The organism is Kitasatospora sp. NPDC058444, from assembly GCF_042721415.1.
Lineage (GTDB): Bacteria > Actinomycetota > Actinomycetes > Streptomycetales > Streptomycetaceae > Kitasatospora.
This window is the reverse complement of record NZ_JBHXLL010000015.1, coordinates 98361-153531: the sequence shown is the minus strand read 5'-3', so window position 1 is coordinate 153531 and position 55171 is coordinate 98361. Positions and strand designations below refer to the sequence as shown.

52 protein-coding genes and 1 riboswitch are annotated in these 55171 nt (G+C 74.9%); of the genes, 24 read left to right on the top strand and 28 right to left on the bottom strand.

The features are described 5' to 3' along the window. Positions 1 to 825, top strand: coding sequence for a uracil-DNA glycosylase (locus tag ACFWP2_RS18270; protein WP_380452388.1), 825 nt, complete (start codon positions 1 to 3; stop codon positions 823 to 825). Between the two features lie 16 nt (positions 826 to 841). Here ACFWP2_RS18270 and ACFWP2_RS18265 read toward each other — a convergent pair whose 3' ends face one another. Next, positions 842 to 1720 (bottom strand): CHAD domain-containing protein, encoded by an 879-nt coding sequence (locus ACFWP2_RS18265; RefSeq protein WP_380452386.1) that lies wholly within the window; start codon positions 1718 to 1720, stop codon positions 842 to 844. A 202-nt stretch (positions 1721 to 1922) separates the two neighbouring features. Here ACFWP2_RS18265 and ACFWP2_RS18260 point away from each other — a divergent pair, with 202 nt between their 5' ends. The 3 genes from ACFWP2_RS18260 (at position 1923) to ACFWP2_RS18250 (ending at position 4308) form a co-directional block, all read left to right on the top strand. After that, positions 1923 to 2585: a hypothetical protein gene (locus ACFWP2_RS18260; protein ID WP_380452384.1), complete on the top strand. Its 663-nt coding sequence runs from the start codon at positions 1923 to 1925 to the stop codon at positions 2583 to 2585. A gap of 155 nt (positions 2586 to 2740) precedes the next feature. Then, the gene (locus tag ACFWP2_RS18255) at positions 2741 to 3553 is read left to right on the top strand and encodes a thioredoxin domain-containing protein (protein WP_380452382.1); all 813 of its coding nucleotides are present in this window, start codon (positions 2741 to 2743) and stop codon (positions 3551 to 3553) included. A 107-nt stretch (positions 3554 to 3660) separates the two neighbouring features. Continuing rightward, the gene (locus ACFWP2_RS18250; RefSeq protein WP_380452380.1) at positions 3661 to 4308 is read left to right on the top strand and encodes a vitamin K epoxide reductase family protein; all 648 of its coding nucleotides are present in this window, start codon (positions 3661 to 3663) and stop codon (positions 4306 to 4308) included. A 7-nt stretch (positions 4309 to 4315) separates the two neighbouring features. Here the strand turns inward: ACFWP2_RS18250 and ACFWP2_RS18245 are convergent, their stop codons facing one another. The 4 genes from ACFWP2_RS18245 to ACFWP2_RS18230 all read right to left on the bottom strand — a co-directional run bounded on the left by ACFWP2_RS18245 (position 4316) and on the right by ACFWP2_RS18230 (position 7053). Continuing rightward, complete coding sequence (locus tag ACFWP2_RS18245) at positions 4316 to 4816, bottom strand: NUDIX domain-containing protein (RefSeq protein WP_380452378.1); 501 nt, start codon at positions 4814 to 4816, stop codon at positions 4316 to 4318. A gap of 108 nt (positions 4817 to 4924) precedes the next feature. Continuing rightward, on the bottom strand, positions 4925 to 6049 hold the full coding sequence (locus tag ACFWP2_RS18240; RefSeq protein WP_380452376.1) for a serine hydrolase domain-containing protein: 1125 nt from the start codon (positions 6047 to 6049) through the stop codon (positions 4925 to 4927). Positions 6050 to 6096: 47 nt separating this feature from the next. After that, positions 6097 to 6612: a GNAT family N-acetyltransferase gene (locus ACFWP2_RS18235; protein ID WP_380452374.1), complete on the bottom strand. Its 516-nt coding sequence runs from the start codon at positions 6610 to 6612 to the stop codon at positions 6097 to 6099. Between the two features lie 24 nt (positions 6613 to 6636). After that, the gene (locus tag ACFWP2_RS18230; protein ID WP_380452372.1) at positions 6637 to 7053 is read right to left on the bottom strand and encodes an ankyrin repeat domain-containing protein; all 417 of its coding nucleotides are present in this window, start codon (positions 7051 to 7053) and stop codon (positions 6637 to 6639) included. Positions 7054 to 7449: 396 nt separating this feature from the next. On the opposite strand from ACFWP2_RS18230, the gene ACFWP2_RS18225 reads away from it, so the two are divergent. From ACFWP2_RS18225 to ACFWP2_RS18215, 3 genes are all read left to right on the top strand, one after another. After that, positions 7450 to 7644, top strand: coding sequence for a hypothetical protein (locus ACFWP2_RS18225; protein ID WP_360339363.1), 195 nt, complete (start codon positions 7450 to 7452; stop codon positions 7642 to 7644). A gap of 109 nt (positions 7645 to 7753) precedes the next feature. Continuing rightward, entirely contained in the window at positions 7754 to 9370 is a 1617-nt protein-coding gene (locus ACFWP2_RS18220) for a hypothetical protein (protein WP_380452369.1), read from the top strand. A gap of 323 nt (positions 9371 to 9693) precedes the next feature. Next, entirely contained in the window at positions 9694 to 10068 is a 375-nt protein-coding gene (locus ACFWP2_RS18215) for an RNA polymerase-binding protein RbpA (RefSeq protein WP_360339357.1), read from the top strand. A gap of 165 nt (positions 10069 to 10233) precedes the next feature. Here the strand turns inward: ACFWP2_RS18215 and fxsA are convergent, their stop codons facing one another. The 4 genes from fxsA to ACFWP2_RS18195 all read right to left on the bottom strand — a co-directional run bounded on the left by fxsA (position 10234) and on the right by ACFWP2_RS18195 (position 15000). Beyond that, entirely contained in the window at positions 10234 to 10812 is a 579-nt protein-coding gene (fxsA, locus tag ACFWP2_RS18210; protein WP_380452366.1) for an FxsA family membrane protein, read from the bottom strand. A 55-nt stretch (positions 10813 to 10867) separates the two neighbouring features. Beyond that, positions 10868 to 12514, bottom strand: coding sequence for an apolipoprotein N-acyltransferase (gene lnt / locus ACFWP2_RS18205; protein WP_380452364.1), 1647 nt, complete (start codon positions 12512 to 12514; stop codon positions 10868 to 10870). A 387-nt stretch (positions 12515 to 12901) separates the two neighbouring features. Continuing rightward, positions 12902 to 14509 (bottom strand): amidohydrolase, encoded by a 1608-nt coding sequence (locus tag ACFWP2_RS18200; protein WP_380452362.1) that lies wholly within the window; start codon positions 14507 to 14509, stop codon positions 12902 to 12904. A gap of 50 nt (positions 14510 to 14559) precedes the next feature. Further along, the gene (locus tag ACFWP2_RS18195; RefSeq protein ID WP_045694655.1) at positions 14560 to 15000 is read right to left on the bottom strand and encodes an Lrp/AsnC family transcriptional regulator; all 441 of its coding nucleotides are present in this window, start codon (positions 14998 to 15000) and stop codon (positions 14560 to 14562) included. Positions 15001 to 15229: 229 nt separating this feature from the next. Between ACFWP2_RS18195 and ACFWP2_RS18190 the strand changes: the two genes are divergently transcribed. Beyond that, positions 15230 to 15751, top strand: coding sequence for a hypothetical protein (locus tag ACFWP2_RS18190; RefSeq protein WP_380452360.1), 522 nt, complete (start codon positions 15230 to 15232; stop codon positions 15749 to 15751). Positions 15752 to 15864: 113 nt separating this feature from the next. Here ACFWP2_RS18190 and ACFWP2_RS18185 read toward each other — a convergent pair whose 3' ends face one another. Beyond that, positions 15865 to 17028: an acyl-CoA dehydrogenase family protein gene (locus ACFWP2_RS18185; RefSeq protein ID WP_380452358.1), complete on the bottom strand. Its 1164-nt coding sequence runs from the start codon at positions 17026 to 17028 to the stop codon at positions 15865 to 15867. 210 nt (positions 17029 to 17238) lie between these two features. Between ACFWP2_RS18185 and ACFWP2_RS18180 the strand changes: the two genes are divergently transcribed. Together ACFWP2_RS18180 and ACFWP2_RS18175 are read left to right on the top strand one after the other, a co-directional pair. Then, positions 17239 to 17895: a uridine kinase gene (locus ACFWP2_RS18180; RefSeq protein WP_380452356.1), complete on the top strand. Its 657-nt coding sequence runs from the start codon at positions 17239 to 17241 to the stop codon at positions 17893 to 17895. A gap of 389 nt (positions 17896 to 18284) precedes the next feature. Continuing rightward, on the top strand, positions 18285 to 20363 hold the full coding sequence (locus ACFWP2_RS18175) for an AAA family ATPase (protein ID WP_380452447.1): 2079 nt from the start codon (positions 18285 to 18287) through the stop codon (positions 20361 to 20363). Positions 20364 to 20443: 80 nt separating this feature from the next. Here ACFWP2_RS18175 and ACFWP2_RS18170 read toward each other — a convergent pair whose 3' ends face one another. The 10 genes from ACFWP2_RS18170 to ACFWP2_RS18125 form a co-directional block, all read right to left on the bottom strand. After that, entirely contained in the window at positions 20444 to 21430 is a 987-nt protein-coding gene (locus ACFWP2_RS18170; RefSeq protein ID WP_380452354.1) for an NAD-dependent epimerase/dehydratase family protein, read from the bottom strand. Between the two features lie 90 nt (positions 21431 to 21520). Beyond that, positions 21521 to 22567, bottom strand: a complete 1047-nt coding sequence (locus ACFWP2_RS18165) for a hemolysin family protein (RefSeq protein ID WP_380452352.1) — start codon at positions 22565 to 22567, stop codon at positions 21521 to 21523. Continuing rightward, a complete protein-coding gene (locus tag ACFWP2_RS18160; RefSeq protein ID WP_380452350.1) occupies positions 22564 to 23907 on the bottom strand; it encodes a hemolysin family protein in 1344 nt (447 codons plus the stop codon). Before ACFWP2_RS18160 ends, ACFWP2_RS18165 begins: the two co-directional genes overlap by 4 nt. 223 nt (positions 23908 to 24130) lie before the next feature. Then, complete coding sequence (locus ACFWP2_RS18155) at positions 24131 to 24571, bottom strand: PH domain-containing protein (RefSeq protein ID WP_380452348.1); 441 nt, start codon at positions 24569 to 24571, stop codon at positions 24131 to 24133. Between the two features lie 147 nt (positions 24572 to 24718). Beyond that, a complete protein-coding gene (hisG, locus tag ACFWP2_RS18150; RefSeq protein WP_380452346.1) occupies positions 24719 to 25567 on the bottom strand; it encodes an ATP phosphoribosyltransferase in 849 nt (282 codons plus the stop codon). 56 nt (positions 25568 to 25623) lie between these two features. After that, positions 25624 to 25896: a phosphoribosyl-ATP diphosphatase gene (locus ACFWP2_RS18145; protein WP_280685086.1), complete on the bottom strand. Its 273-nt coding sequence runs from the start codon at positions 25894 to 25896 to the stop codon at positions 25624 to 25626. A 101-nt stretch (positions 25897 to 25997) separates the two neighbouring features. Then, complete coding sequence (gene ribH / locus ACFWP2_RS18140) at positions 25998 to 26471, bottom strand: 6,7-dimethyl-8-ribityllumazine synthase (protein ID WP_380452343.1); 474 nt, start codon at positions 26469 to 26471, stop codon at positions 25998 to 26000. 39 nt (positions 26472 to 26510) lie between these two features. Continuing rightward, positions 26511 to 27800, bottom strand: coding sequence for a bifunctional 3,4-dihydroxy-2-butanone-4-phosphate synthase/GTP cyclohydrolase II (locus ACFWP2_RS18135; RefSeq protein ID WP_380452444.1), 1290 nt, complete (start codon positions 27798 to 27800; stop codon positions 26511 to 26513). Between the two features lie 5 nt (positions 27801 to 27805). Then, positions 27806 to 28393 (bottom strand): nicotinamide riboside transporter PnuC, encoded by a 588-nt coding sequence (locus ACFWP2_RS18130; protein ID WP_380452442.1) that lies wholly within the window; start codon positions 28391 to 28393, stop codon positions 27806 to 27808. 56 nt (positions 28394 to 28449) lie between these two features. Beyond that, positions 28450 to 29178, bottom strand: a complete 729-nt coding sequence (locus tag ACFWP2_RS18125; RefSeq protein ID WP_380452341.1) for a riboflavin synthase — start codon at positions 29176 to 29178, stop codon at positions 28450 to 28452. 224 nt (positions 29179 to 29402) lie between these two features. Continuing rightward, positions 29403 to 29530, bottom strand: a riboswitch (FMN riboswitch). A gap of 319 nt (positions 29531 to 29849) precedes the next feature. Here ACFWP2_RS18125 and ACFWP2_RS18120 point away from each other — a divergent pair. Beyond that, complete coding sequence (locus ACFWP2_RS18120; RefSeq protein ID WP_380452339.1) at positions 29850 to 30098, top strand: SCO4226 family nickel-binding protein; 249 nt, start codon at positions 29850 to 29852, stop codon at positions 30096 to 30098. A gap of 57 nt (positions 30099 to 30155) precedes the next feature. Here ACFWP2_RS18120 and ACFWP2_RS18115 read toward each other — a convergent pair whose 3' ends face one another. After that, positions 30156 to 30470: an antibiotic biosynthesis monooxygenase family protein gene (locus ACFWP2_RS18115; RefSeq protein ID WP_380452337.1), complete on the bottom strand. Its 315-nt coding sequence runs from the start codon at positions 30468 to 30470 to the stop codon at positions 30156 to 30158. A gap of 162 nt (positions 30471 to 30632) precedes the next feature. Here ACFWP2_RS18115 and ACFWP2_RS18110 point away from each other — a divergent pair, with 162 nt between their 5' ends. Continuing rightward, on the top strand, positions 30633 to 31328 hold the full coding sequence (locus tag ACFWP2_RS18110) for an MSMEG_1061 family FMN-dependent PPOX-type flavoprotein (RefSeq protein WP_380452334.1): 696 nt from the start codon (positions 30633 to 30635) through the stop codon (positions 31326 to 31328). A 130-nt stretch (positions 31329 to 31458) separates the two neighbouring features. On the opposite strand, the gene ACFWP2_RS18105 is transcribed toward ACFWP2_RS18110, so the two are convergent. Then, positions 31459 to 31647, bottom strand: coding sequence for a YegP family protein (locus ACFWP2_RS18105; protein ID WP_380452332.1), 189 nt, complete (start codon positions 31645 to 31647; stop codon positions 31459 to 31461). Between the two features lie 183 nt (positions 31648 to 31830). On the opposite strand from ACFWP2_RS18105, the gene ACFWP2_RS18100 reads away from it, so the two are divergent. The 5 genes from ACFWP2_RS18100 to ACFWP2_RS18080 all read left to right on the top strand — a co-directional run bounded on the left by ACFWP2_RS18100 (position 31831) and on the right by ACFWP2_RS18080 (position 39668). Further along, positions 31831 to 32244: an HIT family protein gene (locus tag ACFWP2_RS18100; RefSeq protein WP_380452330.1), complete on the top strand. Its 414-nt coding sequence runs from the start codon at positions 31831 to 31833 to the stop codon at positions 32242 to 32244. Positions 32245 to 32366: 122 nt separating this feature from the next. Continuing rightward, positions 32367 to 33443 (top strand): serine hydrolase domain-containing protein, encoded by a 1077-nt coding sequence (locus tag ACFWP2_RS18095; protein WP_380452327.1) that lies wholly within the window; start codon positions 32367 to 32369, stop codon positions 33441 to 33443. A 194-nt stretch (positions 33444 to 33637) separates the two neighbouring features. After that, complete coding sequence (locus tag ACFWP2_RS18090) at positions 33638 to 34456, top strand: hypothetical protein (RefSeq protein ID WP_380452325.1); 819 nt, start codon at positions 33638 to 33640, stop codon at positions 34454 to 34456. A 131-nt stretch (positions 34457 to 34587) separates the two neighbouring features. Continuing rightward, the gene (locus tag ACFWP2_RS18085; protein ID WP_380452323.1) at positions 34588 to 35778 is read left to right on the top strand and encodes an alpha/beta hydrolase family protein; all 1191 of its coding nucleotides are present in this window, start codon (positions 34588 to 34590) and stop codon (positions 35776 to 35778) included. Between the two features lie 206 nt (positions 35779 to 35984). Next, positions 35985 to 39668, top strand: a complete 3684-nt coding sequence (locus ACFWP2_RS18080) for a SpoIIE family protein phosphatase (RefSeq protein ID WP_380452320.1) — start codon at positions 35985 to 35987, stop codon at positions 39666 to 39668. Positions 39669 to 39699: 31 nt separating this feature from the next. Here ACFWP2_RS18080 and ACFWP2_RS18075 read toward each other — a convergent pair whose 3' ends face one another. Next, positions 39700 to 40650, bottom strand: a complete 951-nt coding sequence (locus ACFWP2_RS18075; RefSeq protein ID WP_380452318.1) for a pseudouridine synthase — start codon at positions 40648 to 40650, stop codon at positions 39700 to 39702. A 260-nt stretch (positions 40651 to 40910) separates the two neighbouring features. Here ACFWP2_RS18075 and ACFWP2_RS18070 point away from each other — a divergent pair, with 260 nt between their 5' ends. Next, entirely contained in the window at positions 40911 to 42002 is a 1092-nt protein-coding gene (locus ACFWP2_RS18070) for a PP2C family protein-serine/threonine phosphatase (protein WP_380452315.1), read from the top strand. A 33-nt stretch (positions 42003 to 42035) separates the two neighbouring features. Here ACFWP2_RS18070 and ACFWP2_RS18065 read toward each other — a convergent pair whose 3' ends face one another. Next, entirely contained in the window at positions 42036 to 42875 is an 840-nt protein-coding gene (locus tag ACFWP2_RS18065; protein WP_380452313.1) for a poly-gamma-glutamate hydrolase family protein, read from the bottom strand. 184 nt (positions 42876 to 43059) lie between these two features. On the opposite strand from ACFWP2_RS18065, the gene ACFWP2_RS18060 reads away from it, so the two are divergent. After that, positions 43060 to 44013, top strand: coding sequence for a DUF5995 family protein (locus ACFWP2_RS18060; protein WP_380452311.1), 954 nt, complete (start codon positions 43060 to 43062; stop codon positions 44011 to 44013). On the opposite strand, the gene ACFWP2_RS18055 is transcribed toward ACFWP2_RS18060, so the two are convergent. Next, positions 43974 to 45413, bottom strand: a complete 1440-nt coding sequence (locus tag ACFWP2_RS18055) for a GuaB1 family IMP dehydrogenase-related protein (protein WP_380452309.1) — start codon at positions 45411 to 45413, stop codon at positions 43974 to 43976. The two genes, ACFWP2_RS18060 and ACFWP2_RS18055, sit on opposite strands and share 40 nt — an antisense overlap. A gap of 446 nt (positions 45414 to 45859) precedes the next feature. On the opposite strand from ACFWP2_RS18055, the gene ACFWP2_RS18050 reads away from it, so the two are divergent. From ACFWP2_RS18050 to ACFWP2_RS18040, 3 genes are all read left to right on the top strand, one after another. Beyond that, positions 45860 to 47278, top strand: coding sequence for an SDR family NAD(P)-dependent oxidoreductase (locus ACFWP2_RS18050; RefSeq protein WP_380452440.1), 1419 nt, complete (start codon positions 45860 to 45862; stop codon positions 47276 to 47278). Between the two features lie 21 nt (positions 47279 to 47299). Further along, the gene (locus ACFWP2_RS18045) at positions 47300 to 47761 is read left to right on the top strand and encodes an NUDIX hydrolase (RefSeq protein WP_380452306.1); all 462 of its coding nucleotides are present in this window, start codon (positions 47300 to 47302) and stop codon (positions 47759 to 47761) included. A 402-nt stretch (positions 47762 to 48163) separates the two neighbouring features. Further along, positions 48164 to 48826, top strand: coding sequence for a hypothetical protein (locus tag ACFWP2_RS18040; protein WP_380452304.1), 663 nt, complete (start codon positions 48164 to 48166; stop codon positions 48824 to 48826). Between the two features lie 28 nt (positions 48827 to 48854). On the opposite strand, the gene ACFWP2_RS18035 is transcribed toward ACFWP2_RS18040, so the two are convergent. From ACFWP2_RS18035 to ACFWP2_RS18025, 3 genes are all read right to left on the bottom strand, one after another. Further along, positions 48855 to 49292: a hypothetical protein gene (locus ACFWP2_RS18035; protein WP_380452302.1), complete on the bottom strand. Its 438-nt coding sequence runs from the start codon at positions 49290 to 49292 to the stop codon at positions 48855 to 48857. A 203-nt stretch (positions 49293 to 49495) separates the two neighbouring features. Beyond that, the gene (locus ACFWP2_RS18030; protein ID WP_380452300.1) at positions 49496 to 50173 is read right to left on the bottom strand and encodes a YoaK family protein; all 678 of its coding nucleotides are present in this window, start codon (positions 50171 to 50173) and stop codon (positions 49496 to 49498) included. Between the two features lie 74 nt (positions 50174 to 50247). After that, positions 50248 to 50982, bottom strand: coding sequence for an MgtC/SapB family protein (locus tag ACFWP2_RS18025; protein ID WP_380452297.1), 735 nt, complete (start codon positions 50980 to 50982; stop codon positions 50248 to 50250). 477 nt (positions 50983 to 51459) lie between these two features. Between ACFWP2_RS18025 and ACFWP2_RS18020 the strand changes: the two genes are divergently transcribed. Further along, entirely contained in the window at positions 51460 to 52230 is a 771-nt protein-coding gene (locus ACFWP2_RS18020) for an ABC transporter ATP-binding protein (protein WP_380452294.1), read from the top strand. Continuing rightward, positions 52227 to 54983: an FtsX-like permease family protein gene (locus ACFWP2_RS18015; RefSeq protein ID WP_380452292.1), complete on the top strand. Its 2757-nt coding sequence runs from the start codon at positions 52227 to 52229 to the stop codon at positions 54981 to 54983. The genes ACFWP2_RS18020 and ACFWP2_RS18015 overlap by 4 nt, the downstream gene beginning before the upstream one ends. Positions 54984 to 55171 lie beyond the last annotated feature (188 nt).

Genomic DNA, 55171 nt, shown 5'->3' with positions numbered 1-55171 from the left:
ATGCCGACCGTGGCCGCGTCCTCCTCCCCCGCCGACGACCCTGCCGACGACCCTGCCGACGACCCCGCCGGTGACCCCGAGGACCCCCGCCATCCCGCCGAGGCCGCCGTCCGGGCCGGCGCGCTCCCCGTGCTGGACCGCATCGTCACCGGCTGCCGGGCCTGCCCGCGCCTGGTGGAGTGGCGCGAGGAGACCGCCCGGACCAAGCGCCGCGCCTACCAGGACTGGGACTACTGGGCCCGCCCGATCCCCGGCTTCGGGCCGCCGGACGCCCCGCTCGTCCTGGTCGGCCTCGCCCCGGCCGCCCACGGCGCCAACCGCACCGGCCGGATCTTCACCGGCGACCCCTCCGGCGACCTGCTCTACGCCGCCCTGTACGAGCTCGGGCTCGCCAACCGCGCCGAGTCCGTGCGCCACGGCGACGGCCTGGAGCTGTTCGGCGTCCGGATCACCGACCCGGTCCGCTGCGCCCCGCCGGACAACAAGCCCAGCACGGCCGAACGCGACACCTGCCGGCCCTGGATCACCCGGGAGCTGGAGCTGATGCGCCCCACCGTGCGCACCGTCGTCGCCCTCGGCGGCTTCGCCTGGCAGGCGATGCTGCCGGTGATCGCGGACGCCGGCTGGCAGGTCCCCCGCCCCCGCCCCGCCTTCGGCCACGCCGCCCGGGCCGTCTTCCCGGCCCGCGACGGCGGACCGGACCTGCGGATGTACGGCTGCTACCACGTGAGCCCGCGCAACACGAACACCGGCCGGCTGACCACCGCGATGCTCCGGGACCTGCTGCGCGAGGCGGCCCGCTCGGCGGGGCTCCACCCGCACTAGCCGCGCGCCGCGACCGCTACCCGAAGCGGGCGAGCTTCTTCTTCCCCGCCCGCCGCCAGACCTCCGGCAGCCGTCGCCGGGCGGCCTCCTCGGTGGCCAGCTGCCGCCCGTACAGGACGCCGTAGCCGAACGGCTCGCCGCCGCCCGCCGCGTGCTCGGCCAGGGTGCTCGCGGCGACCACGGCGTCCTGGTGCTCGCCCAGCACGTCCTGGACGGCCTTCATCCGCCGGGCGTAGCGCTCGGCCCGTCCGCCGACCGCCGGGGCGGCGGTCTCCCCGGCGTAGCGGGCGCGCTTGGCCGCCTTGCGGGCCTCGTGCAGGGCGACGTTCCGCTCCCCGGGGGCGGCGGCGAGGGCCGTGCGGACGCGCTCGGCGGTGCGGTGCTGCTCGCGGGCGGCGATCCGGGAGAGCTCCGGGACGGCGCTGCGGCCGGCGCGGGGGCGCAGCGGCGGGTCGGCGAGGAGGACGGCGAGGGCGTCGCCGAGCGCCCGGCGGCGGGGACTGTCGAGGGCGGCGACCACCTCGGGCCAGATCTGCCGGTACTCGGCCGCGCCCCACCGCTCCAGCGCGCCGGCGACCCGCTGCGGCCCGCACTCGGCGGGCAGCTCGCGGGCTTCGGCGGCCAGCCGTTCGGCCAGCACCTCGCGGTCCCGGGCCCCACCGAGGGCGGCGGCCAGCCAGCGCAGCTCGGCGACCAGCTGGTCGGTGGCGCCGGGGGTGAACAGCCGCCGGAAGGTCCGCAGGGCGCTGCGCAGCCGTCGGCAGGCGACCCGCATCCGGTGCACGGCGTCCGGCTCGTCCGCCCGGACGGCGTCGTCCAGGCCGGCCAGTTCCGCCGCCTGCGCCTCGATCCTGGCGAGCAGCACCTGCCCCACCGTGGTCTCGGGTTTCGCCATGGACGCTCGCCCCCTCGTCGGGTCAGCGGGAACGCCTTCCAGGCTAATCCGGGTTCGGCCGCTGTCGACCCGCGGCACCCCTGCGGGCGACCCGGCGGGGCGGTCCGGAGAGGAACCTCGCAGGCTACTGAGCGCGCGTCAGCCGCACCAGGGACCTACGGGCCCTCGTCCCGGAGGCGAGCGCCATGACATACTCCGGAGCGTGACGACCTCCTCCCATGCGACCAGGGCCCTGCGGGCCGCGGTGTTCACCGCGCTCGCCGTGCCGATGGCCGCCCTGGGCCAGGTCGTCATCACGGGCCGCCCGCTGCCGCTGTCGCTGGTGGCCTCGGCCGGTGCCGTCGTCTTCCTGGTCGCGGCCGTCCTGGCCGGCGGGGAGCGGCGGCTGCTGCACATCTCCGGCGTGATGGTGCCGGTGGAGCTGCTGCTCAACACGACGTTCAACCTGGGCCAGGCCGGCTGTTCGCCGGTGCTGACGGGTCAGGTGCCCGCCCGCGGGGTGAACCTGCTGGTCTGTGGCGGCGGTTCGGTGGACGGCTCGCTGCTGGGCCACGCCGGGCAGTTGGCCCCCGCCGCGACCCAGCTGCTGCTCCTGCTGGTGCACCTGGTGATCGCCCTGGCCGCCTCGGCCTGGCTGCGGATGGGCGATGCCGCCCTGTCCGGCCTGGCCCGGGCGCTGTGCGCACTGCGCGAGTCGCTGGCCGGCCCGCTGCACGCCCTGGTCGTCCTGCTGCTCCCGACTCCGGTCCGTCCGGTGCTGCGGGTGCCGCTGCCGGTGTCGGACCGCGCCCGGCCGCGCCGCGAGGACGTGGTGCTGAGCCCGGCGCCCCGCCGCGGCCCGCCCGCCCTCGCGCCTGCCTGCTGATCGCCGACCCTCTCCGATCACCTCGTACGTACCCGGCCGGACGGCCCCGGTACGCCCGCAGGCAGTGCGCACGACTCCCGCGTTCACCGACCCCGCCGCACCCCCTGCGGCTTCCCGCGCGCACCCGCGCGCCGCGTACAGGAGTTGACTTCCCCATGGCTCAGGCCCCCAGCAAGCAGCAGGCCAAGCGCATCACCGCCCGTGAGCGGATGCAGGAGGCGAAGCGCCGGGAGCAGCAGGCCGCCAAGCGCCGTCAGCGGATCGTCGTGACGGTTTCCGCGGTCGCCGTGCTGGCCCTCGCGGGCGGCGTCGCCGTCGCGATCAACTCGGCCTCCGACAAGAACGACAAGTCCTCCGCCGCCGGTGCGGCGACGCTGGTGGTGCCCGCCAACGCCTCCGGCCCGGACGGCACGGTGATCACCTACGGCAAGGCCGACGCCCCGCACACCATGGCGATCTACGAGGACTTCCGCTGCCCGGTGTGCAAGCACTTCGAGGCGGCCAACGGCGAGACCGTCAGGAAGCTCACCGAGGACGGCCGGATCAAGGTGGAGTTCCACCTGGCGGCGTTCCTGGACAAGAACCTCGGCGGCAAGGGCTCGCGCACCGCGCTGGCCGCCGCCGGCGCCGCCCTGAACGAGGGCGTGGACAAGTTCAAGGCGTTCCACGACGTGCTGTACGCCAACCAGCCGGACGAGCGCGAGGACGCTTTCGGCGACGTCAACCACATCCTGGACCTGGCCGGCCAGGTGCCCGGCCTGAAGACGGACGCCTTCGTGAAGGCGGTGACCGACAAGACCTACGCCCCGTGGGCGGCCAAGGTCTCCGACGCCTTCAACGACAGCGGGGTGACCGGCACTCCGACCGTCAAGGTGGACGGCAAGCAGATCCCGCTGTTCGCCGGCAACGCCGTCGTCCCGGCCGAGCAGTTCACCGCGCAGGTGAAGCAGGCCGCCGGCCTCCAGTAGGCGCCCCGCGCTCCGCGCCCGCTCCCCCGCACCGCACGGCACCACCCGGCCCGGCCGAACTCCCGGCCGGGCCGGCTCCTCCCAGCCAGCCACCGGAGTGTGCTGCCATGTCCGCCGCAACGATGCACCTGTCCCGCTCCGCCCCCGACGACGCCGGCCGGGCCCCGGTCGGCGCGAGCCGGGCCCACGCCCTCCTGCTGTTCCTCGGCGGGCTGGTCGGGCTGGCCGCCTCGGCCGTCCTGACCTTCGACAAGCTCCGCATCCTGGAGAACCCCTCCTACGTCCCCAGCTGCAACATCAACCCGGTGATCAGCTGCGGCTCGGTGATGCGCACCGAGCAGGCGGAGGTCTTCGGCTTCCCGAACCCGCTGCTCGGCCTGGCCGCCTTCGGCGCGCTGGCGGCGATCGGCGCGGGCCTGCTCGCCGGTGCCGCCTACCGGCGCTGGTTCTGGCTGGGCCTGAACGCGGGCACCGCGCTGGGCGTGGTGTTCGCGCACTGGCTGATCTACCAGGCGCTGTACGACATCGGCGCGCTGTGCCCGTACTGCATGGTGGTGTGGGCCACGGTGGTGGTGCTGTTCTGGTACACGACGCTGCACAACCTGCGCACCGGCGTGATCCCGGTGGGCCCGCGGGCGGCGGCGGTCGTCCGGGAGGCGTCGCGCTACCACTGGGCGCTGCCGGTGCTGTGGGCCGCGGTGATCGGGCTGCTGGTCCTCAACCGGTTCTGGTACTACTGGAGCACGCTCCTCTGATCTCGCGTCACCCCACGTACCCGTCCGAGTGCAGCAGGGCGGCGGCGCCGGTCCGCCGGGCCTCCAGGGCCGCGGTGAGCCGGCGCGCCGCACCGGGCTGCAGCAGGACGGCCGCCCGGGCCGGGGTGAAGTAGCCGTGGTCGGCGATCTCCTCGACCTGCGCCCGGACCACCGCCCCCGGTGCGACCGTCCCGCCGTCGAACATGAACTGCACGGCGGGGTGGGCGTGTTCGCCCTGGTCGGGGATCGCGTCGCGCCACTCCACCACGAGCAGTCGCAGCGGACCGGCCAACAGCCCGGTCTCCTCGAGCAGTTCGCGGGCCGCGCACTCGGCGGGCCCCTCCCCCGGGTCCATCCCGCCGCCGGGGAACTGCCACTGGTCGCGGTAACTGGCCTTCAGCAGCAGGACCTTGCCCGCTTCGTCGGTGAGCAGCACGCTGCACCCGACGTAGGCGCGCACCATGGCGGCGAGCCACTCCTCCTCCGAGAGTGCCCAGGTGTCCGTCATCGCGCCTCCTCCGCCGGGTGCCTGTCCCCGTGGTCACTCTGCCGCGATTCCGGCCCCGGAAGCGGCGGTTCGCGGCTAATCCACCCGAATGAGTGCCGACGGGGGCGGCTACCCGAACACGGCCCGCCGGAAGGCGTTGCGCAGGTCGGTGAGCTGCTGGATCCCCCGGTCGTAGTGCACCTTGTTGGTGAGCAGCAGGGCCCAGCGGCCGAGTCCGCGGTTGAGCCAGAAGCCGGTGCCGGTGAAGCCGTAGTGGACGAAGGTGCCCTCGGCCGGTTCGGTGCCGGGGGCGTGGAGCCAGGACAGTCCGCGGGCGGGGGCGAGGCCGCCGGTGTGCTCGCGCAGCGATTCCCCGATCCACGGCTCGCCCCAGGGCGGCCCGGACGGCGGGGCGAGCAGCGCGGTGAGGAAGCGGGCGAGGTCGCGGGCGGTGGAGAAGGCCCCGGCGTTGCCGGAGACCCCGCCGAGCAGCCGGGCGGAGGGGTCGTGGACGACGCCGCACAGGTGGGCGCCGGCGCCCTCGTCGTACTCGGTGGGCGCGGTGCGGGCGAGGAGCGCGGCGTCGAGCGGGCCGTAGCGCGTGTCGGTCATGCCGAGCGGCCGCCAGACCCAGCGTGCGGCGAGCTCGTCCAGCGGCGCGCCGCCGAGGTCCTCGACCAGGTAGGTGAGCAGCACGGCGGCGCGGTCGGTGTACTCGACGGCCGTGCCCGGCGGGCGGTGCAGCGGGGCGGCGAGGACCCCGGCCCGGATCGCCGCGAGGTCGCGCCCGTAGAGCCGCTCGAAGCGGGTGTACGGGAGCATCCCCGCGGTGTGGGTGAGGAGTTGACGGACCGTCACCGCTCCGGCGGGATGTCCGGCGGCCGGCGTCCACCAGCCGCCGAGCGGCTCGTCCAGCGGGAGCCGCCCGGACTGCCGCAGCACTCCGGCGCAGGGCCAGAGCGCGACGACCTTGGTGAGGCTGGCGAGGTCGTACAGCGTGTCCGGTCCGGGCCTCAGCCGCGCGTACCGCCCCTGGCCGAGCACGCCGTGGCCGCCGCCGCCGAGCGTGCCGCCGGCGTCGCCGACGGCCCAGACGGCGCCCGCCCCGACGGTGTGCGCGCCGTCCCGGACCAGCCGGTCCAGCTCCCCACCGGGCGCGGCCAGGGCGGGGAGCCGGTCGGCTCCGGGCGCGACCGGCGCATCCTGTACGGCCTGTGCGTCCGGCGCGCTGGCTCCAGGTGCTCGGTGGCTCATCCGTCCCCCTCTCGGGCCGACGGGAGCCTTCCCCGCGCGGCGGCCGCTCAGACCGCCGGAGTCAACTCCTTGCCGAGGCAGATGCTCTGCTCGTGGTCCTTGTAGATGCCGAACTTCCGGATCGCGGCGTAGCCCTCGGACGTGTACAGCGCGATGGCCTCGGGCTGCTCGGTGCCGGTCTCCAGGATGAAGCGGGTCCGCCCGGCCTCGATCGCGGTCCGCTCCAGGCGGCCCAGCACCGCCCTGGCCAGGCCCCGGCCGCGGGCCGCGGGTATCACGAACATCCGCTTCAGCTCGGCGTCGCCGTCGCGCAGGCCGCTCGGGCCGGCCTGCTTGGCCCGCCAGCCGCCGCAGGCGACCGGACGGCCGTCCAGGTAGGCGATCATGAACAGGCCGGCCGGCGCCTCGAAGTCCTCGGGGCGCAGGACCGTGTCGTCCGGCCCGCCGTAGCGGCGCACGTACTCCTGCTGCACCTCCGCCGACAGGAGCTGGGCGTCGGGGTGGGCGTAGCCGGTGACGCGGAACTCGACGGTTCCGCCGGCCGGGACGGTGCTGGTGCTCATGACGGAAAAGCCTACGGTCCCGGCTCAGCCGACCTCGAACCGGGCGACCAGGTCCTCCTTGCCGAACATCCGGGCGGTGTCCACGGCGCTCGGGGCACCGGCCCGCGGGTCGGCGCCGCCGGCCAGCAGGACGTCGAGCACGTCGGTGGCGCCCTTGAAGACGGCGCCCGCCAGCGGGGTCTGCCCGTGGTCGTTGACGCGGTTCGGGTCGGCGCCGTGCCGCAGCAGCTCCGCCACGGTGGCGGCGTGGCCGTGGTAGGCGGCGAGCATGACCAGGCTGTCGCCGCGGCCGTTGGTGAGGTCGGCCGGGGCGCCGGCGGCCAGGTAGGCGGAGAGGGTCTCGGTCTCCCCGGCGCGGGCGGCGTCGAAGAGCTTCCCGGCGAGCGCGACCACGTCGGCGTCGGGGGCGTCGGCGGGCTGCTGGCTGGCGGCGTCGGTCATCGGAGGGCGGCCTTTCCGGTCGGGTGGTCGGTCGGTCTCGGGCTGCGCCCAGGGCACGGTAGCGGCCGGTGCCGCGGCGGACCAGCGGGCGTCCGGAATCCGGATGACGGCCCGCGCCCGCCACGACACGCGGCCGCGCGTGTTGCGCAGCCATTGGAGCGAACTTCCCGGACCCCCCGGAAACTTCCCGCCCCCCGCCCGGGAATGCCTCGACACATCGAATCCCCTCCGCGCCCGGCCCCCACCCCGGCCGGTTCGCATACCGCCGTCCGGCGGTCGGAACGGTATTGACGGCAGAACCACCCATTTGCACCGTTCCATCATCTATTACTTTTTGTCACGATGAGTGCACTTTACGTAACACCCCCGCTTGTCCCCCTTCCTGAGGAGCGGAACGTGATCCTCTCGATTTCCGGCATCGTCCTGTTCGGCACCATCGGCTTTCTCTTCTTCCGCCGGGACGGACTAAAGGTCTCCCACGCCATCGTCTGCGCCCTCTTCGGCTTCTACATCGCGGGCTCCTCGATCGCACCGAGCATCACCGCGGGCGGCGCGAGCCTCGCCAGCCTGCTCAGCGGCATCAGGTTCTGACCGCACCCGGCTCTCCCCCGTACCGGCCCGGGCGCGGATCCCACCGCCCCGGGCCCCGTCGTTCCCACCCGCGCCACCCCACCCGTCCCACCGCCCGGGGAGTCAAGGAATGCCGCTCCACCGCCACCTCACCAAGGGCCGCGCGATCGCCCGGACCGCCGGGGACCACGCCTCCGACATGTTCGCCCCGCTCTCCGTGATCAGCCGCGGCCTGCGCCACCACGTCGACTGGGCCAAGTCCCGCTGGCAGGCCACCCCGAAGGACCGCCGCGGGCCGACGCTGTTCCTGACCGCCGCCCTGCTGATCGGCGTCTACCTGCTGCCGCACGGCCTGCTGTTCGCCCTGATCGCCCTGATGGCCAGCGCCGCCTGGGCCGGCCGGGCCCCCAGGACGGCGCCCGCGCCGCCCGCCCCGGACGTCGCCGACGTCAAGCTCGCCGCCCTCTACGCGGCGCTCACCCCGTACCTGTGCGGCCCCGAGGACGCCAACCCGCTCTACCACTTCGAGGGCAGCCACAAGGACGCCTTCCGCGCGTGGGACTTCGACGGCGAGGGCCGGCTCTCCCGGCTGGAGATGACCTACCCCGCCTACTTCACCGACACCGAGCCGGCCTCCCGGGCCCGGATCGAGCAGGTGATCCAGGGCAAGGCCGGCCGGGCCCGCGAGTACCGCTTCGACTGGGACGAGGAGTCCAACCGGCTGCGGATCACCGCGCTCGCCCCGCTGCCCACCGACATCGCCGCCCAGCGCTTCGTGGCGGCCCCCGGCGAGATCGTGCTGGGCTTCACCGACGAGGACGGCACCGCGAGGACCATCCCGGTCACCCGGAGCGGCGCCGTCGTCCAGCAGCCGCCGGTGGTCTGGCGCACCGGCCCGCGCTCCTCCGAGCCGCACCTGCTGGCGCTCGGCGTCACCGGCCACGGCACCTCCAGCCTGCTGCGCTCGGTCGCGCTCCAGGCCCTCCCGTACGCCGACCTGGTGGTGGTCGACGGCGCGGGCACCGGCGAGCACGCCTGCCTGGTGAACCGGCCCGGCGTGCACACCGTGGAGACCAGCCTGCACGGCGCGCTGGCCGCCCTGGACTGGGCTGTCGGCGAGACCGAGCGCCGGCTCGGCGCGCTCAACGCCGCCCGGCACGCCGGAACCGCCCCGCCCGAGGACGTCACCCGGCCGCTGTGGCTGCTGCTGGACCACCCGACCGAGCTGAGCGAACTCGCCCGGGCCGAGGGCCGCCCCGACCCGCAGGACCTGCTGGAGCTCCCGCTGCGGCACGGCCGGGCCGCCCGGGTCACCGTGGTGATCGCCGACGACCTGGAGGCCCGGGACCGGATCACCCCCACCGTCCGGGCCACCACCCGGGCCCGCGTGGTGCTCGGCCCGGCCGGCCCGGACGAGGGGCGCGAGGCGCTCGGCGCGCCGCTGGACATCGTGCCCGCCGCCCACGCCCCGATCGGACGCGGCTACGCTCGGATCGGCAACGGCGCCCCGGTCCGGCTCCAGGTGCCCGCCACCGTCGATCCGCTGGACGACGAGGCCCCGGCCCCGCTGCGGGAGGCGGTGATCGCCCTGCTGCCGCACCGGGACACCCGCACCGGGGCGGCGGCCGCCGTTCCGCCCCGCCCGGACCACCCGCCGGTGGTGCCCGCGGCCGACCAGGACGCGCCGGCCCGTCCGGTCGACCTGGCCAAGGGCGAGCCGATGATCCGTTCACGCCCGATCTCCTGACGGCGGGGCCGGGGAGCCTCCGGGCCGGTTTTCCCGGACGGTCCGGAGGCTCCCCGGCAGGGGTCGGCGCCCGGCCCCGAATCCCGTCCCGGTACGCTCGTCACGGAAAGTCCGCACGATCACCAGATGTGAAATAGGTGACACCTGGGGTGATATCACCGGCCAGATGTGACAAATCGGGCGCAGGTGGGTACAAACAGGGGCGGCACTACAGACGACGCATGTCCCCGGACGGGAATCTTCGTCGGAAGCCGAGCGTTGACCGAACGACGAAGAACAGCGACCACTAGTCCTGTGGGCCATAAGCCCGGGAGGCACGATTCATGAGCGAGCGAGCTCTCCGCGGCACGCGACTCGGGGCCACTAGCTACGAGACCGACCGTGGTATCGATCTGGCTCCCCGCCAGACCGTCGAGTACGCATGTCAGAACGGACACCGTTTCGAGGTTCCTTTCTCGGTCGAGGCGGAGATCCCCGCGACCTGGGAATGCCGCTTCTGCGGCCAGGAGGCGGTGCTTCTCGACGGTGACGAGCCGGAGGAGAAGAAGACCAAGCCGACGCGCACCCATTGGGACATGCTGATGGAGCGCCGTACGCGTGAGGAGCTGGAGGAGGTGCTGGCCGAACGGCTGGCCGTGCTCCGCTCCGGTGGGATGAACCTCGCGGTGCACCCGCGGGACACCCGCAAGAGCGCCTGACACCTCGCTCCCGCCCCGAGCGGGAGGACGCGAAAAGGGACCCTGGCCACCAGGGTCCCTTTCGCGTTGTCCGGCACCGCCCGGCAGGCCCCCCGGGGTACGCCGCGCGCGGAGCCCCCGAGGGGCGGGGTCCGCCACGCCTCGGGGGCTCCGGTGGGAAGGGGGTCAGCCCGCGATCGGCGGGCGGTAGGTGGTGTCCGGGCCCTGCGGGCCGCGCGGGCCCTCCTCCGGGTCCACGACCTCGCCCTGGATCACCTTGCCGTCCGGGCGGTGGATGCGCAGCTGCTCCTGGAGCCGCATCGCGTCCGCGAACGGGTCGGCGCCGACCACGGAGGCGCTGCGCAGCGCCTTCTCCGCGGCCCGGCGCCCGAGCACCCGCCACAGCGCCCGGGTGGGCGGGAAGAGCAGGGTCAGGGCCAGCAGGTCCGACAGGAAGCCGGGGACGATCAGCAGCAGACCGGCCAGCACGGTCATGCTGGTACCGGTCTGCGGCTGCTGGGACTGCGGGTTCTTGCTCTGCTCGATCGCCGCCGACAGCGCCTTCAGCCCGGCCCGCTTGATCAGCGAGCCGCCGATCAGGGCGCCCGCGATCAGCAGCAGCACGACGGTGAATCCGCCCAGCCACGAGCCGACCTGGACCAGCAGCCAGATCTCCAGCACCAGCCAGGCGGTGATCAGCAGCGGCAGCACCCGGCGGAGCCTGCTACGCGGGGCCGGACGGGTGGGGGTAGCTTGCTGGGTCACGGTACGAATCCACTCCAAGCGGTGCTCTGCGCGCCGCACGGGAGGTCCGGGCCGGCTACGGCACCACCTGGTCCAACGATTCCTTCCCGGCCGGTGTTCCAGCCGGGGCCTTCCGGCGCCGTCCGACCAGCACCGCCGCGCCGCAGGCCAGCAGGCCGCCGACGGCCAGCGTCCACTCCGGGGCGGCGCCGACCTCGTCGGCCACCGTGGTGCCGTCGCGCAGCGGGACGGTGGCGGACAGCTCGGCCGCGGTCAGCTCCTCGGTGCGCTGCTGGACGCTGCCGTCCGGGGCGATCACCGCGCTGATGCCGCTGGTGGCGGCGATCAGCACCGCCCGGCCGTGCTCGACGGCCCGCAACCGGCTCATCGCCAGCTGCTGCTCGGGCTGCCCGGTCTTCGCGTACGTCGCGTTGTTGGTCTGGACGACCAGGACCCGGGCGCCGCTGTCCACGGTGTCGCGGACGATCTCGTCGTACGCGACCTCGAAGCAGATCACGTCGCCGATCCTGGCCGGGCCGAGCTGCATCACGCCGTTGTGGTCGCCGGGGTAGAAGTCCCGGGCGACCCGCTGGAGCCGGGTGATCACCTTCATCAGCTGGGCGCGGAAGGGGACGTACTCGCCGAACGGGACGGGGTGCTGCTTGGTGTAGGAGGCGCCGGGGCCGGTGACCGGGTCCCAGACGATGCCCTCGTTCTGGACGTGCTGCGCGTCCGGGCCGTCCACCAGGGTGCCGACCAGGGTGGGCACGCCGACCGCCTTGACCGCCTGGTCGATCCGCTGGCGGGCCAGCGGATCGCTGAACGGGTCGAGGTCGGAGGAGTTCTCCGGCCAGATCACGATGTCGGGGCGCTCGACCTTGCCGGCCCTGATGTCGGCGGCGAGCCGCTCGGTGGCCGCGGCGTGGTTGTTGAGGACCATCATCGGGCGGCCCAGGAAGTCCATGCCCGGGTTGGGCACGTTGCCCTGGACGATGGCGACCCTGACGGTGTCGGCGGCGGCCGTGGGCACCGGGACGAGGTAGCCGGCCAGCAGCGCGGCCACCGCACCGAGTGCCGCCAGCGCGGCCGCCTTCGGGGCCTTGCGGGGCCCGCGCACCCGCAGGGCGGCCCAGGCCAGCAGGGCGCCGCAGAGGGCGACCGCGAAGGTCACCAGCGGCGCGCCGCCGAGCGCGGCCAGCGGGGTGAACGGGGTGGCGGTGTTGGCGAAGGCGAGCCGGCCCCACGGGAAGCCGCCGAGCGGCAGCCGGTCGCGGGCCCACTCCTGGGTGACCCACAGGCAGGCCGCCCAGAGCGGTGCGCCGGGCAGCCGGGAGATCACGGCCAGGGCGCCGCCGAGCAGGGCCAGGAACAGCGCCTCCACGACGGACAGGCCGATCGTGGCGTCCCAGCCGACCACCCGCAGCCAGCTGAGCAGCATCAGGAAGAACGGCAGGCCGAAGGCGAAGCCGGTCCACAGGCCCTGGCGGAAGGTGCGGCCCCGGGTGAGCAGCGAGAGCGCGGCGACGCCGAGCAGCGACAGCGGCCACAGGTCGTACGGCGGGAAGGCGAGGGCCAGCAGCAGGCCGGCCAGCACGGCGAGTCCGGTACGGGGAAGCCCGGCGCGGACCTTGGCGAGCGCGCGGGCTCCGCGGTTCGGTCGTGGTGCCGGCTCCTGCGGCTCGGGCACGGCCTCGGGCCGTTCCTGGGTGACGGGAGTGGCCACCGGCGCACCATCTTCCTGGGGCTTGCTGTTCGGACGCTGTGCGAAGAAGGTACCCCGGAACGTCGGTGGCCCGTGAGGTGAGGGTGGTGAGGCGGTCAGCGCGGGGCGCGGCGGGACTCCCGCGGCGGCCGGTGCCCGGTGAGCCGGTCGCGGACGGCGCGGGTGCGGCCGGGCTGCGGGTGCCTCGGTGGGGACCGTCGCGCGCCGGATGCCCGCCGCCGGAGGCGCCCTGGTCCAGGCGGCGTGGTCGGAGGCGTTGTGCCGCTCGCCCCGGGGCTCCGGGCGGAGCTCCGGGGCGAGCGGCTCGCGCGGGACGGTGAGGTCGGCGGGCACCGGTTCGGTCCTGGTCGATCGGCCTGGGCCGCTGCGGCCCGCCGTTCCACGGGTCTACCGCTGGTACACCGTGCGGCCGCGGACCACGGTGCGCAGGCAGGTCGGCAGCGGGTGGCCCGGGGTGAGGTCGGGCAGGCCGGGGGTGCCGGAGCGCGGGTCGGTGGACCAGCCGGCCACCCGGGAGTCGGGGGCCTGGACGACCAGCTCGCCGGCCGCCCAGATCGCGTAGCTGGCGACGGCGCCGGGGACGAGCACGCCGTCCTGGTCGCGGCCGATCGCGCGCCAGCCGCCGCGGGTGTGGGCGGTGAACGCGGCGCGGACCGAGATCCGGTGGTCCAGCGTCCGGTGGAAGGCCGCCGCGCGGACGGTGCCCCAGGGGTCGAGCGGGGTGACCGGGGCGTCCGAGCCGAAGGCCAGCGGGACGCCGGCCCGCAGCAGCGCCGCGAAGGGGTTGAGGGCGGCCGCCCGCTCGGCGCCCAGGCGCTGGACGTACATGCCCTCCGGGCCGCCCCAGGCGGCGTCGAAGGCGGGCTGGACGGAGGCGGTCAGGCCGAGTTCGGCGAAGGCGGCGACGGCCTTGTCGTCCAGCGCCTCGGCGTGCTCGACGCGGTGGCGCATCGCCTTGACCCGGTCGGCGCCGACCCGGGCGCCGGCCGCCCGGACGCCGTCGAGGACGGCCGTGACCGCCGCGTCGCCGATGGCGTGGAACCCGGCCTGGAGCCCGGCCTCGGTGCAGGCGGCGACGTGGTCGGCGACCTGCTCGGCGGCCAGGTAGGCGGTGCCGGTGTGCTCGGCGTCCTCGTACGGGGCGTGCAGGCAGGCGGTGTGCGAGCCGAGCGCGCCGTCCACGAAGAGGTCGCCGCCGGCGCCCACCGCACCGAGCCTGCGGGCGGTCTCGACGCCGCCCAACTCGCCCCAGTAGCCGAAGACTTCGGGCCCCTCGCCGTCGGCGGCCAGCGCCAGCAGGGCGGCCAGGTCGGCCTCCGAGGAGATCTCCGGGCCGGCGCACTCGTGCAGGGCGCCGATGCCGAGTTCGGCGGCGCGGGCCAGGGTGGCGCGCTGGGCGCGGCGGCGCTGCTCGGGGGTGAGGCGGGCCAGCGCGGTCTGCCGGACGGCGTGGTGGGCGTCCTTGGTGAGCGGGCCCTCGGGGTCGTAGCCGGGCGCCTCGGCCAGGCCCTCGGTGAGGGTGCGCAGCGCGGTGGTGGCGAGCGCGGAGTGCACGTCGGTGCGGGAGAGGTAGAGCGCGGCGCCGCGGGCGGCGGCGTCGAGTTCGGCGAGCGTGGGCGGGCGGCCCTCGGGCCAGCCGGTCTCGTCCCAGCCGTGGCCGATCAGCACCCCGCCGGGCTCGGGCCGGGCCTCGACGAAGGCGGTGACGGCGGCCAGGGTGGCGGCCAGCGAGGGGCTGCCGGTGAGGTCGAGGCCGGTGAGCGCCAGGCCGGTGGCGGTGGCGTGCACGTGGGCGTCCACGAAGGCGGGGGTGACCAGGGCGCCGTCCAGCTCGACGATCTCGTCGGCGGTCGCGGCGTACGCCTCGGCGGCGCCGTCGCTGCCGACCCAGGCGACGTGCCCGCCCTCCACGAGCATCGCGGTGGCGAAGGGGTCGGCGGGGCTGTAGACGGCGCCGCCGCGCAGCAGGACGGTCCGTGGGGTGCTTTCGGTCATGCCGCCAAGTCTGCACGTCACCGGTTCCGCCGCGCGGACCGGCCCGCGGTTCAGAGCTTCGGGGGGCGCGCCTCGTACGGCGTGGACAGCACGACGGTGGTGCGGGTGGAGACGCCGGCGGCGCTGCGGATGCGGGCGAGCAGGTCCTCCAGGTCGCCGGGGGCGCCGACGCGGACCTTGAGTATGTAGTTCTCGTCGCCGGCGACGCTGTGGCAGGCCTCGATCTCGGGCAGGCCGGCCAGCCGCTCGGGGGTGTCGTCCGGGGCGCTCGGGTCGAAGGGTTTGACCGAGATGAACGCGGTCAGCGCCAGGTCGACGGCGTCCGGGTCGATGATCGCGGTGTAGCCGCGGATCACCCCGCGCTGTTCGAGGCGGCGCACCCGCTGGTGCACCGCCGAGGTGGACAGGCCGGTGGCCTTGCCCAGGTCCGTGTAGCTCATCCGGCCGTCTTCGAGGAGCAGCTGGACGATGCGTTGGTCGAGATCCTCCACAGTGCGCAAACCTACCCGGTCGGGAGCACGGGGGGCGCACGCGGTGGCACGGGGAGGGTTCGCAGGTGCCGGGCGGGCACATGCCGGGTGAATGTGGCACCGGATGTGGCCAAGGACACACCCGGTGCATCACGGTGCACGGGACCGCAGGGTTATGAGTCCGGATCACAGGGAAGTGCTGGTTGTGGCCCTGGACGACCACGCCGGGCCCGATCCTAGGGGGATCCTCATGCCTGCTACCGACCAGCGTGTGCTGGGCTCCGACGAGACCGACGATACGGTCGACCGCGAGGACCTCGCGGTCGACCACCTGCTTGGCGCCGACCCCGGCGAGGCGGAGATCTGGGACATCTTCCGGGTCGACTGCCCCGAGTGCCGCCGCCCGATCGCCCTCGTGGCGGACGAGGAGCGGCTGCCTCAGCACGCATTGCTGCCGACCGCCTGGAACCCCTTCGCCCCCGCGATCTGCCCGGGTTCGGGCACGCCGACGGACGGCCTGGCCGAGGTCGAGGCCCCGCAGGACGCCGAACCGGCCGGCTTCGAGGCGCTGTTCAAGCTCCCGAGCGGGCTGGACTGGCGCACCCAGCCGTTCTCGCACGCCGTCGCGGACCGCCCGGTACGGCTCGCCGCGGTCCCCCAGGCCGCCCCGGTGGCGCCCGCCGTCCCGACCGTCGCGGCGCTGCGGTCCGCGATCCCGGAGCAGCGTCGCCGTCGTCCGGCGCTGACCGGCCGCACCGCCAAGGCGAGCTGACCCTCCGCAGGGAACGCCTCCGGCCGTCACTCCGCACCCTGGAGTGACGGCCGGAGGCCGTGTGGAGGGGCGGGGCCGCCGGGCGGTTCGACGCCGGGCGGCCCCTGGGCGGATCAGCCGTTCGTGAGGTGGCGGCCGATCACCAGGCGCTGGATCTGGTTGGTGCCCTCGACGATCTGCAGGACCTTGGCCTCGCGCAGGTAGCGCTCGGCCGGGAAGTCCTGGGTGTAGCCGTAGCCGCCGAGCACCTGGACGGCGTCGGTGGTCACCCGCATCGCCGTGTCGGTGCAGAACAGCTTGGCCATCGCCGCCTCCTTGGAGAACGGCCGGCCGGCGTCCCGCAGCCGGGCGGCGGACAGGTAGAGCGAGCGGCCGGCCTCGATCTGGGTGGCCATGTCGGCGAGCATGAAGGACAGGCCCTGGAACTCGGCGATCGGGCGGCCGAACTGGCGCCGGGTGCGGGCGTAGTCGACCGCGAGGTCGAGCGCGGCCTGGGCGACGCCGACGGCGCAGGCGGCGATGCCGAGGCGGCCGGAGTCCAGCGCGGCGAGGGCGATCTGGAAGCCCTGCCCCTCCTCGCCGATCAGCCGCTCGCGCGGGACCCGCGCGCCGTCGAAGTGCAGCTGCGCGGTCGGCGAGGAGCGCATGCCCATCTTGTGCTCCGGCGGGGCCGCGGACAGGCCCTGCTGGGTGCCGGGGACGAGCAGGCAGCTGATGCCCTTGGGGCCGTCCACGCCGGTGCGCACCAGGGCGCTGTAGAAGTCGGCCTGGCCGCCGTGGGTGATCCAGGCCTTGGTGCCGTTCACCACGTACGCCTCGCCGTCGAGGTCGGCGCGGGTGCGCAGCGCGGCCGCGTCGGAGCCGGACTGCGGCTCGGAGAGGCAGTAGGCGCCGAGCTGCTCGCCGGAGAGCATGGCGGGCAGCCACCTGTCGCGCTGCTCGTCGGTGCCGAAGGTGGCCAGGGCGTGGCAGGAGAGGGTGTGCACGCTGACGCCGAGGCCGACGGCCAGCCAGCCGGCCGCGAGCTCCTCCAGCACCTGGAGGTACACCTCGTAGGGCTGTTCGCCGCCGCCGTGCTTCTCGTCGTACGGGAGGGAGAGCAGGCCGGCGTCGCCGAGGGTGCGGAAGACGTCCCGCGGGAAGCGGTCGGCGGCCTCGTCGTCCGCCGCGCGCGGCTGGAGTTCGCGCTGGACCAGGTCCCGGGTGAGGCTCAGCAGCTCGCGGGCCTCCTCGGTGGGCAGCTGGCGCTCCACGGCTTTCACAGGGGAGGGGGTCATGGCGGTGGTCGCCTCCTCGTTCGGGCGCCGGACCGAGGTGTCGGCTGACCCGGCGGGGTGCGGCTTGTCGGACCGACCGGCACCGGGTTGCGGTGAACGGCCGTTCACAGTCGTGGCGAAGGCGAGTATGCCCGAAACCCGCGCTGCCGTCACGACCTGCACAGATGAACTGTCCGCAGTGGCGGGCTACGGCACCGTAGGGTTGACGTTGTGGCTGCATCCGAACCTTTTCCGTCCCCGCTCCGGACCGCTCCGGACGACCGGCTGACCGCGCTCGCGGCGGAGCTGCGCGCACTGGCGCCCTCCTGCGGTCCGGTGCGGCTGGTCGCGGTGGACGGGCACGCGGGCTCCGGCAAGACCACCTTCGCCGGGCGGCTGGCGGCGGCGCTCGGCGGGGCCCCGGTGGTCCACCTCGACGACCTGGCCACCCACCGCGAGCCGTTCGAGTGGACCGGACGCCTGTCCGAGCAGGTGCTGGAGCCGCTGGCGGCCGGACGGGACGCCGAGTACCGGGTGTACGACTGGACGCTGCGCCGCTTCGCCGGCACGGCCGCGGTGCCGGCCGCCCCGGTGGTGCTGGTCGAGGGGGTCGGCGCGGGCCGGCGGGCGGTGCGGCCGTGGCTGGCCCGGGTGATCTGGATGGAGCTGGACGCCGCCGCGGCCCGGCGGCGCGGGGAGGAGCGGGACGGTCCGGATCTGGCCGAGTTCTGGGCGGGCTGGGCCCGGGCCGAATCGGCGCATTTCGCCGCCGATCCGAGCCGTCCGTACGCCGCGACGCGGGTCGACGGGGTGACCGGCCGGATCGCCCCGGGCACCGTCGGTGAATCTTCAACCACCGCCTTGACCTGCGACATCGCCAGGACCTAGGTTCTCCTCAGTCGCCGGAACACAAGCTTCCGGTTACCTCGGACCCGGCGCCCCCGGCTTGTTCCCCCGTGAGCCGGGGGCGCCGTCCGGTCCCCTTCCGAAAGTCGCTCCCCGGCGGCCCGTTTCCCCGCCCGGCCGCTCAACGGCCGCTCGCGCGATCGCATTTGACCCTGTGCGGCACCCTTCCGGATCAGCGCCACGCCGGTACGATTCCTGGCAGGCGCATATGCGCCGCAGGGGGTCGACGACCACCGGCCGGGCTGGGCGCAGGCGACTCGCCGGCCGAGCCCCGGGCCGCACCGCGGGGGGCGTGAGTGACGACGGTGGACAGTTCCGACAGCACGGCGGGCGGGCCGGACCGGTTCGCCGACCGCGCCTGGCTGCGCGCCATGGACGCCTACACGGCCGGTGCGTACACCCGGGCCGAGGAGGAGTTCCGGGCCGCCGTCCGGCTGGACCCGGGCATGGCCGACGCCTGGCTCGGACTGCACGCGCTGCGCAGCGACACCTCGGCCGCGCTGCTGGCCATGTACCGCCACCAGAAACGCTTCGGCGAACAGCGGCGGCTCCACCGACGGCCCCTCAGTTCCTGGTACTGGCTGGGCTGGTGGGTGCAACCGGTGCTGGAGGACGCCCGCGACCTCGCGCTGGCGCACGCCTCGCACTGGCTCGACGGCCGCCACCTGGCCGAGCTGGACCGGGCGCTGGAACAGTGCCCCGCGCCCGGCGAGGACCCCTGCGCCCGCTTCCTGTACGCCTGCCGCTCCTACCTGCTCAAGGACTGGGAACAGCTGATCCGGGACACCGACCGCCTGCTGGACGACCCGCTGCTGGGCATCGAGGCCGGGCTGTTCGCCGGCATGGCGCGGGTGCGCCTGGACATGTGCGCCCAGGCGCAGGCCCCGCTGGCCGCCTCGCTGGCCCGCTGCCGCTCCGAGCAGCCCCAGCGCAAGGAGCTGCGGTACTGGCTGGCCCGGGCGTACGAGGGGGCCGGACGCAGCGCCGCGGCGTTGCCGCTCTACCGGGCGGTGCACCGGGCGGACCCGGCGTTCATGGACACCGCGGCCCGGCTGGCGGCCATCGCGGCCGACGACGCGCTCGCGGACGGGCTCACGGGCGGACTCGCGGACGGACTCGCGGACGGACTGCCGGCGGGCGGGCGCCCGGGTGCGGCCGACACCGCCGCACCGGGCGGTCCCGGCGTCGACACCGGGTACCCGGACGAGGCCGGGTTCGCCGGACTGCCCGGGTACGACGAGGAGTTCGGGGACGCGGGCGGGCCGAGCGGGCTGACCGTCTCGGGCGACGGGGTGTCGAGCGGCCTCCTGTCCGGCGCCGTCCCGTCGGGCGGCGGGCCCTCGCTGGACGCCGGGCTGCCGGATGCCGGGCTGCCGGACGCCGGACCGCCGGCCGGCCCCCCGGCGGACGGGGCCCTGACCGGCGGCGCCCTGCTGGACGGCGGCCAGGCCGACGGCGCACCGCAGGCCGCCGGGGCGCGCTCCGGCCCGGGCGCGCCGCCCGCGCCCGCCGTGCCGCCGCTGCCCGCCACCGGCCGGGTGCAGCCCCGGACCGCCGCCGCGCCCGAGCCCCGGTCCGGCGGCTCCGGTGACGACGAACGGGAGTTGGACGCGGCCCTGACCGAACTCTCGCTGATGGTCGGCCTGGAGCCGGTCAAACGCCAAGTACGGGCGCTGTCAGCTCAGTTGAGAATGTCGCGACTGCGGGCCGAGCAGGGCCTGCCCGTCCAGCCGCCGAAACGCCACTTCGTCTTCTCCGGCCCGTCGGGCACCGGGAAGACCACCGTGGCCCGCATCCTCGGCCGGGTCTTCCACGCCCTCGGCCTGCTCTCCGGCGACCACCTGGTGGAGGCCCAACGCGCCGACCTGGTGGGCGAGTTCCTCGGCCAGACCGCCGTGAAGGCGAACGAGCTGATCGACTCCGCACTGGACGGCGTGCTCTTCATCGACGAGGCGTACAGCCTCTCCAACTCCGGCTACACCAAGGGCGACGCGTACGGCGACGAGGCGCTCCAGGTGCTGCTCAAGCGCGCCGAGGACAACCGCGACCGGCTGGTGGTGATCCTGGCCGGCTACCCCGAGGGCATGAACCGGCTGCTCGCCACCAACCCCGGCCTCAACTCCCGCTTCACCACCCGGGTCGACTTCCCCAGCTACCGCCCCGGCGAGCTGACCGCGATCGGCGCCGCACTGGCCGGCCGGGACGGCGACGGCTGGGACGAGGACGCCGCCGAGGAGCTGGCCAGCATCTGCACCCACGTGGTCCGCGAGGGCTGGATCGACGAGCTGGGCAACGGCCGGTTCATCCGCACCCTGTACGAGAAGTCCTGCGCTTACCGGGACCTGCGGCTGTCGCTGCTGCGCGAGCCGCCGGGCCGGGAGGACCTGGCCACCCTGCGGCTGCCGGACCTGGTCCAGGCGTACGGGGAGCTGATCGACGGCCGGGGCTAGCCAGGGCGTGTCCGACGATTCGCGAGCCCGACCGGAAATCGTCGGACACGCCCCACGGCCACGACCGGCTCCCCCGGGGCTCAGCTCCGCAGTGCCTCGGCCTCGCGCTCGGGGTCGAGCCCCACGTTCGGCCGGTCCGCGCGCTGCGGGGCCTCGCCGCCGATCGCCCGCAGCCAGGCCCAGGTGTCCGCCACGGTCTCCTCGACCGGGCGGCAGCGCAGCCCGTCGGCCACCGCGCGGGCGACCGAGGCGGTGTGCAGGTAGTCGTACAGCTCGCCGGGCGCCGCCCAGACCGGCAGCTCGGTCCACGACGCGATGCCGGCCGCGGCGATCCGCTCCGGGTCCGTCCAGCGGAGCTCGGCGTCCGAACCGGTGGCCCGCACGCAGGCCTCCAGGAGGCTCCCGGTGGTGGCGTGGCCGGTCGGGCCGACCACGTTGTACGCCCCGGACAGGCGCGCGGCGGTGGCGTTCAGGGTCCAGCTCGCGAGGTCGCGGACGTCGATGAACTGCAGCGGGGTGTCGCGCGGGCCGGGAGCGAGCACCGGGCCGCCCCGGGCGATCCGGTTCAACCACCAGGGCAGCCGGCCGATGTCCTCGTGCGGGCCGAGGATCAGCCCGGAGCGGACGAGCAGCGCGCTGCCGCCGAACTCGGCCTCCAGGGCCAGCTCGGCGCCGCGCTTGTTCTCGGCGTAGCCGACCTCGCCGGCCTCGTCCGGGTCGCCCGCGACGACCTCGGCGGACTCGTCGGCGCCGGGCGCCTTCGGCCACGCGTACACCGAAGCACTGGAGATGTACGCGTAGTGGCCGACCCGGCCGTCGAGCAGCCGGGCGCTGTCGCGCACCGCGGCCGGGGCCCAGGACCAGGTGTCCACCACCGAGTCCCACTCCCCCGTCGCCAGTGCGGCGAGGCCGCCCTCGGCGATGCGGTCGCCCTTCAGCACCTCGACGCCCTCGGGCGCGGGCTGCGTGCCGCGGTTGAGGGCCGTCACCTCCCAGCCCCTGGCCAGTGCCTCCTCGGCGACGACCCGTCCGACGAACTTCGTTCCACCCAGCAGCAGAAGTCTCATGCCGACCACCCTGCTCCAGGGTGGCCGGCATGGGAACGGTCGCATGCTCTCAGCAGAATCGCCGGGAGCGGACCCGGGCCGTCAGGACGGTCAGGCCGTGGCGCGGTGGTCCGGGTCGTGCACCTCGCCCACCAGCTCCTCCAGCACGTCCTCCAGCATGACCACGCCGAGCGTGCGCCCGTCCTGGTCGAGCACGGCGGCCAGGTGGCAGGCGGCCCGGCGCATCGCACCGAGGGCGTCGTCCAGCGGGAGGCTGCCGCGCAGCACCGTGATCGGCCGCCACAGGCGGGCCGGGACGGGCGCCGAGGGGTCGTCCACGTCGAGGATGTCCTTGAGGTGGAGGTAGCCGAGGTAGCCGTGGCCGGCCGGGTCGCCGTCGGTGACCGGGAAGCGGGAGAAGCCGGTGCGCAGCGCCAGCTCCTCGACCTCGGCGGCGGTCGCCTTGGGGTCCACGGTGACCAGCTGCTCGGGCTTGAGCAGCACCTCGGTGACCGGGCGGCGGCCCAGCTCCAGGGCGTCCTCCAGGCGCTCCTGGCGGCTCTCGTCGAGCAGGCCGGCGTCCCGGGAGTCCGCCAGCAGGTACATCAGCTGCTCGGTGGTGAAGACCGACTCGACCTCGTCCTTGGCGTCCACCCGGAACAGCTTCAGCACGCCGTTGGCGAAGGCGTTCAGCACCCGGATCACCGGGGCGAGCCAGCGGGCCAGCCGGTCCAGCGGCGGGCCGAGCCAGAGCGCGGCCCGCTCGGGGCCGGCCATGGCCATGTTCTTGGGCACCATCTCGCCGATCACCATGTGCAGGAACACCACGACGGCGAGCGAGATGCCGTACGACAGCGGGTGCATCAGGCCGGACGGGACGCCGATCGCGTGGAACGGGCCCTCCAGCAGGGCGGCGATGGTCGGCTCGGCGAGGGCACCGAGGCCCAGCGAGCAGACGGTGATGCCGAGCTGGGCGGCGGCCAGCATCGCGGAGACGTTGGACAGCGCGTGCAGCACGGTGCGGGCGCGCTTGTGCCCGGCCTCGGCGAGCGGCTCGATCTGGCTGCGGCGCACCGACACCACGGCGAACTCGGCACCCACGAAGAAGGCGTTGCCGAGCAGGAGCAGCAGCGCGACGGCCAGTTGCAGGGCGGTCATCGGCCCTCCTCCCGGTCCTCGTCGAACTGCGCGGGCGCGGTGGTGCGTTCCACCCGGACCCCGGTGGTGCGGTGGCGGTCGACACCGGTGACGGTGAAGCGCCAACCGGGCAGCTCGGCCTGCTCGCCCACCTCGGGGAGCTTGCCGAGCAGGTCGGAGACCAGGCCGGCCAGGGTCTCGTACGGGCCGTCCGGGGCGTTCAGGCCGATCCGCTCCAGCTGGTCGATCCGGGCGCGGCCGTCGGCCTCCCAGACCGGCAGGCCGTTGACCGGCGGCAGCGGGAGCAGCTCGGGGTGGTCGTCCGGGTCGTGCTCGTCCTGCACCTCGCCGACGATCTCCTCCACGATGTCCTCGACGGTGACGACGCCGGCGGTGCCGCCGTACTCGTCGACCACGATGGCCATCGGCTGGAGGCGGCGCAGCTGGTCGAGCAGCCGCTCGGCGGGCAGCGTCTCGGGCACCAGCAGCGGCGGCGAGGCCAGCTCGGCGACCCGCACCAGGCCGCGCCGGGCGGCCGGGACGGCGAGGGCGTCCTTGAGGGTGACGGTGCCGGTGACCTCGTCCAGGCTGTCGGTGTAGACCGGGAAGCGGGACAGGCCGGTGGCCCTGGTCAGGTTGATGACGTCGGAGGCGGTGGCGTCGCGCTGGAGCGCGGCCACCTCGACGCGCGGGGTCATCACGGACTCCGCGGTCAGCTCGCGCAGGCCCAGGGTCCGGACGAACAGCGTCGCCGACTCCTCGTCTATCGCGCCGGCCTTGGCCGAGTGGCGGGCCAGCGAGACCAGCTCGTCCGGGGTCCGGGCGTGCCCCAGCTCCTCCTGCGGCTCGATGCCGAAGGCCCGGACGGTCCGGTCGGCGGTGCCGTTCAGGAAGCTGATCAGCGGGCGGCAGGCGAAGGAGAAGGCCATGTGCGGGGCGGCGACCGCGCGGGCCACCTGGAGCGGGCGGGAGATCGCCCAGTTCTTCGGCACCAGCTCGCCGATCACCATCTGGACGACGGTGGCCAGCACCATGCCGACGATCACGGAGACGCCGCGGGCGGCGGAGTCGGGCACGCCGATGGCGGACATCACGGGCGCGAGCAGGGTGGACAGCGCCGGCTCGGCGAGCATGCCGACCACCAGCGAGGTGACGGTGATGCCGAGCTGGGCGCCGGAGAGTTCGAAGGAGAGGTGCCGCAGGGCCCTGGCGACGCGGCGGGACTTGGCGTCGCCCGTTCCGGCGGAACGCTCGACCTCCCCGCGCTCGACGGTCACGAAGGCGAACTCGGCGGCCACGAACAGGCCGTTGGCGAGGATCAGGAGAACGGCTGCGAGCAACAGCAGCCAGGCGGTGATCACAGTGCCGCCTGCCTTCCGGAGATCGGAAGCGAGGCGGCGCAGGTACTACCGGACGGATCGTCCATCGAGGGGGAGTGTCACTCCTCAGGTCGGGTACGGGCACTCGATTTCGGGCAGGGCGGAGTTTGCCCTGCTTTTACCAGCGTAGACCATACCCGGATGGCGGAAGGAAGCCTGTTCGACCCGCCGGGGCGGGGAACCCCAGGTGGGAGGGGGTCCGGGTTCAGATCTGGGCGTGGTGCTCGACCAGGTCGCGCAGCGCGCGGGCGTTCGCGATGGCCTGGTCCTTGCCGACCCCGGACTGGATGCCGACCGCGGCGAGCGAGGTGCCGTCGGCGAGGTCGAGGGTGGCCCACGGGTCGCCCTGGCGGAAGTTGACCCGGACGATCTCGGCCCAGGCGAGCCGGCGGCGGCGGACGAAGTTGACCACCGTCACGCCCTCCGCGTCGGCGCTCACCCGGGGGCGGGCCAGCATCAGGCCGACGCCGGCGAACAGGACGCCGCTGGCGATCATCATGATCCGGTCGTTGAGCTGCCAGTTCTCCGGGAGCAGCACGGCCATCGCGGAGAACAGCGCCACCAGCAGCACGCAGACCGGCAGCAGCACGGCGCGGGTGCGGCGCGGCGCCCAGGTGACGGGGAACTGGACGGGCGGCGTGGACACGTGGGGTCTCCGGGGTGGTTCTGGTTGCGGCAGCACGAGGGGCGGGGACGCGGTCGGCGTCCCCGCCCCATTGAACCGTTCTTTACCCGCGGACCGGCGGGCAGGTCACCCGGACGCGCGGGTCGCGGGCGGTGACGGACCCGCCGGTCAGAGGCGGCAGGCGTGGATGTTGGTGACCAGGATGGCCCGGGCGCCGATGCCCCACAGGTCGTCCATGATCTGCTGGGCCTCCTTGCGGAGCACCATCGAACGCACCGCGACCCAGCCCTCGGTGTGCAGCGGCGAGACGGTCGGCGACTCCAGGCCCGGGGTCAGCGCGACGGCCGCGCCGACCTTCTCGGCGCGGATGTCGTAGTCCATCAGCACGTAGCGGCGGGCCACCAGCACGCCCTGGAGGCGGCGCAGGAACTGCTCCACCCGCGCGTCCTCGCCCGCGCCCTTGGGCCGGATCACCACGGAGTCCGAGATCAGGATCGGCTCGCCGAACACCTCCAGGCCGGCGTTGCGCAGGCTGGTGCCGGTCTCCACCACGTCGGCGATCACGTCGGCGACGCCCAGCTGCACCGCGGTCTCGACCGCGCCGTCCAGCTTGGTGACCGTCGCCTTCACACCGTGGTCGGCCAGGTGCTGCTCGACCAGGCCGGTGTAGGAGGTGGCGATCCGCAGGCCCTCCAGGCCCTTGACGTCCTCGACGTCCACGCCCTCGGGGCGGGCGAAGCGGAAGGTCGACCCGGCGAAGCCGAGGGCGAGCACCTCCTCCGCGTTGGAGTGCGAGTCCAGCAGCAGGTCGCGGCCGGTGATGCCGACGTCGAGGCGGCCGGAGCCGACGTAGACGGCGATGTCCCGGGGGCGGAGGAAGAAGAACTCCACCTCGTTGTTCGGGTCGACGAGGACGAGCTCCTTGGGGTCCTTCCGCTGGCGGTAGCCGGCCTCATGGAGCATCTCCGCCGCGGGACCCGAGAGAGAACCCTTGTTGGGGACGGCGATGCGCAGCATGGGAGGTTGCTTCCTTACCTGTTGGGAGGATGGGTGTGCTCTGGGGAGCGGCGTTTCTAGAGGTACTTGTAGACGTCGTCGAGCGTCAGTCCGCGGGCGATCATCATCACCTGGACGTGGTAGAGGAGCTGCGAGACCTCCTCCGCCGTCTGCTCGTCCGACTGGAACTCGGCGGCCATCCAGACCTCGGCGGCCTCCTCGACGACCTTCTTGCCGATCGCATGGACGCCCTGCTGGACGAGCTGCGCGGTGCGGGAGGACGAGGGGTCGCCGGTGGCGGCCTTCTGCTGGAGCTCGGCGAAGAGCTCCTCGAATGTCTTCGAAGCCATGATGGGCCCACCATACGGCGTGCGGGCGGACGGACGGTAAACGGTCCCGGAGCGTGGACAGTCCGGTGGACGTCCGCGCTCCGGGACCGGCCGGGTCGTCCTCAGAGCGCCGCGCGCAGGACCGTGGCGGTGGCGACGGCGGCGGTGACCGCCTCGTGGCCCTTGTCCTCGGCGGAGCCGGGCAGGCCCGCGCGGTCGATCGCCTGCTCCTCGTTGTCGCAGGTCAGCACGCCGAAGCCGACCGGAACGCCGGTGTCGACGCTGACCTGGGTGAGGCCGGAGGTGGCCGCCTGGCAGACGTAGTCGAAGTGCGGGGTTCCGCCGCGGATCACCACGCCGAGCGCCACCACGGCGTCGTAGCCGCGCTCGGCGAGGCGCTTGGCGGCGACCGGGAGCTCGAAGGTGCCGGGCACCCGCAGCACGGTCGGCTCGGCGACGCCCAGCTCCTTGAGCGCGCGGTGGGCGCCGTCCAGCAGGCCGTTCATCACCTGGTCGTGCCACTGGGCGGCGACGACGGCGACCTTGAGGTCGGCGGCGCCGTCGATGGTCAGCTCGGGGGCTCCGTGGCCGCTCATGTGTGTTCTTCCGTTCTCTGGTGTCGGACGTGGGTCGGTTCAGGAGCCGAGGCCGGGCAGGTCGTGGCCCATCCGGTCGCGCTTGGTGCGCAGGTAGCGCAGGTTGTGCTCGCCGGGCGCGATCTCGACCGCTTCGCGCCCCTTGACCTTGAGCCCGTGCTCGGTGAGCGCGGTCAGCTTCTGCGGGTTGTTGGTGAGCAGGGTCAGCGAGCGGACGCCGAGGTCCACCAGCATCTGGGCCGCGATGCTGTAGTCCCGGGCGTCGGCGGGCAGGCCGAGGTCCAGGTTGGCGTCGACGGTGTCCCGCCCCCGCTCCTGCAACTCGTACGCGCGCAGCTTGTGGGCCAGGCCGATCCCCCGCCCCTCGTGGCCGCGCAGGTACAGCACCACGCCGCGCCCGGCCTCGGCGACCCGCTCCAGCGAGGCCTCCAGCTGCGGGCCGCAGTCGCAGCGCAGCGAGCCGAAGACGTCACCGGTCAGGCACTCGGAGTGGACCCGCACCAGGACGTCCTCGGCGTCCGGCAGCCGGCCCTCCGCGTCCAGGCCGCCCGCCACCAGCGCGAGGTGCTCGACGCCGTCGATGGTGCCCCGGTAGCCGACGGCGGTGAACTCCCCGTGCGCGGTGGGCAGGGCGGTCACGGCGGCCCGGTCCACGTGCAGCTCGGTACGGCGGCGGTAGGCGATCAGGTCCTCGATGGAGATGATCGCGAGGCCGTGCTCGCGGGCGAAGGCGACCAGCTCGGGCAGCCGGGCCATGGTGCCGTCGTCGTTGACCACCTCGGCGATCGCGCCGGCCGGCGGCAGTCCGGCGAGCCGGGCGAGGTCGACGGCGGCCTCGGTGTGGCCGGGGCGGACCAGCACGCCGCCCTCGACGGCACGCAGCGGGAAGACGTGGCCGGGACGGGTGAGGTCCCCGGGTTCGGTGCCCGGCGAGGCGAGCAGCCGTACGGTGCGGGCGCGGTCGGCGGCGGAGATGCCGGTGTCGACCCCCTCGCGGGCGTCCACCGAGACGGTGTACGCGGTGCCCTTGCGGTCCTCGTTGACCTGGGTCATCGGGGGGAGCTTGAGACGGTCCAGCTCCTCGCCGGTCATCGGGGCACAGATCACGCCGGAGCTGTAGCGGATGGTGAAGGCCATCAGCTCCGGAGTCGCGGCGGACGCGGCGAAGACGATGTCGCCCTCGTTCTCACGGTCCTCGTCGTCGACCACGACCACGGCGCGGCCGAGCGTGATGTCGGCGATCGCCCGCTCGACCGGGTCGAGGACGAGTTCGGGCTCGGGCGTGGGCTCGGACCCGGTGGCGCCGGTGCTGGACTGGTTCTCGGTCATCTCGGTCATACCGTGGCTCCCTGCGGGACGGTGGCGGACTTGGCGCGCGGCTCACGGGTGCTCAGCCACCAGGAACGCAGGCCGAGCAGCACCAGGACGAAGTAGACGGAGTAGGTCAGGCCGGAGAAGGTGTAACCGCTGTTGAAGGCGAACGGCACGCCGACCACGTCGACCGCGATCCAGGCGAACCAGAACTCCACCCAGCCGCGGGCCTGGGCGACCATCGCGGCCAGCGTGCCGACGAAGATGTAGGCGTCCGACCAGGGGCTCCAGGACAGGCTGGGGAAGGACGTGAAGAGCAGGGCGAGCGCGACGGTGGCGGCCGCGGTGCCCGCCGCCAGCACGATCCGCTCGGGCCAACTCGCGAACCGTACGGCGATCGTGCCGCCGTCGCGGCGGCCCCGCCGCCACTGCGCCCAGCCCCAGGAGGCGGTGGCGATCACGATCAGCTGCTTGCCGATCAGGCCGGGGACGTGGCCGCCGAGGTAAGCCGTGATCAGCACCGCGCCGGACAGCAGCTGGACCGGCCAGCTCCAGACCGAGCGGCGCCAGCCGAGCGCGAGCCCGCCGAAGCCGAGGATGTTGCCGAACATGTCGGCCCACTTGACGTGTTCGCCGAGGACGGTGAACGCCTCGCCGCTGAGCCAGCTCACTTGGACTCCCCCGGGGTGCCGTCGACCGGAAGGGCGGACGGGTCGGACAGGTTGGACGGGTCGGACAGGTCGGTCAGGTTCGGGAGGTTCGGGAGGGCGCGGGACTCCAGGAGGCGCTCGACGTACTTCGCCAGCACGTCCACCTCCAGGTTGACGCTCTCCCCGACCGCCTTGGCACCGAGCGTGGTCAGCGCGAGGGTGGCCGGGATGAGGCTGACGGTGAAGCTGTCCTTCGCGGCCTCCACCACGGTGAGGCTGACGCCGTCGACCGTGATCGAGCCCTTCTCCACCAGGTAGCGGGAGATGGTGTCGGGCAGCGAGAACCGCAGCACCTCCCAGCGCAGGTTGCCCGCCGCGTCGCGCTCGCCGGGCTCGCGGCTCAACAGCCGCCCGGTGGCGTCGACATGGCCCTGGACGAGGTGACCGCCCAGCCGGGCGCCGAGCGCCATGGCGCGCTCCAGATTGACCCGGGAGCCGGGCGCCAGTTCGCCGAGGCTGGAGCGGTGCAGCGTCTCGGCCATCACGTCGGCGCTGAACTCACCGGTGCCGGCGGCCAGTTCCGCCGGGCTGTCGACGACGGTCAGGCACACGCCGTTGACCGCGATGGAGTCTCCGTGCCGGGCACCCGTACAGACCACCGGGCCGCGCAGGCGGATCCGCGAGGAGTCGCCGATCTCCTGGATCGACACGACCTCGCCGAGCTCTTCGATGATGCCGGTGAACACCCGGGTTCTCCTCGCGCTTGGGGCGCGGACTCCGGGGCGGCAGGGGAGATGACACGGACGGGCACCGGTGTACGGACCACGGGACACACCCGTCGCCGGGGATGCCGAGGCCGCCGGGAGATCACTCGCCCGACACGGGAGACAGTGCTCCCGTCGTTCACCTGACCGGGGCCCGGAAGACGGCTCTGCGCCACTGGACCCACGGGTACTGCTCTTCGTCCGCCCGCGCACGCCTCCCATCCGGACTTTAACCGTCGGTCCAGGAATTTCACCTGGTCAACCGGCCGCTGGCTGCGGACGGGTCGCGGACTGTAACCGCCGGTTCGGATTTTCACCGACCCCGGAGTGCGCTGAACGTCACTGCTTGATGCCGTCATTGTGCCACGGTCGGCGCAACGGCAGGGAGACCCCGCGGCTGTGGTCTGTTTCACGGGCGGGCGGGGAATGCGCGGCGGGGTGCCGACCGCCGGGCGCGGGCTCCGGTCGGCCGGCGCGTGCTCCGGTCCGCGGGCGTGGGCGAACGGCCCGGTCGGGACGGACGGACCGGTCCGGTCCGGTCCGGTCGGACGCGGGCGCGGGCGGCGCGGTCTGGTGGCGGAGGCGGACCGCGGGGGTGAGGCTGGAAGACGGGGCCCTGCCGATGACACACCGAGGCTACGGAGGCGAGGGCGATGTCGAAGTTCATGGACGTCCACCACGGGATGGCCGGGATCACGGCCGAGCAGCTCAGGCAGGCCCACGCGGCCGACCTGGCGGTCCAGGGCGAGGAGGGCGTCCAGTTCGAGCAGGCCTGGGCGGACCCGGAGTCGGGCACGGTGTACTGCCTCTCCGACGCGCCGTCCAAGGAGGCCGTGCAGCGGGTCCACAGCCGCACCGGGCACCCGGCGGACGAGATCCACCCGGTGCCGCTGTCGGTGTGAGGCTCCGGCCGCCGTCGATGCGGGGCCGGGTGGCCGCTGTCGCCGCGGGCCCGTGGCTCAGAGCGCGGCCGGTGTGGTGATCTGCAGGAAGTGGCTGACCTCCGGCGGGTGGGCGAGGTAGCTCAGCTCCCCCTCCGACCAGACCGGCCGGATCCGCCACATCGGCCCCGCGTACCCGCGCAGCGCCTCCTCGTCGCGCCAGCGGCTCACCACCAGCACCCGGTGCCCCTCCTCGGACACCGGGCGCAGCAGTTCGCCGCCGAGGCACCCGTCGGTCCGCCCGAGCTGCGGGATCACCTGGGCGGCCAGGTGCGCGCAGAACTCCTCGAGGCGACCGGCCAGGACCTGCCCGGTCCAGATTCTGACGATCACGACCACCACCTCCCGGGGGCCTGGCGGGCCTTGTCCCAGTGCTCCCTGGCCCCCATTATGAGCGCGAAACCGCTGGTGGGGAGGGGTGGCGGCGGAATTTCACGGCGGGCTGCGGGGCTGCGGGGGCGGGGGGCGCCGAGCGGCCTCGGCTACATTCCCGGTATGACGACCACACCGGAATCTGTCGTTTCGTCAACCACCGCGCCGGAGCCGCCGGGCAGTCTGTTCGACGCCCTGCGCGCGGGCGCGCTCAGCGATCCCGCCCGACTGCGGGAGATCTACGAGCAGCCGAGCGACCAGGCCCGCCGCAAGGTGGTGGACCACCTGCACGAGGTCGCCCAGCGCCTGATCGCCTGCTCCCCGCTGGTGTTCGTGGCCAGCACGGACGCCGCCGGACGCTGCGACGTCTCCCCGCGCGGCGGGCCGGCCGGGCTGGTCTCGGTGCTCGACGCGTACACCCTGGCCATTCCGGACGCCACCGGCAACAAGCGCCTGGACACCCTGCACAACATCCTGGAGACCGGCCGGGTCGGACTGCTCTTCGTCGTCCCGGGCCGGGACACCACGCTGCGGGTCAACGGGCGGGCCTGCGTCTCGACCGACCCGGAGCTGCTGCGGCAGCTGACCGCCGTCGGCAAGCCGCCGCGCAGCGCGATCGTGGTCGCCGTCGAGGAGGTGTACGGGCACTGCCCGAAGGCCTTCCTGCGCTCCTCGGCGTGGAAGCCGGAGAACTGGCTCGCGAAGGACGCGCAGCCGAGCTCGGCGGAGGTCACCCTCGCGCACCTGCGGGACGAGTCGCTGACCGTGGAGATGATCGAGCAGACCGAGCGGGAGGCCCTGCTGTACCGGTACGAGTGAGGCCGGGGGCCGGCCCGCGGAGCCCCGCGCGCTGCGGGGCACCGCCCGGCGGCCGGTCCGGGTGGACCGGTCGCCAGGCGGTGGTCGCCGGGCGGTGGCCGCCGGGCGGCGTGTGCGGGCGGCTCGGTGCTCAGGCCGCCTTGGGAAGGTCCTCCACGGACGCGCCGTCGGCGGCCCGCTGGACCGCCTCGACGCCCTTGTGGGCGGCGTCCTTGCTGGCGTAGCCCTGGCCGGTGGCGACGATCTCGCCGTTGCCCGCCTTGAGCCGGAACCGGTACTTGCCACCGGCGTCCTGATAGACCTCGAACTTGCCCGCCATCCGGGCCACCTCCTCGCGGGGCCTCCTCGCCGAGCGCTCGATGCGCCCGCCGTCCTGCCCCCGGCGCCACCGTGCGCCCCGGACGGGGCCGGCCGCACCCGGGCGGGAGCCGGACGGGTGAAGCCGGATCCCCCGGGGTTTGCCGGCGCGCCGGGAGCGCCGGCCGGTGGTTTGAATGGACGGATGGACTGCGTCTTCTGTGCGGTGGTGGCGGGCGAGGAGCCGGCGCACCTGGTGCTGGACGACGAGACGGCGGTGGCCTTCCTGGACCGCCGACCGCTGTTCCCCGGGCACGTGCTGGTCGTGCCGCGCGCCCACCACCCGACCCTGGCCGACCTGCCGGCCGCCGAGGTGGGGCCGTTCTTCCTTCGGGTGCAGCGGGTGGCGACGGCCGTCGAGCGCGGGCTGGGCGCGGCGGGCAGCTTCGTGGCGGCGAACAACCGGATCAGCCAGTCGGTGCCGCACCTGCACGTCCACGTGGTGCCGCGCAATCCGAAGGACGGGCTGCGCGGGTTCTTCTGGCCGCGGCGGCGGTATCCGGACGAGGCGGGGGCGGCGGAGGTCGCGGACCGGCTCAGGGCGGCACTGGAGTACTGAGCGCGGCGGTTGACGTACCCCTGCGGGAGCGGCGCGGCGTACCTCCACGGGAGCATCGGCGGGGGCCGAAATCGTTTTCCGGGCGGACGATCCGGCCGGTGGGGACACCTAGGCTCGCGACCATGAACGAACTCGCCTGCCTCGTGCAAGAGACGGCCGACCGGCTCGCGGGCCGCCACACCGGTGCGGTGGTCGCCGGGCTGGCCGGCGGCGACGTGGAGATCCGCGGCGCCGGGCGGACCGGTCCGGGCGGTGGGGTGCCCGGACCGCGCACGCTGTTCGAGATAGGTTCCGTCACCAAGGTGTTCACCTCGCTCGTGCTCGCGCGGCTGGCCCTGGACGGTGCGGTCCGGCTGGACGAGCCGCTCGCCGAGCTGCTCACCGGGCCGGTCGCCGGGCCCGCGCGCGGTCGTGGCGCCGTCCCGGCCAGGGGCCCGGAGCCGATCACCCTGCGGCACCTCGCCACCCACACCTCGGGGCTCCCCCGGCTGCCCCGGGGCATGGCGGTACGGTCGCTGCTGTCGCCCAACACGACCGATCCGTACGCCGATTGCACCGCCGAGCGGGTGCTCGACGGGCTCGCGCGGACGCGGCTGCGGTCCGCGCCCGGGCGGGGATTCCGCTACTCCAACCTCGGTGCGGGCCTGCTCGGCCTGGCCCTCGCGCAGCGGTCCGGCGTCGGGTACGAGGAGTTGGTGGCGCGCGAGGTCTGTGCGCCGCTGGGCCTGGCGGACACCTGTGTCCGGCCGGACGAGGAACGGTCCGCGCGGCTGGCGCAGGGGCACACGCCGGGCGGCCGGCCGGTGCCGGCCTGGAACTTCGCGGCCCTGCCCGGCATGGGCGGGCTCCGGTCGACCGCCGCCGATCTGGTGGTGTTCCTGCGGGCCCAGCTGGCCGCCGAACGCGAGCCGGACGCGCCGCTGTCGCCGGCGATCGCCCTCACCCGGGAGACCCGCCACCGGGTCAACCCGTTCGCCTGGACGCACCTGGGCTGGCTCGGGCACCGGCTGCACACCCAGCAGGGCGGGCACCTCCAGATCTGGCACAACGGCGGCACCGGCGGGTTCCGTTCGTTCGTGGCCTTCGACCCGGAGAAGCGGGTGGGCGCGGTGGTGCTGGTCAACACCCGCCGGTCGGCCGATCCGGCGGGCACGGCGCTGCTGCGCAGGCTGCAGAACGGGTTCGCGACGACGGGGTGAGGGGCCCTCCTCCGTGCTCTCCGGTTCGCCCACCCCGGTGGTGGGAGGCCTCGGCCGGGGCGCGATGATGGCGGGGTCGTTTCAGGCCAAAAGGTGCCGATTGGCACTGTCGCCGGAGGCGACGAGCGGTTGATGCTGGGGATCCGGCAGTCGCGGTTCCGATGGGGAGAACCGCCGAGTGAGAGGGGGCCGACATGGCGGTGACGTGGTCGCCGACGCGTGTGCGGTCGGCCGGGTCGGCCGGCTCTGTCGATTCGACCGGCTCTGCCCGCCCGGCCGGTGCGCCCGGTGCCGCCGGGCGGCTCGGCCCGGTGGTGCGGGTGCACCGGCGGTACCGGCCGCTGTCCTGGTCGGCGCGGGTGTGGCTGCACTCCTGCGGGGTGGTCGTCTCGGTGGCGGTCTGCGTGGCACTGCGCGGGTGGTGGCCCTCGCCCGTGCTGGCCGCCGCCGCGGTGGTGGTGGTCAGCGGGTACGAGCGGCTGCGCCCGACGCCCGGGCTGCGGTCCGTACGGGTCCACGAGGGCGGCCTGGTGCTGGTCTCGGCCGACGGCGGGGAGCGGGCGCTGCCCTGGTGCGCCGTGGAGGCCACCGAGTACTCCCCCGGCGGGGCGCGCGGGGTGCCCGAGCACGGGCGAATATGGCCGGCGGGCGCGGACGAGCCACTGGTGCTGGCGCAGCTGCGCGGCCTGGGCGAGCTGTTCCGGGAGCTGGAGGAGCGCCTCTCCCCCGGGCTCCGGGCCGCGCTGCACGAGACGCTGCGCACCGAGGGGAGCGTGCGCTTCGTCCGGGGGCGGCTGACGGTGACGGCCGGCGGGCTGGTGCACCGGCCGCCGCACCCGCTCGCCGCGGCGGAGGCCCACCGCTGGACGGAGGTGCGCTCGGTCCGGGCGTCCGGCCTCGGCGAGTTGGAGATCCGGACCCACTCGGCCGGTCTGCCGCTCGTCCTCCCGGTGCCCAACGCCCGTGCGGCCGCGGACTTCCTGGAGGACCTGCGGACGGCTGCCGCCGGTTGACGGCCGTCGGGCGGGCCCTCGCGCGTCCTCCCGAGGCCGACCCCTAAGGGGCGTCACGGGCCCGTCCCGGAAGGGATCAGTACGCCGCTGAGCGGACGTCAGTTCCCTTTCCCACGCCTACCGTCGCTGGTATGAGCCGACTCCGTACGACCGCCGCCGCGGCGGCCCTGCTGCTCGCACTGCCGCTGTCCGTCGCCGCCGCCGCGCCCGCCCTGGCCGCGCCGCCCGTCAACTCCGGCGCCGGTCCCGCCGACCCGGCCACCCGGGCCACCGCCCGGATCGAACTCCCCCGTCCGACCGGGCCGTACGCGGTCGGACAGGAGGTCCTGCACCTGGTGGACCAGGACCGTCCGGACCCGTGGGTGCCCTCCTCCGGTCCGCGTCAGCTGATGGTCTCGATGTACTACCCCGCGCACGCCGGGACGGGCACCCCCGCCCCGTACATGACGCCCGCCGCCGCCCGGGCGCTGCTGGACGGAAAGGTGCCGGGCAACACCATCCCGACCGAGGCGGTCTCCGGCGCCCGGACGTGGGCGGAGTCCGGGGCGCGTCCGCAGGGCGGCCACTATCCGCTGGTGGTGCTGTCGCCCGGCTTCACCATGCCGCGCGCCACGCTCAGCGGCCTCGCCGAGGACCTGACCAGCCGCGGCTACGTCGTCGCGGTGATCGACCACACCTACGAGAACACCGGAACCACCTTCCCCGACGGGCGGACGCTCCCCTGCGCGGCGTGCGGCGCGGTCGACGGCGACGCGGGCGCGGCACGCCTGGAGGCGGGCCGGGCGAAGGACGTCTCCTTCGTCATCGACCGGCTGACCGACCGCCCGCACCCGGCCTGGCGCTACGCCCGGCTGATCGACCGCGACCGGATCGGCATGGCCGGGCACTCCGCCGGTGGCGCCTCCACCGTCCCGGCCCTGCTCACCGACGACCGGATCCGCGCCGGGGTGAACATGGACGGCACCATGCACTACCTGGTGCCCGAGTCCGGCCTCAAGGGCAAACCGTTCATGATGATCGGCCACCCGCTGTCCGAGGGCGGTGAGGACTCGTCCTGGGTCACGAGCTGGGCCCGGCTGGACGGCTGGAAGCGCCAGCTGACCGTCGACGGCTCCGACCACGGCAGCTTCACCGACCTCCCGGTCTTCATCGACGGGCTCGGCCTCCCCAAGGGCCCGTACACCACCATCGGAAGCCGGCGCGCCGTCGAGCTCACCCGGCAGTACGTCGGGGCCTTCTTCGACCTCCAGCTGAAGGGCGTCCCGCAGCCCCTGCTCGACGGGCCGAGCGCCGCCAACCCGGAGGTGCGGTTCACACCCTGACCGCGGTCCCCGGCCTGGGGCCGCCGACGCTCCTCAGCCGGCAGCCCCACCCGACCCGGCCACCCGACCCGGCCACCCGGGCAGTGACCGGGGCGGCCGCCCGGGGGCGGCCGCCGCCACGGTGAGCGGCCGCCCGGGAGCGCGTGCGAAGATGGCAGGGCTGGTGGGAACGATCTCCGGACGGTTTCTGGGACGGTTCTCTGGCCATGGTGGACGACTACGCGCGGCGCGCGGGGCAGCCTCGGCAGGACGCCCTGCTGATGGTGCCGATCGCCACGGCGCTGATCGACGCCGACGGACGCATCCTGCACTGGAGCGGTGACGCGGAGGCGTTGCTCGGACACCCCGCGCGGGAGGCCGTGGGGGCGAAGGCGGCGACGCTGCTGACCTCCGACGAGCACCGGCCCGAAGTGCTCCAGCTGTTCCGGCAGATCCTGGCGGGCCGGTCGTGGTCCGGGGTGTTCCCGGTCCGGCACCGGGACGGGCACCTGGTGGACCTGGAGTTCCGCACCCATCCGATCCTCGGCCCCGGCGGCGCCCCGATGGTGCTGGCGGTCGCCTCCGAGGTGACCACGCTGCACCGGCTCCAGGCCGATCTGGCCCTCCTGGACGGGTTCTTCACCCAGTCCCCGGTGGGCATGGCGGTGTTCGACACCGACCTGCGCTTCGTCCGGCTGAACGGGGCGCTGGCGGACGCGAACGGCCTGGGCGTCGAGGAGCCGCTGGGCCGACGGCTCTCCGAGGTGCTGCCCGGGATCAACGGCCCCGAGTCCGAGGAGGTGATGCGCCGGGTGCTGGAGAGCGGCGAGCCGGTGGTGGACGACCTCGCGCACGGCCGCACCCCGGGCGACCCGAACCACGACCACGCCTGGTCGACCTCCTACTTCCGGCTGCGGGACCGCGGCGGCCGGGTGCTCGGGGTGTGCGCCACGGTCATCGACATCACCGAGCGGTTCCACGCCGACGCCCGGGCGGCCCGCGCCCAGGAGCGGCTGTCCCTGCTGGTCGACGCGACCGCCTCGATCGGCACCACGCTGGACCTGCGGCGGACCGCCCGGGAGCTGGTCGACACGATGGTGCCCAGGGTCGCCGACATCAGCGCGGTGTTCGGGCTGGAGGAGCTGGTGGCCGGCCGGAACGTCGAGCCGCCCCCGCCCGACGCCCCGCTGCTGGTGCGCCGCCTGGCGATCGCCTCCGACGACGCGCAGTACCCGGCCGAGGCGCTGCCGGTGGACGCCGTGTACGAGCTGCCGCCGGATTCCCCGTACGCCCGGGCACTGACCGGCGGGCGCACGGTGGTGGTGCCGTCCTGGGAGCTGCCGGCGCTGAGCGAGCGCCTCAACGAGAGCCGCCGCCAGGACTTCTTCGGCGACCGCCCGCGCTCGGTGCGGATCACCCCGCTGGTGGCGCGCGGCACGACGCTCGGCATGGTGGTGTACTCCCGGCGCGGCGCCCGGGAGTCCTTCGCGGCGGCCGACATCACGCTCGGCGACGAGCTGGCCTCGCGCGCGGCCGTCGCGCTGGACAACGCCCGGCTGTACCTGCGCCAGCACCAGACCGCGCTGGCCCGGCAGCAGGCACTGCGCGAGGCCAGGGCCGCGCAGGAGCGCCTGGCGCTGGTCAACGCGGCCTCCGCCCGGATCGGCACCACGCTCGATCTCGCCCAGACCGCCCAGGAGCTGGCCGAGGTGGCCACGCCGAGGCTGGCCGACACGGTGGTGGTGGAGGTGCTGGAGGATCTGGTCCGCGGCGAGCGCGAGGCGACCGCCCCGGTGGACGGTTCGGCGCTGCTGCGCCGGATGGCCTTCCACTCGGTGCGCGGCTCGACCCTGGCTCCGATCGACCGCGCCGGCAACCTGCACCGCTTCCTGCCCGGTTCGCCGTACGCGTGGTGCCTGGCGCACCGCGAGCCGGTGCTGGTGCGGCGGATGGACGAGAAGGGCATGGCCTGGTTCGCCGACGACCCGGTGCGCCAGGCCGCCGTCCGGGAGCAGAACGTGCGGTCGTTCATGGTGGTCCCGCTGATCGCGCGCGGCACCCCGATCGGCGTGGCGGGCTTCTACCGCACCCTCATCGAGCGCCCGTACGAGGACGACGACGTGGCGCTGGCCGGGGAGTTGGCCGTGCGGGCGGCCGTCTCGATCGACAACGCGCTGCTGTTCACCCGGGAGCGCGACGCGGCCGCCGCCCGGCAGCAGGCGCTGGACGAGGCGTGGGCCGCCCAGCAGCGGCTGTCACTGCTGAACGACGCCAGCAACCGGATCGGCACCACGCTCGATCTGCACCGCACCGCACGGGAGTTGGTGGAGGTGGTGATCCCGCGCTTCGCCGACTTCGTCACCGTGGACCTGCGCGAGGCGGTGCTCAGCGGAGAGGAGCCCGGGGCCGTCCCGGCGGAGGGCCCGATACTGATGCGGGCGGTCGCGGTCGGCGACGTCGGCCCGGACGGCACCATGCAGGGGGCGGCCGACGAGGTGGGCGAGACCTCGCAGTCGGCCGAGCTGTACGCGCAGAGCCTGCGCACCCGGCGTTCGATCCTGGTCGCCGAGGTGACCGAGGAGGAACTGCGCCGGATCGTCGCCTCGCCCGACCGGGTGCAGCCGAGCCTGGACTCCGGGGTGCACTCGTACCTGATGGTGCCGCTGGTGGCGCGCGGACACGTGCTGGGCGGCGCGGAGTTCGTCCGCACCCGCAACCCGGTGCCGTTCGGTTCGGCGGACCGCTCGCTGGCCGAGGAGCTGGCCGCCCGCACCGCGCTGGCGATCGACAACGGCCGGCTCTACCGCCGCGAGCGGGACACCGCGCTCACCCTCCAGCGCAGTCTGCTGCCGCAGGAGGTGCACCGCACCCTCGGGCTGGACCTCGCCTACCGCTACCTGCCGAGCAGTGTGGTCAGCGAGGTCGGCGGCGACTGGTTCGACGTGGTGCCGCTGTCCTCCGGGCGGGTCGCGCTGATCGTCGGCGACGTGATGGGCCACGGCATCCGGGCCGCCGCCACCATGGGCCAACTCCGCACGGCCGCACGGACGTTGATCACCCTGGACCTGGACCCGGCGCGGGTGCTGTACCGGCTGGACGAGGCCGCCGCGACGGTCGGCGAGGGCCAGTTCGCCACCTGCGTCTGCGTGGTGTACGACCCGGTGGACCGCCGCTGCACCGCGGCCAGCGCCGGGCACCTGCCGCCCGTGGTCGCCGACACCGAGGGGCGGGCGCACCTGGTCGAGCTGCCCTCCGGCACTCCGCTCGGGGTGGGCGGAGTCCCCTTCGAGAGCGCCGAGTTCACCCTCCCCGAGGAGGGCATCCTCACGCTCTACACGGACGGCCTGGTCGAGCGCCGGGGCCAGGACCTGGACGAGGGGCTGGAGTTGCTCTGCCGGACCGTCGCCGACCGGCGCGGCTCGCTGGAGCAGACCTGCGAGGCCGTCCTGAGCCGGCTCACCGAGACCACCGGCGAGGACGACATCGCCGTCATCATGGCGCAGGTCCGCCCGCGGGGCGCGGACCGGATCGCCATCCTCCCGCTCACCGGAGACCGCGCCATGGTCGCCCACTCCCGCCGCTTCACCCGCGAGACGCTGGCCGACTGGGGGCTCGACGCGCTCGCCGACTGGGCCGAGCTGCTCACCAGCGAGCTGATCACCAACGCCCTGGTGCACGCCGGATCGCCCACCCAGCTACGGCTGTACTGCAACCGGGTGCTCACCGTCGAGGTCGCCGACCTTGAGCCCGAGGTGCCGCGGATCCGCCGCGCCCGCGGCGAGGACGAGGGCGGCCGGGGCATCCACCTGGTCAACGAGCTCGCACACCGCTGGGGCAGCCGCCGGACCGGGGACGGCAAGGTGGTCTGGTTCGAGCTGGAGCTGCCTCCGGGGATCGCCCCGCCCGCGTGAACGCCGTCCGGACCCCGGCCCGCCCGCGCCGTCACACCGCGCCTTCGGCCCAGCCTTCGGGGTCCGTCCAGGCGGCCAGGGTGCGGCGGGTCTCGAAGCGGCGCTCGCGGCCGGTCAGCGGATCGGTGAACTCGACGGTCGAGGCGAGCAGCTGCAGCGGGCCGCGGAAGTCGTCCGGGGCCGGCTCGGGCAGCACCACCGGATAGACCGGGTCGCCGAGGATCGGCAGGCCGAGGCCGCACATGTGCAGCCGCAGCTGGTGGGTGCGCCCGCTCAGCGGCCGCAGCCGGTAGCGGGCGAGGCCGTCGCGGCGCTCCAGCAGGTCGATCCGGCTCTCGCTGTTCGGCGGGGCGTCGAGCTCCCGCGCGGCGATCACCCCGCGCTCCTTGACGATGTGGCTGCGCACGGTCCGCGGCAGGCTCAGCTCCGGGTCGTACCCGGCGATCGCCTGGTACTCCTTGCGCACCAGGCGGTCCCGGAACAGCGTCTGGTAGGCGCCGCGGTCCTCCGGGCGGACGACGAACATGGCCAGGCCCGCGGTGAGCCGGTCCAGGCGGTGGGCGGGGCTGAGCGCGGGCAGGTCGAGGCTGTGCCGCAGCCGGGACAGCGCCGTCTCGGCCACGTGCCGGCCGCGCGGCGTGGTGGCCAGGAAGTGCGGCTTGTCGACGACCACCAGGTGCTCGTCGCGGTGCAGCACGACCAGCTCGAACGGGACGCGCACCTCCTCGGGCAGGTCCCGGTGGAACCAGAGGTGGGCACCGGGACGGAACGGCTCCGCCGGGGCGATCGGGCCGTGCTCGCCGACGATCTCGCCGTCCCGCAGGGCCGCGTCGATCCGCTCGGCGGGGACGGCGGGCAGCCGGTCCACCAGGTGGTCGCGCACCGTCGGCCAGGGGCCTTCGAGCGGCAGCCGGAGGTGCACCGGGTCGACGCCGCGGCGCTGCGGGAGGGGGGAGGCCGGGTGGCGGTTCTTGCGTCTCATCTCCCGGCCCAGCGTAGTGCGCGCCGGCGCGCGGCCCGCCGCCGAGGTGCTGACCCGGGTCCGGGCGGGGAGAGTGGACCGGAGGCCCTCGTTCCGCCGGGGGCCTCCGACCGTCTGCCCGGACGGTCGGCGGGCGGGCCGGCCACCGGCCGACCGACCGGACCGCCCCGAAACCGGCCCGCCCCGAGACCGGCCCGCCGAACTGGACCGCCGAACCGACCGACCGAACCGCCGGACCCGCCGGCACCACTGGAGGACGCGTGACCGCCGACGGCCCGGACGGGGTGCCGCCGCTGCACCTGCCGAGGCGGACCCGGCTGCTGCTCTACGGCGCGCTCCTGCTGCTGGTCGCCGCCGTGGTGGCCGCGCTGGCCATCGGGCCGGGGACCACCCTGGCCCCGCTGCTCGCGGTCGCCCCGGTGCTGGCCGGCGCGACCACCCGGCGGGCCCGGGTGCCGCTGCTGGTCGGCGCGGCGGCGCTGCTGACCGTCGGGCTGCTGGAGTCGACCAACGAGCAGCTTCCGCTCTCGGTCCGGATCAGCGTGCCGGTCACCGTCCTGGCCTCCACGCTGGCCAGCGCCGCCAGCGTCGTCCTGGTGGCGGCCCGCGAGCGGGAGCTGTTCCACGTCCGGACGGTGGCCGAGGCGGCGCAGCGGGCCCTGCTGCGCCCGCCGCCGGAGCGGATCGGACCGTTGCGCCTGGCGGTGCGGTACGTCGCGGCGGCCGCCGAGGCCCGGATCGGCGGGGACCTGTACGCCGTGGTGGAGACCCGTTACGGGGTGCGCATCCTGCTCGGGGACGTCCAGGGGCACGGACTGCCGGCGGTGGAGACGGCGGCGGACGTCCTCGGGGTGTTCCGGGAGGCCGCGCGGACCGAGCCCGATCCCGGCCGGCTCGCCGAGCGGCTGGACGCGGCGCTCGCCGCCCGGCCGTCGGACGAGGGGCGGTTCGCCACCGCGCTGCTGCTCGACGTGGCGCCCGACCGGGGGCCGGTGCGGCTGGTGAACTGCGGCCACCCGCCCCCGCTGCTGCGCCGGGCGGGCCGGGTGAGCGAGCTGGAGCCCCCGTTCCCGGCGCCGCCGCTGGGCCTGCTCGGGCTCACCGGCGGCGGGTACCAGGACCGGAAGTTCGACCCGGAGCCGGGCGACGTCCTGCTCCTGCACACCGACGGGGTGTCGGAGGCCCGGGACGCCGGGGGCGGGTTCTACCCGATCGCCGAGCGGCTGCCCGGCCTGCACGGCGGCTCCCCGGCGGACCTGCTGGACGCCGTGCTGGCGGACGTCGGCGAGTGGGTCGGGGACGCCGGGCTGGCCGACGACGCGGCGGTGCTGGCGATCCGCTGGGAGCCGTGACCGGCCCCGCGCCGGCGGCCGGCCCCCGAGCGGTCAGAGGACGGTCTGCCCGGCCTCCAGCCGCTTGACCGCCGTCCGGACGGCGGTCGCGTAGCTCCAGAACAGCGGCAGGGTGTTGGTCGCCCGCTCGGCGCGGGTGTTCTTGCCGGGGGCGAACATCGCGGTCCGCAGGTCGGTGGTCATCTCCAGCTGGGCGCCCATGCCGAGCAGGCTGCGGTTGCAGATGTTCTCCGTCGAGATGCCCGCGATCTCCTCCTCGCCGGAGGCGGTCACCGCCCGGATGCCCGCCGCCGCGAACTCCTCCATCAGGTACTGGCGGAAGGTGGCGTTCAGTCCGCCGACCAGCACGGCCTGGGCACCGGCCTCCAGGCCGGCCTGGGCGGCGGTGCAGCCGTGCAGCGACACCACGTTGAGGCTGCCGGCGCACATCGCCCGGGCCACGCCGTCGTCGCAGTGGGTCGAGGTGACGTGCAGTTCGCCGTTGTTGGAGGAGCGCAGGCCCTCGAACATCCAGAAGTCGTGGGTCGGCCCGGCGGCCGGGGTCGGGGTGAGGTCCGCCGGGTGGTAGCCGGCGATGGCCAGGCACAGTTCGGAGGTGCCGACCTCGATGCCGCCGCCGTGCGGGGCGATGACGGTGGTCCGGACGAACGGCCCGCGGCTCTGGAGGCTCTGGTCGTCGACCAGGTGCCGGCGGTAGCGGCGGCCGTAGTCCACGCCCTCGACCACGGTCGAACTGGCGTAGAGGGCCGTGTTGGAGGGGAACAGGTCGCCGGCGGCGCTCGCGGGGGTGCTTCCCACGACGGCGCCGAGGGTGCCGAGGGCGGGGGCCGCGGCGAGCGCGGTGATGAGGGTTCGTCGGTTGATCACGGTCACGGATCATGGCAGGAGGCGGGGGCTCGGAGAAGGACCTGGCGACGCCCTGGCCGGATCATGCCACGGGCGGGGACGACCTGATCGTGTGACACCGGCTCGGCGGACCCGTGCTGCGCCCACCGAGCGCCTGCTCACGCTGCCACGATGATGCGATCAGTGCACGATCGGCATCGGAGGGTGGCACATGCCGGACACGACGGTGGACCGCACGACGGCGGTGGATCGTACGACGGCGGTGACCGCGCAGGCGGCCCCGGAACGAGCCAGGGTCGAGCGGGTGGTCCGGCGGCTGCGGCGGATCGGGGCCGGACTGCCCCCGGCCGACGGGGTGGCGGTCTTCAACCGGCTCTACCTCACCGTGACGGAGGCCGTCCGCGACCGGCTGGGCCGCGGGCGCTTCGCCGACCCGCGCGCGGTGGCCCAGCTGGACGTGGTGTTCGCCGGGCACTACCTGCGGGCCGTGGCCGCCGACGCGGCCGGGCACGAGCCGCCCGCCAGCTGGCGGCCGCTGTTCGCCCTGCGCGCCCACCCGGGCGTGCTCCCGCTGCAGTTCGCGCTGGCCGGGATGAACGCCCACATCCAGCACGACCTGCCGCTGGCCGTCGTGGAGACCTGCCGCCGCCGGGGCTGCGAGCCCGCCGTCATCGAGGAGGACTACCACCGGATCAACCGGGTGCTGGCCGAGGTGGAGACGGCCGTCCGGGAGCAGCTGATGCCCGGGCCCGACCCGCTGGAGCTCGCCGAGCCGCTCACCCACCTGCTCGGCGTCTGGTCGGTCGCGGCCGCCCGGGAGGGCGCCTGGAGCGCCGTCGAGGCGCTGTGGGAGCTGCGCCACCTGCCGGGCGCGGCCCGGGCGTTCAGCACCGCGCTGGACGGTTCGGTCGGGCTGCTCGGCCGCGCCCTGCTGCTGCCGCTCGGAGCGCTGCTCCCACCCGGGCCGGACGGCGGGCCCGGCACCGGACGGCAGGCCCCCCCGACGGCCGCGGCCGCCCGGCTCCCCGAGGCGAGGAACCGGACGGCCGACGGTGCGGTCGCGGCGGGCGCGGCCGGCGGCACGGTCGCGGCGGGCGCACCGGGCCCGACGGGCGCCGGCGGCGATCAGGCCCAGCTGGAGTGCAGCGGCTTGCCCTCGGCGTAGCCGGCCGCGCTCTGGACGCCCACGATCGCCTTCTCGTGGAACTCCTCCAGGCTGGCGGCGCCCGCGTAGGTGCAGGAGCTGCGGACGCCCGCGATGATCGAGTCGATCAGGTCCTCGACGCCCGGGCGGGCCGGGTCGAGGAACATCCGGGAGTGCGAGATGCCCTCCTCGAACAGCGCCTTGCGGGCCCGGTCGTACGAGGAGTCCTGGGCGGTGCGGTTGCTCACCGCGCGGGCCGAGGCCATGCCGAAGCTCTCCTTGTACTGGCGGCCGTCGGCGGTGGTCTGGAGGTCGCCCGGGGACTCGTAGGTCCCGGCGAACCAGGAGCCGATCATCACGTTGGAGGCGCCGGCGGCGAGCGCCATGGCGACGTCGCGCGGGTGGCGCACACCGCCGTCCGCCCAGACGTGCTTGCCGAGCCGGCGCGCCTCGGCGGCGCACTCCAGGACGGCGGAGAACTGCGGCCGGCCGACGCCGGTCATCATCCGGGTGGTGCACATGGCGCCGGGGCCGACGCCGACCTTGAGGATGTCGGCGCCCGCCTCGACGAGGTCGCGGACGCCGGCGGCGGAGACCACGTTGCCGGCCACGATCGGGATCTTCGGGTCCAGGCCGCGCACCGCGCGCAGCGCGCTGATCATGGACTCCTGGTGGCCGTGCGCGGTGTCGACGACCAGTACGTCGGCGCCGGCCTCGATCAGTGCCCGGGCCTTGCCGGCGACGTCGCCGTTGATGCCGACGGTGGCGGCGATCCGCAGCTTGCCGGCCTCGTCCACGGCCGGGGTGTACAGGGTGGCGCGCAGCGCGCCCTTGCGGGTGAGGATGCCGACCAGCCGGCCCTCGCCGTCCACGACCGGGGCGAGCTTGCGGTGCGCCTCGGTGAGCTTGTCGAAGGCGGTCCGCGGGTCGATGCCCTCGTCCAGCACCAGCAGCTCGCGGGACATCACGTCGGCCAGGCTGGTGAAGCGGTCCACGCCCTGGCAGTCGGATTCGGTGACCACGCCGACCGGCTTGCCGTCCTCGACCACCACGAGGGCGCCGTGGGCGCGCTTGGGCAGCAGCGAGACCGCCTCGGCCACGGTGGCGCCCGGGGCGAGGGTGATCGGGGTGTCGAAGACCAGGTGGCGCTGCTTGACCCAGGAGACGACCTCGGTGATGACCTCGGTGGGGATGTCCTGCGGGATGGCGACCAGGCCGCCGCGGCGGGCGACGGTCTCGGCCATCCGGCGGCCGGCGATGGCGGTCATGTTGGCCACGACCAGCGGGATGGTGGTGCCGGTGCCGTCGTTCGAGGAGAGGTCGACGCCCTGCCGGGAGCCCACGGCGGAACGGCTGGGGACCATGAAGACGTCGTCGTACGTCAGGTCGTACGAGGGCTTGAGGTCGTTCAGGAAGCGCATGAAGAAGGGCTCTCTGGCTGGGGGGATACACCTCGGGTGCGGTTGCGGCGATGCCGCCGGAGCGCACTCGGGCGCCCGGCACCCAGCATTCGATTCTCCGTGAGGGTGGGGGCAAAAGCCAGTTCGAGGAGCATTGCTGGGGCTGTCCACAAACCGTGATCAATGCTCCGCGCGTAGACATGGAGGATCATCCAAAGACCCCCTCCCACGTCCGCTTTTCGCCCCGGTCCGGACCGCTCCCGTAGCATTCACGCGGTAACGGGCATGGCTTCACGCGTGTGGGCGTGGCGAACGGGAAAGCGGCAGCAGGCGTGAGCATCGGGCAGACCGACACAGAGCAGATCGACACGGAGCAGACGGACACCGGGCGGGAGCCGGTCGGGCGGGAGCCGGTCGGCGACACCGAGGAGGAGGTCGACTACGGCCCCGGCCTCGACCCCGAGCGGCTGAAGCTCTGCCTGGAGGTGCTCGCCGACCTCGACGAGCTGCACGTGGACCACCCGGACGCGATCACCGTCCGCAAGGCCGTCGGCGGCATATTCCGCACCCTCAAGCAGCGCCGCCGCCAGGAGACCCGGGCCCGCAAGACCGCCAACGACCGCGCGGTCACCGCCCGCACCGCCACCGGTGCGCCGTCCCGGATCGACGACGAGACGGCCGGCGCCTTCGGCCTGACCACCGTCACCACCACCGAGATCGCCGGCATCCTGGAGCGCCCGCGCTCCTGCTACACCTGCAAGCAGCGGTACGTCGAGGTCGACGCCTTCTACCACAACCTCTGCCAGGACTGCGCGGTCAAGAACCGCGCCCACCGGGACGCCCGCGCCGACCTCACCGGCAAGCGCGCGCTGCTCACCGGCGGCCGCGCCAAGATCGGGATGTACATCGCGCTGATGCTGCTGCGCGACGGCGCCCACACCACCATCACCACCCGCTTCCCCAACGACGCGATCCGCCGCTTCAAGGCGATGCCGGACAGCGCCGAGTGGATCCACCGCCTCAAGATCGTCGGCATCGACCTGCGCGACCCGGCCCAGGTGATGGCGCTGGCCGACGAGGTCGCCGCCGACGGCCCGCTGGACATCCTGATCAACAACGCCGCGCAGACCGTGCGCCGCCCGCCGGAGTCCTACCGCGAGCTGGTGAACGCCGAGTCCGCGCCGCTGCCGGCCGGCGAACTGCCGCAGTCCACCAGCATCGGCCGCTTCGGCAGCGGCAGCGTCGACCTGCCCGCCCTCCCCCACCAGGCGAGCGGCGGCGAGCAGCGGATCGCCGCCGAGGACGTCACCTCGCTCGCCCTGGTCACCGGCTCCGCCACGCCCGCCCGGATCGCGGCCGGCACCGCGATCGACGCCGGCGGCCTGGTGCCCGACCTCGCGGACACCAACAGCTGGGTGCAGACCGTCTCGGAGGTGGGCCCGGTCGAGCTGCTGGAGGTCCAGCTCTGCAACTCCACCGCGCCGTTCATCCTGATCAGCCGGCTGCGCCCGGCGATGGCCGCCTCGACGTCCCGCCGCAAGTACGTGGTCAACGTCTCCGCCATGGAGGGCGTCTTCTCGCGCGGCTACAAGGGCGCCGGCCACCCGCACACCAACATGGCCAAGGCCGCGCTCAACATGCTCACCCGCACCAGCGCGCAGGAGATGTTCGAGGCCGACGGCATCCTGATGACCGCCGTCGACACCGGCTGGATCACCGACGAGCGGCCGCACCCGGACAAGATGCGGCTCGCCGACGAGGGCTTCCACGCCCCGCTCGACCTGGTCGACGGCGCGGCCCGGGTGTACGACCCGATCGTGCGCGGCGAGGCCGGCGAGGACCTGTACGGCTGCTTCCTCAAGGACTACGAGCGCGCCAACTGGTAACCAGCCGAAGGAGATGGCGAGTTGAGCACAGCACCGACCGCACCGCTGCTCGGCGCCGGGATCATCGTGCCCACCGGGGACGGCCGGGTGCTGATCGGCCGCCGGATCACCGCCGGCGAGCCGCCCACCTGGAGCCTGCCCGGCGGCAAGGTCGACCTCGGCGAGTCCTTCGAGCGGACCGCGGCCCGCGAACTCGCCGAGGAGACCGGCATCGTGCTGCCCGCCGAGCGGATGCGGGTGCTCGCCGTCCACCTCGACCACGAACTCGGCCGGCCCCGGCTGACCGCCGCCGTACTGGCGCCGCCCAGCCTGGCCGAGGCCGTGGTCACCGAGCCCCACGCCTGCGCCGGCTGGGAGCGCTTCCCGGTGGACGCGCTGCCGGAGCCGATGTTCTACCCGTCCGCGCTGGTCCTCGGCAGCTGGCTGCCGGAGCTGTCCCCGCAGGTGCGGGCCGCGACGCACGGCTACCCCGTCACCCGCTGAGGGCGCCCGGCCCGCCGCCCGCCGCAGACGCCCGGCGGGCCCGGCGTCCGGGCGCGACATGCGGCCCCGAGCCGGGACGTCGTCAGCCCGCCTCCGGGGAACGGGCGGAGCACTGGCAGGCGCGGGCAGGGGGTGACCCCACGACCACCCCCTGCCCCATACCTCGACCCGGCGCCCCCACGGCCGATCCGGGCCACGGCCGCGCCCAAGCACCGGGAGGGCGCCGCCGCTCTCCAGCTTGCCCGCGCCGCCCGCTGATGCCGAGGGCCGAACGTCCCGGCCGCGGGGCCGAGCGGCCCTGGCGTTCCTCCGGATGCGCACGAGTCTTGTGCGCGAGGGGCCGCCGGGTGGACATTGGGGCGGAAGCGCCGTGCGTCTCCGCCTCCCTGAGGAGCCCTCACCGTGTCCAGCACACCCCGTCCGGCCCGGCCCGCGTCGCTCCCCCGACGCGCCGGCCGACAGCTGCGGCGGGCCCTCGGCACCCGGCACGAACCGCTCGTCCGCCCCCTCGACCGCTCCCGGGCCCGCGCCTGGCTGTCCGCCGTGCTCGGCGCGGTGCTCGCCCTCGCCCTGTCCGCGGGCGGCTCCCTGCTCCTCTACCGCGCCACCGAACACCAGGCGGCGGCCGACCGCGGCCGGCTGCGGCAGGTCGACGCCGTGGTCCGCGACCTCCCCGACCACGCCGCCGCCACCTCCGTGAGCGGCCGCTTCTCCGGCGGCCACGGCAACCGGATCGACGTCGACGCGGCCTGGACCGCCCCCGACGGCACCCAGCACGTCGGCACCGTCCCGGCCCCGCACTCCGCGGTCACCGGCAGCCACGTCCCCGTCTGGGTCGACCCGTCCGGCGCCGTCTCCGGCCCCCCGGCCCACCGCGTGGCCCTCGCGGTCTCCGCCGGCTGCACCGGCGCCGGGGCCCTCCTCGCCCTCCTGGCCCTGTCGGCACTCGCCCTCCACCTGCGCCTGCGCGGCCTCGACCGCCGCGCCGAGACCGCCTGGAGCACCGACTGGGCCCGCCTCGAACCCCGCTGGAGCGGCCGCGCCGGCCACTACCACGAGGACTGACCGCGCCCCGGGCCCGGGCCACGGCCCGTCAGTCGCCGGTGACGCCCCAGAAGTAGAGGCCGTCAGGAGCGCCGTCCGGTCCGTAGGTGACCGTGCAGCAGCCCGATCCCCGGAAGGAGGGCGGGAAGTCGAGGTCGCCCGCGCCCTTCTCCTCGGCGGCGCGGACGGTGCCGAGCGACGGCCGGTCGGTGCCGAACAGCTCCACGACCTCGGCCCCCGCCACCACCCGGACGTCGCCGTGGTCCTCCTCGTCGACGGCGCAGTGGACCACGGTGACCACGTCGAGCACGGAGTGCGCGCCGCCCTCCTCGTCGAGACACCCGGACTCCATGAGCTCCGCGAGCGAGGCGAAGCCCTCCAGCCGGTCGTACCCGCCCTCCGCGAAGACCCTCTCCCGCAGGACGTCCAGGGCACCCTGGAGGTCCTCCCGGTACGGAACCGCGTACGACCAGGCGCTCGCACCCATCCGACTCCCCCGTCCTTCCCGGCGGTCCGCAGGCCACGGACCCGCCGGGACCATAGCGCACCGGAGGGACGGCGGCCCCACACCGGGCGGGGGCGGATCCGGAGGCACGGCGGGTGGGCGACGCCCCTCCCCGACCGCCCGCGGAGCACCGACCCGCCCCGACGACCCCGCACCGGCGGAACGGCGGCACCGCCGCCGCCCGGTCAGCGGGGGTGGGTCCAGGCCGGGGCGGGGGTGGGTCTGGCGGCGTGGTGGGTGAGGGCCGCGACGGCGAGGAGGAGGGCGAGGGGCAGGGCGAGGGCGACGGGGACGTTCGCATGGAGGACGAGGAGGGCGCCGAGGAGGGCGCCGGCGAACATCCAGACGGCGGAGGCGAGGCGGCGGGGGCCGGTGCGGTCGGCGGCCAGGGCGGTGATGGTCATGGTGAGCACGGTGGTGGTGAGGTCGGGGACCTTCAGGGCGCGGACCACCGCGTTCTGGCCGCCCATGGCGAAGCCGAGCAGCCCGATCAGGGTGTATCGGGCCGGGTCGGAGGTGTGGCCGGCCGCCGCCGCCAGCACGGTGGCCGCCGCGACCAGCGCCGACTGGACGGCGACGGCGGCGGTCAGCAGGTGTCCGCGGTGGCCGGGCAGGCGACGGGCGAGGTGGCCGCCGGCCAGGGCGCCGAGCAGGAAGGCGGCGAGGGCGGCCAGCGAGGCGGTGGCGGACAGGTTGGCCGCGCCGGCCAGGGCGAAGCCGAGGAAGACCACGTTGCCGGTCATGTTGGCGACGAAGACGTGGCCGAGTTCGAGGTAGCTGACCGCGTCCACCACTCCGGTGACCACGGTCAGCACCAGCAGCATCGGCACCAGCGGCCCGTGCTCGGGATCGGGGGTCGGCATCGGGCCTCCAGTCGGTCCGGGGTGAGGGGTCGGGCGGCGGGCGGTTCCGGGCGTACGGGTCGGGGGTGCGCGGCTCAGGCGAGTGCCGGGTTGCCGGGGTCCTCCGGTTCGTCCTCCAGGTGCCAGTGCAGGTCGCGTACGCCCGGTTCCAACGACAGCCGGGTGACGACCTGTTCGAGTGCCGGGGCGACCGCTCCGCTGATCGCGACGGTGGCCCGCAGGCTGGTGGCGTCCCCGCTGTCGGTGCGGCGGGCGCGCAGGCCGGTCGGGGCGAGCCCGGAGGCGGCGAGGGCCTGGAGCAGCAGGGCCCGGATGTGGGTCTCGGACTTGCGGTCGCATTCCAGGTGGACGGTGGCGCGGCTGGTGGAGTCCGGGTCGCTGCCGGACTGCGGGGCCCGGTCGAGCAGTCGGCCGGCCGGGCGCAGCACCAGGTGGACGGCGAGCACGGCGAGCGTGCCGAGGACGGCGAACCATAGCCGGCCGCCGGCGGCCAGCACCCCGACGGCGGCCGAACACCACAGCGTGGCGGCGGTGTTGAGGCCGCGCACGCCGGCGCCGTCGCGCAGGATGACGCCACCGCCGAGGAAGCCGATGCCGGAGACGACGTACGAGGCGACCCTGGTGGGGCTGCCGGTGTCGCCGACGGCCTCGCTGTACAGCACGAACAGGGTGGCGCCGGCGGCGACCAGGGCGTTGGTGCGCAGGCCGGCCATCCGGGCCCGCCACTGGCGTTCGACGCCGATCAGCGCGCCGCAGGCGACGCCCGTGGCAAGCCGGACCAGGAAGTCGGCGGTGGTCAGGGTGTGCACGACGGCACCTCCTTCACGGGAGGAGGGGACGGACGGGTGGCGGGCCGGCGCCCACCGACCGTCCGCGCGGGCGGGCGGTGACGTGCGGTCGGCAGCCGACGGTTCGGCGCGCGGCCTCGACGACCTCGATGATGGCCATCGCCCGCGCGGCCGACGGGTAGGCGCGCAGGGCGGGCGCCTCGACCCCCACGGGCCGCCGCGTCCGCACCTGACCACGCGTCGGCCTGACCGCACGTCGGGCGACGAGCTCGGCAGCGTGACACCCCCGCCCCCCCGGACCCGCAAGCCGTCCCGAGCTTAGACCGACCCCGAACGATCCGTGCCGGGTTCCGCCCACATCCTCGACAGCTTTGTAGAAGTTTGACCGAACCTCACCACCCCCACCACCCCACCCGGGAACCATTCCGCCTTGCCTCACGTCCTCCGGCATATATAGTTCACCGACATATGCAGCTGAACAGCTCACGAGGGGGAAGTGTGTCCCACACCGATCCGACCCGGCCCGCACCCGTCCTGCGCCTGGCCGACGTCACCCGGGTGCACGGACGGGGTGCCGCCGAGGTGCACGCCCTGCGCGGCATCGACCTGGCCGTCCACCCGGGCGAGTTCGTCGCCGTCATGGGCCCGTCCGGCTCCGGGAAGTCGACCCTGCTGACCCTGGCCGGCGGGCTGGACCAGCCCAGCGACGGCGAGGTGCTGGTGGAGGGGGTCGCGCTCGGCGGCCTCGGCCGCGGCAAGCTCGCCGACCTGCGGCGGCGCTCGATCGGGTACGTCTTCCAGGACTACAACCTGATCCCGGCCCTGACCGCCGCCGAGAACATCGCCCTGCCGCGCGAACTCGACGGCGTCCCGGGGCGCCGGGCCCGCCGGGAGGCGCTGGCCGCGCTGGAGGAGCTGGGCATCGGGGACCTCGCCGACCGTTTCCCGGACGACATGTCCGGCGGCCAGCAGCAGCGCGTCGCGATCGCCCGGGCACTGATCGGCGAGCGCCGGCTGGTGCTCGCCGACGAGCCGACCGGCGCCCTGGACTCGGCCACCGGCGAAGCGGTGCTCGCCGTCCTGCGCGCCCGCTGCGACGCCGGCGCGGCCGCGATGATGGTCACCCACGAAGCGGCCCACGCCAGTTGGGCGGACCGGGTGGTCCACCTGCGGGACGGCGCGGTCGCCTCGGAGACCCCCGGCCGCCGCTCCTCCGCCCGGCTCTCCGCGGCGCACCCCTCCGGCACGCTCGGCGAGGTGGCGCGGTGAGGCTCGGAGCCTGGCGGGTCGCCCTGCGCATCGCCCGCCGCGACGCCCTGCGGGCCAAGGGCCGCAGCGCGCTGATCGCGGCCATGATCGCGCTGCCCGTGCTCGGCGTCACCGGCGCCGACGTGGTCCACCGCAGCGGGCAGCTGACACCGGCCGAACGGGTCGAGCGGGTGGTGGGCCGCGCGGACGCCCTGGTCACCGCGCTCGCCCCCGGTCAGCCGGTCGAGCAGGCCCCGATCGCCGAGGACGGCGCCTTCTCCGTCCAGCCCCGCCCCGGGGAGCGGCCGACGGCCGAGCAGGAGAAGGGCGCGAGCACCGACCCGGCCGCCCTGGTCGCCTCGCTGCTGCCGCCCGGCAGCGTGCTCGTCGCGGCCCGGCCCGGTCCGGAGGCCGGCGCGTCCTCGCCCGAGGGCCTGGTCCGCACTCTCACCACCGAGGCCGACCTCGGCGACCCGGTCTGGCGCGGCCGGCTCGACCTGGTCGAGGGCCGTGCCCCGAGCGCCCCGCGCGAAGTGGCCGTCACCCGGGCCTTCCTGGACCGCTCCGGGCTCGAGCCCGGCGCCACCACCACCGTCCAGGGCCTGGAGGGCACCAGCTACACCATCACCGGCGTCGTGGAGCACCCGGGCGAGCTGGGCCGGGTCGAACTCGTGGCCCGGCCCGGCGAGTTGATCGACCCGCTGAACACCGCGCTGAGTGCCGCGCCGGCCGGCGGCGGGCCCGCCGCGGAGAAGCCCTCGGCCGCCCGGTCCGCCTGGCTGGTCCGGCTGCCGTCCGGGCCCGGCCTCGGCTGGGCCGAGGTCCAGCGGTTCAACGCCCACGGCTACACCCTGACCGCACGCTCGGTGGCACTCGCCCCGCCGCCGGAGCAGGCCGTCCCCTACTACCGCGACGCGTTCCGCTCCGGCGACCGAACGACCGCCGGCAACACCAGGATCGTCGTCGCCACCGTCACCGGTATGGCGCTGCTGGAGGTCGCCCTGCTCGCCGGGCCCGCCTTCGCGGTCGGCGCCCGCCGCTCGCGCCGCCAGCTCGCCCTGCTCGGCGCGGCCGGCGGGAGCCGTGCCCACGTCGGCGCGGTGGTGCTCGGCGGCGGCGTGGTCCTCGGCGCGGCCGGTGCGGTGGTCGGCGTGGTGCTCGGCACCACGGTGGTCGCCGTGCTGCGGCCGTGGATCGAGCGGATCGGCGGGGCGCGCTTCGGCCACTTCGCCGTACCGCCGCTGGACCTGCTGGCGATCGCCGGGATCGGTTTGGTCACCGCGCTGCTCGCGGCCGCGCTGCCCGCGATCCAGGCCGCCCGCCGCAGCGTCACCGCCGGACTGACCGGCCGGGACACCGTCCGCGGGCCCAGCCGGCTGGTCACCGTGTGCGGCGTCGCGCTGCTCGCCCTCGGCGCCGTCCTCGCGATGTACGGCGCGGCCGCGGTCCAGCGCGACCAGCCGGGCGTCGGCGGCTACGACCTCCGTACCCTCACCGTGCTCGGCGGCTCGGTGACCGCCGAACTCGGCCTGCTGCTCTGCACCCCGATGCTGATCGCACTGATCGGCCGGACAGCCGGCCGGCTCCCGCTCGGGCCCCGGCTGGCGCTGCGCGACTCCGCCCGGCACCGCTCGCGGACCGCTCCGGCGGTGGCCGCGGTGATGGCCGCGGTGGCCGGCGCCGTCGCCATCGGCGTCTACTCCACCAGCACCGACGCCGAGAACCGGCGCGACTACCGGCCGCAGGCCCCGTACGGCGCCGTCCAGCTGACCAGCCACACCGAGGGGCCCCGACTCGCCGAGGAGCGCGCCGAGTTGGAGCGCCAGCTGTCCGGGCTCGGCCCGCGCGGCGATCTCGGCGAGGTGCTGTACCGCTTCTGCGACAACTGCTCCAGCACCGTCCAGCTCAAGGGCCCGGAGGGGATCCGGCGCACCGCCTACGCCCCGCCGCACCTGGCCGCCGGGGACGCCACGGTGCTGCGCAACCTGTTCGACATCCACGACCAGGGCGCCGAACAGGCGCTGGCCGCAGGCAAGTTGCTGGTCTTCGACCGGTCCCTGGTGGGCGCCGACGGCCGGGCCGTGCTGCTGCTGCGCGGCGGGGGCGGCGCCCCGCTGCAGCCGGGCGAGGTGCCCAAGCCCGACCTCCAGGAGGTGCCGGTCGACGCGGTGCTGGTCGACGATCCGGACGCCGCCGGCTTCGCCCAGGGCCTGGTGATGCCCTCCGCGCTGCCCGCGCTCGGCCTCTCCGCCCGGCCGACCGGGTCGGTCTGGCTCCCCGCCACCCCGCCCGACCGCAAGGCGCAGCAGCGGGCCGAGGCGGCCGCCGTCCGGCTCGACCGCTTCGCCCAGCTGACCGTGGAGCGCGGCTACCAGCCGAAGAGCGACGCGCTCACCCTCGCGCTCACCGGCTTCGCCGGGCTGGTCGTGCTCGGCGCGGCCGGGATCGCCACCGGGCTGGCGGCCGCCGACTCCCGGCAGGACCAGGCCACCCTGGCCGCCGTCGGCGCGCCCCCGCGGATCCGGCGGAGCATGGCGGGCCTCCAGTGCACGCTGATCGCCCTGCTGGGCGCCCTGCTCGGGGCGGTCAACGGGTTCGTGCCGGCGGTGGGGCTGCTGAAGTCCCGGGCCAGCGGGTTCGGGGCCAAGCCCGCGCTGATCACCGCGCCCTGGGGCGAGCTGCTGCTGATCGTGCTGGCGCTGCCGGTGGTGGCGGGGCTGCTCGCGGCGCTGTTCACCCGCTCCCGCGTCCCGCTCGGGCGGCGGCTGTCCTGAGCCTTGGACCCCGGCCGGCCTGAGCCTCGGCCGCCTGACGGTGGCCGGCCGCGGACACGGCTTGAACACCGGCCGACCACCACCTCGCCACCACCCGCGTCGCGGCCGGGGCCCCCCCCCCCCCCCGGGGGGGGGGGCCCCCCCCCCCCCCCGGGGCCGGGGGGGGCGGGCGGGGGGGGGGGGGGGCC

Bases quoted from the DNA above. Each gene is read 5' to 3' on its own strand.
- ACFWP2_RS18270 (WP_380452388.1), top strand. From the start codon at position 1: ATGCCGACCGTGGCCGCGTCCTCCTCCCCCGCCGACGACCCTGCCGAC.
- ACFWP2_RS18265 (WP_380452386.1), bottom strand. From the start codon at position 1,720: ATGGCGAAACCCGAGACCACGGTGGGGCAGGTGCTGCTCGCCAGGATC.
- ACFWP2_RS18255 (WP_380452382.1), top strand. From the start codon at position 2,741: ATGGCTCAGGCCCCCAGCAAGCAGCAGGCCAAGCGCATCACCGCCCGT.
- ACFWP2_RS18250 (WP_380452380.1), top strand. From the start codon at position 3,661: ATGTCCGCCGCAACGATGCACCTGTCCCGCTCCGCCCCCGACGACGCC.
- ACFWP2_RS18245 (WP_380452378.1), bottom strand. From the start codon at position 4,816: ATGACGGACACCTGGGCACTCTCGGAGGAGGAGTGGCTCGCCGCCATG.
- ACFWP2_RS18240 (WP_380452376.1), bottom strand. From the start codon at position 6,049: ATGAGCCACCGAGCACCTGGAGCCAGCGCGCCGGACGCACAGGCCGTA.
- ACFWP2_RS18235 (WP_380452374.1), bottom strand. From the start codon at position 6,612: ATGAGCACCAGCACCGTCCCGGCCGGCGGAACCGTCGAGTTCCGCGTC.
- ACFWP2_RS18230 (WP_380452372.1), bottom strand. From the start codon at position 7,053: ATGACCGACGCCGCCAGCCAGCAGCCCGCCGACGCCCCCGACGCCGAC.
- ACFWP2_RS18220 (WP_380452369.1), top strand. From the start codon at position 7,754: ATGCCGCTCCACCGCCACCTCACCAAGGGCCGCGCGATCGCCCGGACC.
- ACFWP2_RS18215 (WP_360339357.1), top strand. From the start codon at position 9,694: ATGAGCGAGCGAGCTCTCCGCGGCACGCGACTCGGGGCCACTAGCTAC.
- ACFWP2_RS18200 (WP_380452362.1), bottom strand. From the start codon at position 14,509: ATGACCGAAAGCACCCCACGGACCGTCCTGCTGCGCGGCGGCGCCGTC.
- ACFWP2_RS18190 (WP_380452360.1), top strand. From the start codon at position 15,230: ATGCCTGCTACCGACCAGCGTGTGCTGGGCTCCGACGAGACCGACGAT.
- ACFWP2_RS18185 (WP_380452358.1), bottom strand. From the start codon at position 17,028: ATGACCCCCTCCCCTGTGAAAGCCGTGGAGCGCCAGCTGCCCACCGAG.
- ACFWP2_RS18175 (WP_380452447.1), top strand. From the start codon at position 18,285: ATGGACGCCTACACGGCCGGTGCGTACACCCGGGCCGAGGAGGAGTTC.
- ACFWP2_RS18170 (WP_380452354.1), bottom strand. From the start codon at position 21,430: ATGAGACTTCTGCTGCTGGGTGGAACGAAGTTCGTCGGACGGGTCGTC.
- ACFWP2_RS18165 (WP_380452352.1), bottom strand. From the start codon at position 22,567: ATGACCGCCCTGCAACTGGCCGTCGCGCTGCTGCTCCTGCTCGGCAAC.
- hisG (WP_380452346.1), bottom strand. From the start codon at position 25,567: ATGCTGCGCATCGCCGTCCCCAACAAGGGTTCTCTCTCGGGTCCCGCG.
- ACFWP2_RS18145 (WP_280685086.1), bottom strand. From the start codon at position 25,896: ATGGCTTCGAAGACATTCGAGGAGCTCTTCGCCGAGCTCCAGCAGAAG.
- ribH (WP_380452343.1), bottom strand. From the start codon at position 26,471: ATGAGCGGCCACGGAGCCCCCGAGCTGACCATCGACGGCGCCGCCGAC.
- ACFWP2_RS18135 (WP_380452444.1), bottom strand. From the start codon at position 27,800: ATGACCGAGAACCAGTCCAGCACCGGCGCCACCGGGTCCGAGCCCACG.
- ACFWP2_RS18130 (WP_380452442.1), bottom strand. From the start codon at position 28,393: ATGTTCGGCAACATCCTCGGCTTCGGCGGGCTCGCGCTCGGCTGGCGC.
- ACFWP2_RS18120 (WP_380452339.1), top strand. From the start codon at position 29,850: ATGTCGAAGTTCATGGACGTCCACCACGGGATGGCCGGGATCACGGCC.
- ACFWP2_RS18110 (WP_380452334.1), top strand. From the start codon at position 30,633: ATGACGACCACACCGGAATCTGTCGTTTCGTCAACCACCGCGCCGGAG.
- ACFWP2_RS18105 (WP_380452332.1), bottom strand. From the start codon at position 31,647: ATGGCGGGCAAGTTCGAGGTCTATCAGGACGCCGGTGGCAAGTACCGG.
- ACFWP2_RS18100 (WP_380452330.1), top strand. From the start codon at position 31,831: ATGGACTGCGTCTTCTGTGCGGTGGTGGCGGGCGAGGAGCCGGCGCAC.
- ACFWP2_RS18095 (WP_380452327.1), top strand. From the start codon at position 32,367: ATGAACGAACTCGCCTGCCTCGTGCAAGAGACGGCCGACCGGCTCGCG.
- ACFWP2_RS18090 (WP_380452325.1), top strand. From the start codon at position 33,638: ATGGCGGTGACGTGGTCGCCGACGCGTGTGCGGTCGGCCGGGTCGGCC.
- ACFWP2_RS18085 (WP_380452323.1), top strand. From the start codon at position 34,588: ATGAGCCGACTCCGTACGACCGCCGCCGCGGCGGCCCTGCTGCTCGCA.
- ACFWP2_RS18080 (WP_380452320.1), top strand. From the start codon at position 35,985: ATGGTGGACGACTACGCGCGGCGCGCGGGGCAGCCTCGGCAGGACGCC.
- ACFWP2_RS18075 (WP_380452318.1), bottom strand. From the start codon at position 40,650: ATGAGACGCAAGAACCGCCACCCGGCCTCCCCCCTCCCGCAGCGCCGC.
- ACFWP2_RS18060 (WP_380452311.1), top strand. From the start codon at position 43,060: ATGCCGGACACGACGGTGGACCGCACGACGGCGGTGGATCGTACGACG.
- ACFWP2_RS18055 (WP_380452309.1), bottom strand. From the start codon at position 45,413: ATGCGCTTCCTGAACGACCTCAAGCCCTCGTACGACCTGACGTACGAC.
- ACFWP2_RS18035 (WP_380452302.1), bottom strand. From the start codon at position 49,292: ATGGGTGCGAGCGCCTGGTCGTACGCGGTTCCGTACCGGGAGGACCTC.
- ACFWP2_RS18030 (WP_380452300.1), bottom strand. From the start codon at position 50,173: ATGCCGACCCCCGATCCCGAGCACGGGCCGCTGGTGCCGATGCTGCTG.